The sequence below is a fragment of the Mesorhizobium sp. WSM4830 genome (assembly GCF_055811495.1).
This window is the reverse complement of sequence record NZ_JBVVQI010000024.1, coordinates 1-52,693: the sequence shown is the minus strand read 5'-3', so window position 1 is coordinate 52,693 and position 52,693 is coordinate 1. Positions and strand designations below refer to the sequence as shown.

The following is a 52,693-nucleotide window of genomic DNA, read 5'->3' as shown; positions in this document are numbered from 1 at the left end:
TCGCGCCGTATGTCTCCGCGCGATGAGCGAGATCGAATTCCGTCGTGCCCAGGCGCCCGACCTGCCGGCGATCGTTGCAATGCTTGCCGACGATGTGCTCGGCGCAGACCGGGAAGACCCGTCCACGCCGCTTGCGCCATCCTATCTCGATGCCTTCAGCGCAATCGATGCCGATCCCAACCAGTTGCTGGCCGTGGCCGTCGAGGCCGGGCAAGTGGTCGGAACGCTGCAGCTTAGCTTCCTTCCAGGCATTTCGAGGAAAGGCGCATGGCGCGGCCAGATCGAAGGCGTTCGCGTCGCCCGGCAATGGCGCTCTCGCGGCGTCGGCAAGCTGATGATCGAATGGGCGATTGAAGTGTGCCGTTCGCGCAATTGCAGCTTCGTCCAACTCACCACGGACAAAGGTCGACTGGAGGCGCACGCTTTCTACGAACGCCTCAGTTTCACCGCCAGTCATCTCGGCTACAAGATGGGGTTGTAGGTCGGTTTTCCGCCTTTTGCGGGCTGTCCGTTTTCGATACGTTGCCGCGATTTCCCGAAACTTGTACGAGAATCCGGCGGACTGGGAGGCTGACAGTCCTTAGCGTACCACTGGCGGGTGTAAATGCTTGACGTGCTGCACGAGATTTGGGGAGAACTTTACTGGAATCCGCTCGATTGGCTTCCGTGGATTGGTGTGCAGATCCTGTTTGCCGCGATCGTCGGTGCGGTCCTGCAATGGTGGTTCAAGATAGGCATTGTAGCCTTTTTGTTCATTATCGTCCTCTCGCTGTCCGTTAATTTCGGCCGGCTTCCGGCGCCGGCCCTTACGGGGGCTGATCTGGTTCGGATGAATGCAGGGCTGCCGCAGACAACGGACAGCGTAACGATGGAGAATGTATCGTTCTCTCACCGCTTTCTCACTTACCACCTGTCCTCGACGCAACCGCTGGACGAAATCTTCTTCAAAGGCCTTCGGGAATCGGGCGCTTATACGGAGCAGTGCAAGACGCTGGGCAAATGGCTCGCCAGCCGCCGGATCAAACGTATCGAGTACGTTTTCACATGGCCGGGTGGGGCGGAGACAATATCCATCGTCGATGCAGATTGCCGAACCGCAGTATAGCATTGCAGGCGTTAGGCCCGGCACCGAAACACATAGGCTGCGTGATGCGCAGGCTCAGCGAGCAAGAGTTCACAGCCGAGCATTGACAAGCCGGCCTTTCGCCCTGCTCCATCCGCCCATGATTTACGACCGAACCTGGCTTGAAAAAACCTTTCGCGCAAAGACCCGGCAGAAATTCCTGTTCTTCTGGGGCCATCAGCCGTCCAAGGACGGCCGCATGACCACGTCGTGCTTCAGCCAGTGGTGGCATGCGCCCTTTACCGTCGATGGCCTGAGCTATTCGACTGCCGAACATTGGATGATGGCCGAGAAGGCACGCCTGTTCGGTGATGCTCAGACGGCAACCCAGGGCGACGAGCCCCAAGCAGGCAAAGCAGCTTGGCCGGCAGGTGAGCGGCTTCGATGGGGCCAAATGGGATGCCAACAAATATCGCATCGTGACTGAGGGAAGCTTTCAGAAGTTCCGTCAGAACACGGCGTTGCGCGAATATCTGCTGTCGACGCATGACCAGGTGCTGGTCGAGGCGAGCCCTGTCGACCGGGTGTGGGGTATCGGTCTTGCGGCGGATGACGAGAGGGCGGTGAACCCGCTGCTGTGGCGCGGCGAGAACCTGTTGGGATTCGCGCTGATGCAGGCCCGCGATCGGCTGCGCGGCCGAACTTTGCCGACCGCCCGTCTCTGCGGCAGCTTCCGCTGCTTGACAATCCGCGGCTAATTTTCTCTTTATGTTCCTATCACAACTCGAGACAATGCGGCGTTCGAGCCGCCGCGGGCGAACGGGCCGGATGGAAGCCAACATCCTCCACGCGGATCTGGATGCCTTCTATGCCTCGGTCGAACAATTGCTCGACCCGGCCTTGCGCGGCAAGCCGATTGCCGTCGGCGGCGGCGTGGTGCTTGCCGCATCGTATGAAGCCAAGGCGTTCGGCGTGCGCGGCGGCATGCCGGGTCGGCGGGCGCGGGAACTCTGCCCGCAACTCATTTTCGTCGGCGGCCATTTCAAGGACTATCAGCGGCTGGGCGATGCGGCGATCAAGGTGCTCGGCGATTTCACGCCGGTGGTCGAGCGGATTTCGATCGACGAGGCCTTTGCCGACGTCGCCGGCTGCACCCATTTGTTCGGCTCGCCGGCCGAGATCGCCGGCAAGATCCGCCGCCGCGTGCGGGCCGAGCTCGGCTTGCCGATCTCGGTCGGCGTAGCCCGCACCAAGCATCTGGCCAAGATTGCCTCACAGGTCGCAAAGCCCGACGGGCTGGTGGTGGTCGATCCGCGCCACGAGCTGGAGTTCCTGCATCACCTGCCGGTCGAGCTGATGTGGGGTGTCGGCCCGGTCACCAGGGAGCGGCTGGCCGGCATCGGCGTCAACACCATCGGCGAGCTGGCCAAGACCAACAGTGGCGCGCTGGAGCGCCTGCTCGGGCCGGCGGCCGGAGAAAAACTCAACGCGCTGGCGTGGAACCGCGATCCGCGCAAGCTCGAGACGCAGCGCCGCGCGCGATCGGCCGGCGCGCAATCGGCGCTTGGCCGAAAACCGGCCGACGAGGACGTCTTCGTACCCGCTTTGCTGCATCTGGCCGACAGGGTCGCCACGAGGCTGCGGGCAAAATCCCGGCCCGGCCGCACCGTCACGGTTCGCGTCCGCTTTGCCGATTTGCGCTCGGTGACGCGCTCGATCACGCTCGACCAGCCGATATCGGCAACCGCCATGCTGGCCGAGATCGCCGAGGCGCTGGTGCGCAAGGTGCTCATCGACCATCCGCACGAAAAGACCATCTCGCTGCTGGCGATCGCCGTATCGCATCTGGAGCAGCATGCCGGCCTGCAACTGGAACTGCCGCTCGGGCTCGACGACGACCGCCGCCGCCCCGGTACCCGGAAGGGCGCGGCGCGCTGGACCGCTGATCGCGCCATCGACAAGATCCGCGACCGCTTCGGCTGGGAGGCGGTCGGCTATGCCTCGGTCGCGCTCGGACTACAGCGGTCGGTTCCCGACGCCTTTCGCGAACTGGCCGAAAAGGAATTGTGAAGGGGCCGGGCTTTCACCCTTCGACCGTTTCAATCTCCGCGTCGACCAGGCACCACGGCGCGTAGCGGAAGTCGCGGATCTGGATGACCTCATCGCCCGCCCATTCGACCAGCATGAAGCCGCGCACGGCGCCGTCGGCCGCTTGCGGGTCGCGGATGAGGATCGCCGGCCTGCCGTCGACGAAGCCGAGCGACAATGTCCAGTCGCTGAAACGGTCGTAATTGCCGAAATAGGTCGACGCCTGGGCCTTGCCGCGCAGGCGGACGCGGTTGACGACATCGAGCCGGACGTCCTCGGCGATCAGTGCCCTGACCGCGTCGAAGTCGCGCGCGTTGAACAGGTCGACATAGTGCCGCAGCCGGCGCTCGTCGTCGGCATCGAGTCTCGGGGCGAGCGCCTGCTCGGGCTGCAGCGCCAGCAGCTTGAGCTGCGCCCGCCCGCGATGCAGCGCGGCCTTGGTGGCGGCGAGCGTCGCGCCGGTCACTTCGCAGGTCTCATGCAGGCTGAGGCCGAGCACGTCGACCAGGATCACGGCGCTGCGCTGCGGCACCGAAAGCTGCATGAAGGAGCGCAGGCCGGTCTGGGCGGCGAGCCGGCTGTCGGCGCTGCCGGAGGGATCCTCGATCACGCTCATGTCGGCCTCGGTCATGCGCGACCTTTCCCGATTGCGCCGCCGCAGGTGATCCTGCGCGGCATTGTGGGCGATGCGAAACAGCCATTGCTCCGGCCGTTCGACCATGGCGCCGCCGTCGATCGCCTGCAGCGCCTTGATCAGCACCTCCTGGACGATATCCTCGCCGTCGATCACCGAGCCGGCCATGCGCGCGCAGTAGCGATGCAGCCTTGGCCGCAACCCGACGAGCATCGCCTCCAAAGTCGCCCTGTTCATTTTCGGCGTAGCATCCCGTTTCTGCGCGAGCGGCATGCAGGCGCTACCCGGCTTCCTGATCCGCCAGCATACGGTAATTGCCGATGACTTTGACAGGCGATCGCATTGCCGGGGTCGAACGGCGTTCGGCGTGGTTTTCCGCAAACGCCTTGAAGGCGGCAAGCCCGGTCAGCGCCGACGAATCGCCGTCCTGGCCGACGATGTGGACGAACGAGCCGTCGTCCAGCTCGAGCACGAGATAGCGCACCGTCGGCGGTGCAGCCTCGCCCAGCGCTTCAAACACTTTTTCGACCAGCGCGCGATTATCTGCCAGGTCGGCTTGGTTCACACCGTATCGAATGAGCGCGTAGTCCATTGTCGTCTCCTGATTGGTTGGTATGAACGAAGGACGACCGGCTGCGCTGAAAAGATTCTCCTTGCCGAAGAATCTTTTCGGTTGCCCGCATCGTCTTTCGCGCGTGGGCGGCTGCGCGGCAGCCATCAAGCAGGAGCGACGATCATGCATATCCAGTTTGCCGAGCTACCGGTGTTCGACCAGGACCGCGCCAAGGCGTTCTACACCAGGCATCTCGCCTGTCAGGTCATGGCCGACCAGAAGATGGGCGATGACGGCTGGCGCTGGATCGAGCTGGCGTTTCCGCATGCCGTGACGAACCTGCATTTCATCAGGCGCGCCGACGAAACCCCCGGCGCGGAGCCCGTATTGGTGCTGGTCGACGAAAATGTCGCAGCAATGATCGCGGCGCTGAAGGCGGGCGGCGTCGAGATCGTCACCGAACCGCATGAGGCGACGTGGCAGCCGGGGCGCACGGTGGCGGAGTTCCGCGACAGCGAAGGCAACCGCATGGTCCTCGCCAGCCGATAAGCCACCGGAGCCCTCTGTCCGGCGGGGCGTCGTACCTAAGTCCTACCTCCGGCCGGACCATCGGCCGTGCTTCCTTCGAATTATTATTTCGTTACCGCTGCGCGCCGGAACCTTCCATTGCATCGGGCGTTCGGGCGCTGTATTCGCGATGCCTGATATTTAGGCAGGCGGAGGAAATGCGAATAAGGGCGGGTGGCAAACAAACATGGGCCGGGGAGGAGCATCTTACCATGTCGAACCGAAAGATCGGAATATCCCACAGTTTGGGGCTGCGCGTTGCTGACCTCAAATCCAGAATGCAAACAGCCCAGATTACCGAGCACGAGATCAAGACGTTTCAAAAGGTTGCCGCCATCATGGGCGGCGCCGAAGGCTCACTGCGCCTCGACGCGGACGATCTGATTGCCGCGTCCTTCCTTGTCGATCCCTTGGAAGATCTCCCAAACTCCAATTGAAGACAGATCGAACTGAACGCGGGCTGGCCGAAGGCCGGCCAAATCCTATCGGGTTTGAACCTGCGATTGCTGGCGGCGAAGGATCTTCCAGCCCAAGCCGCATGCGAGGATGACGTTGGCCAGCGCAAGGCCGGAAAGCGCGGCCAACGTCCCGTGCGCGCCGAAGCGCTCCAGCAGCAATGCGCCGGCCGAGGGTGCCGCCGCCTGGGCAATCAGGCTCGGCATGGCGAGGCGGCCCATCAGCTTCGCGTAGCCGTTCGAGCCGAACAGCGCGAGCGGCAACGTCCCCGCGCGATGGATTCCAGGCCGATGCCCGCGCCATAGAAGCCGAGCGCCAGCGGGATGATCGGCATACCGGCCCAGAGCGCCGAAACGCCGATCGCGACGAAGGTAACCGAGGCGAACTTGGTCAGGATCGGATGGTGGTAGCGTGCGATGGTCATCTCGATCGCACGCGCCGCCACCTGGGACGGGCCGACCAGCGCGCCGAGCCCGACGGCTGCGGCAAGCGCCATGCCGCTGCCTTGCAGGATTGTGAGCAGATGCACCGACAGCGTCGAGGAGATCACCGCCGCAAGCGTAAGTGTCGCGGCTAACACGATCACGATCGACGGATCGATATTGTTTTCGAGGATCGGCGTCACCTGGTTCAATCCCGGTTTGATTGCCGGTTTCGGTGCCTCGCGGGGCAGGATCACCAGATAGAGCGGAAGCGCAATCACCAACTGAACAGCCGCGTAGACCAGGCAGGTGCCGCGCCAGCCGACCTCCTGTAGCAGCAAGGCCGAGATCGGCCAGCAGATCGTGCTGGCCAATCCGCCGAACAGCGTCAGCGCGGTGATGGCGGAGCGCGCGCCATGGCCGTAGTGGCGGCCAAGCGTTGCAAACGCGGCATCGTAGAGCCCCGCCCCCATGCCCAGGCCGATGACCAGCCAGGCAGCGATATACGCCGCAAGGTTGGGGGCGACGGCCAGCCCGACCTGGCCGACCCCGATGCATCCGGCGCTGAAGGCCAGGACGTTGCGGCCGCCATGCCGCTCGATCGAAGACCCGACGCGCGGAGAGATCAGTCCCGCCACGAGCAAGCCGAGAGACAGGCCGCCGACAACCCATGCCAGCGGCCAGCCGGTATCGGAGGAGACCGCCGGCGCGATGACCGCGGGAAGATAGTAGGAGGATCCCCACGCCATGATCTGCGTCAGGCCAAGCGCGGTGATGATCGCGCCGCGGCTGCGCAAGATGGCCGGCGAAGGCGGCGAAAGGCTCATGCCGCGACGCTGCAGCCACAGCCGCCTTTGCCGACCGCCTTCGCCTCGGCGTCGCCGACACAGCAGGCATCAACCGCTACCGGCGCCGGACCGCCGCAGCACCCCTTGTCGGCCACGCCGATCCGCGGCACGGTGCAGACGCCGGTCTCGGGCAGCACGAGTTGGACATTGTCGGCCGCAACCATGTCGCCGGCGATCGCCGCCGCGACCGAGCGGACCTGCTCATATCCGGTCAGCAGCAGGAAGGTCGGTGCGCGGCCATAGCTCTTGATGCCGACCGTATAGAACCCGTGCTCGGGATGGCTGAGCTCGCGATGGCCGTGCGGCGGCACGTCGCCGCAGGAATGCTCGTTGGGATCGATCAACGGCCCCAGTGCCTTGACGCTTTCCAACCACGGATCGAGCTCGAGCCGGAGCTCGCGGGTCAGCGACAGATCCGGGCGCTGTCCGGTCGCCGCGATGATGCGGTCGACCGGGCCAAGCGCCTGCAAGCCGTCCCTGGTTTGGCCTTCGACGACCATCCGGCCGTCGGCATCGCGGATCGAGACAGCCGCAAAGCCCGTCACCAGCCTGACGCCGCCGCTCTCGGCGAGTTCGCGCACGTCGGCGCCGAGTTCGCCGCGTGCCGGCAATTGGTCGGCATCGCCGCCGCCATAAATGCGCACCAGGTCGGTGCCGCGCGTTGTCCAGATGAAGTCAGTGCCGGGTTCTAGGTTTGCCAGGCTGGCGAGATCCAGCACCGCATTGGCTGCCGAATGGCCGGAGCCGGCGACCAGCGTCGTCTTCCCGGCATAAAGGCTGCGATCGCGGCCGAGAATATCGGGTAGGCCGTAGGCGATGCGGTCGGCAAACTCGGCTTCGCCTTCTGCAGGAATTCCGCCGGCGCCGAGCGGGTTCGGCATTTGCCAGGTTCCCGAAGCATCGATGACGGCACGGGCGCTGTCGCGTCTTGTACCATCGGCAGTCTCGACCGCCAGCATGAACGGCCGGTTTTCGCGTCCCTTGCTCAGCACCTTGTCGGCGCCCCAGCGCGAGATGCCGACGACCCGAGCGCCGGTTTCGATCGACGGCGACAATTGCGGAAGCCTTGCAAGCGGCTCGAGATAATCCGCGACGAGGTCGTCCGCAGTTGGGAATGCCTCGGGCTCAGGCATCCGCCAGCCATGCGCCTCGAGCAGGTTTCTGGCCGCCTGATCGACGCAATAGCGCCAGGGCGTGAACACACGGACATGGCCCCAATCCCTGAGATTGGATGCAACCGCATTGCCGGCTTCGTAGACTTTGACAGGAATGCCTTGCGCGATGAGGTGGACCGCTGCCGCCAGGCCGACCGGCCCGGCGCCGATCACCGCAACGGGGAGTTTTTCGATCACCTCCATGTTTTCCATCCTTCCGGTAATTTCGAATTATAGTGCCAAAAAAATCACGCCGCCGTTTTGGCGGCCGCTTCCGCCGATGCCGGCGCACAGGTGGCGTCGGCGCAGCATTCGTCTGCGAGGTATCCGATGAGCCCGTTCATGGCGGGATAGTTGGCCCGGCAGATCAGCGTGGTCGCCTGGCGCTCCTGTGTCACCAGGCCGGTGTCGACCAGCCGCTTGAGGTGATGCGACAGCGTCGAGGCAGCGATGCCCAATCTGTCCTGGATGCGCCCGACCGGCAGCCCCTCATCGCCCGCCCGCACCAGCGTCCGATAGAGCTGCAACCGCGTCGGGCTGCCGAGGGCTTCGAGTTGCGAGGCTGCTTTTTCGAGTTTCATGGAAATAAGCTATTTCCAGAATCGCTGCACGTCAAGAGAATTTCGACAAAGATCGAAATAGGACGATATCTAGACGACGCGCTTGCCGCTGGCGTCGATGACAACCTCGCCGTCCTCTTTGGTGAAGGGGCCGATATCCGGATTGGGCAGGATGTCGAGCACGGCTTCGGAGGGTCGGGCAAGCATGGTGCCGAGCGGCGTCACCACGATCGGCCGGTTGATCAGGATCGGATGCGCCAGCATGAAATCGAGGATCTGGTCGTCGCTCCACTTCGGGTCGGCCAGGCCAAGTTCGGCAGTGCCCTTTTCGCGCAGCAATTGGCGCGGCGTCATGCCCATCGCTGCGATCAGTTCGACGAGCTTTTCGCGCGACGGCGGGTTTTTCAGATATTCGATCACCTCAGGCTCCTCGCCGGACTGCCTGATCATGGCCAGCGTGTTGCGGGAGGTGCCGCAATCGGGGTTGTGGTAGATGGTGATGGTCATTGCGCAGCTTTCATCTGTCCGGCTGGTTTCGGTTCGGCGAGCAGCCACCCTGCCAAGCCCATGGCGAGCAACGCGCCCAAAAGTTCGGCGGCGATGAAGCCCGGCAGATCGGCGGGGCGGATGCCGGCAAAAGTGTTGGAGAACGCTCGGGCGATGGCGACGGCCGGATTGGCGAAGGATGTCGATGCGGTGAACCAGTAGGCGGCGGTGACATAAAGCCCGACCAGCCAGGGGATCGAATCCGGACGGGAGCGCAGGCCGGCGAGGATGGTGAAGACCAGCCCGAAGGCGGCAACCAGCTCCGCAATCCATTGCCCGCTTCCGGTCCGCACCGTCGCCGACACTTGCAGGATCGGCAGTTCGAACATTGCATGCGCCAGGAATGTTCCGGCGATGCCGCCAGCAATCTGGGCGGCGACGTAAGCCAGCGCTGCCTTCGTTTCGATCTCACGTCGAAGCGCAAATACCAGCGTCACCGCCGGGTTGAAGTGCGCTCCGGAGATCGGCCCGAATATGGTGATGAGCACGACCAGGATCGCCCCGGTCGGCAAGGTGTTGCCGAGCAGGGAGACGGCGACATCGTTGCTCAGGCTGTCAGCCATGATGCCGGAACCGACAACGGTGGCGACCAGCAGAGCCGTGCCGAGGGCCTCGGCAACAAGACGGCGGGAAAGATTGACCAAGACGAACCTCCTCCCCTTAGCAGTTGCAGGTCACCGCCTGGATGACAGGCTGGCAAAGTTCCGGCGCGCCGTTGCAGCAGTCCTCCATGAGGTAGGCCAGCAGATCGCGAAAGCCGGTCATATCGGCGAAATAGCGCACGCTGCGGCCCTCGCGTTCGGTCCGCACTAGGCCGGCATGTGACAGGATCTTGAGATGAGCCGACATCGTATTCGGGAACGCGGCGAGCCGCGAGGCGATCTCGCCCGCCGGCACGCCGTCGGCTCCAGCCCGCACCAGCAGGCGAAAAACGTCGAGCCGGGTTTCCTGGCCGAGCGCGGCAAGCGCCGAAAGGGCGAGTGTCTTATCCATACTTCCAGATTTCCAGAAATGGGGAATAGAGTCAACGCGCCTCTGCCCGTTCACCGCAGGGCAATCGAACGTCGGCAAGTGCCCCCTCACCCGGATTGCCAACCGAATTGCGAAGGGCAATTCGAGGCAATCCGACCTCTCCCCGAGGGGAGAGGAGGTCGCCTGCGTTGATGCCAGGCTCTTCTCCCCGGCGGGGAGAAGGTGGCCGCGCAGCGGCCGGATGAGGGGGCCGCCATATGCGATAGCGCTGCCGTTCACGGGGAGAAGTGCCCGGCAGGGCGATGAGGGGCGGCGCCGACTTCGGCGAAGCTATCGCCTGTCCAAAGCGATTGCCGGTTCCGGCGGCCGCTCGAGCCAAATCAGCCAGGCACCGCATCGGAAGCCACGGCATCAGCCTGGCCCAGGCTTGCCACGGCTTTCCTGACCCGCCTCAGATGCGCCTGGCGTCCGGCCGCCGAGACGCTATCCATCCGGTAGAGCGCCAGGAAGTTGGTCCGGCACAGCGGATGGCAGACGGAGCGGAAGCCGCGCAGCAGGGTCCGCCGGCCGGGCTGTCCCATGATCCACGACATCAGCGGCGTGGCGCCGCATGTGGTCATTGCCATCACCCGGCGTATGTGCCGCAATTTGGGCCGCGGACCGCGTCGAGCGGTCGGCATCTCGAAAGCGAAGCCCGGCACCAGCACACGCTCCAGCCAGCCTTTCAGCATCGCCGGCAGGCCATACCACCAGGTCGGATAGATGAAGACGACCGCCTCCGCCCAGAGCAGCTCCTGCGCATGTTCGTGCACCGATTGCAGGTTCGCCGCCTTGTCGTGGTAACCGCGCCATTCCTGCGTGCGCATGACTGGATCGAAGCCGGTCGCATAGAGGTCGAGCAGGTGGACCTGATGGCCGCTTTCGGCAAGCGTCTCCAGCACCGTATCGCGCACGGCACCATTGAAGCTGTCGGTGCAGGGATGGCAATAGACGACGAGGACCTTCATCTTGCGCTCGGTCGCGAGAGTGCACGCAAGCGCGTCGCATGCAAACAAGCCACCCGCAGACATAGTCGATCAGCTGTTTTCATGCGAAACCCCGCAGCCCCCATATCAAGACGCAACAGCTCCAGTCACGTCAAGGCCCGCTCGTTAGCTCAAAGGAAATTGCGCACACATGGGCTTGCCGGAGGGCACTGTCCCGCATGCCTTGCGGTACTCTGCGGGGAGCGGGCACTGCCGCGTATTGAGCCCACGAACCCCAAGAGTGGATTCGGTTTTCGATCAGCATTGTTGCCCGAAAGCCTGCGCCCTAGCTTCACGGCGCGTTCAAAGCGTCAGGAGAGAAAAAGATGCGGACAGGAAAACTGAGCGGCAAGATCGCCTTGGTGACGGGCGCCTCCTCAGGCATCGGCGAGGCCACTGCCTTGGCGCTGGCGGCCGAGGGCGCCACGCTGGCGATTGCCGCGCGGCGCGCTGAGCGCCTGGACGATCTGGCGAGGCGGATCCGTGAGACCGGCAGCGCGGCACTGCCGATTGCCGTCGACGTCACCGACGAAACGCAAGCCACGGCGATGGTCGAACGGGTCCAGCAGGAGTACGGCCGGCTCGACATGCTGCTTGCGGTTGCCGGCGTCGGCGTCGCCGCGCCGTTCCGCAACACGACGCCGGAAGAATACCGCCGGATGGTCGACGTCAACATTCTCGGCCTGCTTTATCCGATCCATGCGGCGCTGCCGTCGATGCAGCGGCAAGGCGCCGGCCACATCGTCGTCGTCTCGTCCGGCACCGGCCGTTATATCCACCCTTCGGTGGTCTATTCCGGCACTAAGCACGCGGTGAGCGCGATGGCGGAATCGCTGCGCCGCGAGATCGGCAAGGACGGCATCCGCGTCACCTGCATCGAGCCTGGCGCCGTCAAGACCGAGTTCACCCAGAATATGCGCGCCGATGTGCGCCAGGCGGTCGAGGAAAGGCTGGGCGACATGGAGCAGCTGGAAAGCGAGGACATCGCCGCCGCCATCCTTTATGCAGTGACGCAGCCGCCACGGGTCAACGTCAACATCCTGACCCTCTATCCGACCGAGCAGGCGTGAGGTCAGCCTGCAGACGTCGATGCGCTGCGCCGCCCCCTCTGTCCTGCCGGACAGAGGGGGTGCTGTCCCGCCAACCTTGCCCCGCTTCGACTATCCCCCGGTCATCAGCGTAAACACAAGCTGCCGCAACTTGCCGCCCGGGCCGAATTCGACCCGGTCGAACTCCCGGCTGGCCTGCCGTTGTGCCTGCGAAATTCCGGCGAGCCGTTTCGTCACTTCGGTCCTGATCTTGCTGCAGGCGCGATCATCGGCGACGGTCAGGCCGATAGTGGCCGCCTCGATCTTGTGCACCATGTCGACGATGCTGGCGCCGTGCACCTTCTCGTGGGCGGCGAGGCCGGCTGCGAAAACCTCCCAGTTCTTCTGGATTGCGCCCGGCAGCCGCGCGGCCGGCTTCGGCAAGGTGTAGGTGATGATCAGCTTCGGCCGCGCCGACACCAGCACGCAGGCATCGCCTTGCGGCTGGTAGTCCCTCACCCAGGTCAGCTTGAAATTGGTATGCGCGATGACGCGGCGCTCGCCGAGCAGCGGCCCGCGCCCACCGATCGAGGCGTAGAGCTCCGGCCCGGATTGCCCTGAGATGGCATAGGTCTCGACCTTCTCGACCGCCTGCCAGCCGGCATGCGCCGGTGATGTCGGCAGGAAGGCAAGCAGCAGGCAAAGGCGAACGGCTGTTTTCATGCAAGTCCTCGCAGCCGCTGCGCACGATGCAAAAGACATGCAGTTCCCTTCCGTGGACATAGCCGGCGGCCGGCTATAGTGGGATGCTCGTATACAAGAATCCACAGGCAACGCCATGTCGCCGCGACCGAACATTGCCCGGCAGCGCCCTACCCCCGGGACCCAGGCTCCCGGCGTCAGCCTCTGCCGCGCGCTGTCGAAGCTTGGCCTGTGCTCGCGCAAGCAGGCCGAGCTTCTGGTTGCCGAGGGCCGGGTGCGGGTCGCCGGCAAGATCGTCCGCAACGGCTCGATGCGCGTCGATCCAGGGTGCGACCGTATCGAGGTCGACGGCCGCCGCGTCGCCGCCGAGCGCAAGGTCTATCTGATGCTCAACAAGCCGCGCGGGCTGGTCACCACTCGCGACGACCCGCAGGACCGCGGCACCGTCTATGCTTGCCTGGCAGGCCTCGACCTGCCCTTCGTCTCGCCGGTCGGCCGCCTCGACAAGGCCAGCGAAGGCCTGCTGTTGATGACCAACGACACGCGTTTCGCGCAGCGCCTGCTCGATCCCGCCTCGCATGTCGCCAAGACCTATCATGTGCAGATCGGCGCCCTGCCCGACGAGGCCATGCTGGCGCGGCTGCGCGCCGGCGCGACAGTCGATGGCGACTTGCTGACGGCCCGCTCAATCGGGCTGCTGCGCGGCGGCACCAGCACCGCCTGGCTGGAAATCGTGCTCGACGAGGGCCGCAACCGCCATATTCGCCGGCTGCTCGGCGCCCACGATATCGAGGTGCTGCGCCTGGTGCGGATCGCGATCGGCCCATTGCAGCTCGGCGAGCTTGCCAAAGGCAAGGCCCGCCATCTGACCGCCGAAGAGCGGGCGCTGCTTCAGGCCTGAGCGACCAGGCGGCGACTCGATAGTCAGCCAGCCAGTCAAGCCCAAGTGATGCAAGCAAGCAATGCCGGACGGACAGGGGTTGCGTTCGACTCCTGGCGGACGTTCCCGGACAAGATCGCTCACACTCGGTTCGAACCGATATCAATCTCTGTCGGTATTACATTCCGTCAGCACACAACAGATTGCAGCCGGCGGCTTTGATTTTCTGGATGAAGATTTTGAGCGATTCTTGGGCAGGCACGGCAAGCTGGCCAACTGACGGAACAAACAAATCGATCAGGGCCTGGCGATGGCCTGGAGAGACGCTCTCCGCTAGATAGGGACCACCTGCTCTTAGCGATTCAATAAGAACTATCTTGTTCCTTTCCTTCAGGACCGGATCAGCCAGAAAAATGGAGGCGCCACGAAACATTTTCTCCACGCCTCCTCGAGCTTTGGCTCCGTTGGCGCGCAACATTTCGGCAGCGTTAGCTTGGTGCGCTAGGAAATCATTGAAAGCTGGCTGGGAAGCAGCTGCAGCCCGGATCACAAGCACGAATGACTGCGTAGCTTCATCCTGCAGAAGCAGCGGACTAGCTTGGCCATAAAGTATGAGCAGCGATCCACTTCTGTCCATTACGAAAGACAGTGTTTCCAGATCGCTCGCATCGTATGGCGGCGAACCTATCAGAGCCTCGCCGTCCCAAATCTTGCGCAGTAGATCCCGGTCCGTTGGATCTTCAAGACTTGGCAATTTACCTTCAATCTGGCGCTGCCGCAGAAGTTCATCGAACTTGGCGAAAAATTCCTTCGCGTAAGCCGGGCCTGTCGGCGGAACATGGGCGTGCGCCCATGTGGAAAATAGGATGGCAAAAATCGACCACACCAAACATTTCATGGCCGTTCCTTTACTTGACTACCTTCAGAGGGCGATGGCGTTGTCCAAATAAATGCCAGGCGATGGTCGACATTGTCGATCGGAGCGCCTCGCTCCTTCGCTTCGAGCAGACGTTTTCGAGCGTCCTCGAATCGCGGTTTCCAGGCTGCTTTCCTCGGCCTCCAATTCGACAAGCCCTGTCCAGGGATCGAGGTCCGCAGGATCACGCTCTATATTCGCGACCAACGTCTCGCGTAATACAAATCGAAATGTGAGGGGTTCATCAATCTTCATTGTCGGAAGGAGCCTTGGCTTTGCCGCACTGGGCCAGCACCTTGCCGATGGCGGCGGATGAGCCAACAAGCGGAAAGCTGTTCTCTCCATATTTGCCCGAGACGACCGTGACCTCGCCCTTAGAACGCAGCAGGGCCAGCATCGGGTCGGCGCTGCCCAATTCCACGGTGAAGTTGTTGTACATCTCTTCGAGTTGAAGCGTCTTGGTCACCGTCTTGCCCCCGGCCTTGAACGTGAACGAAGCGCTGCCGGGCTCCAGTTGCGGACCGGTGTCGCCCAGATCATAGCTCAGCGTCGGCTTGCCGAAACAGGCCAGCGTCAGCTGGGCGCCGCCATTCGATCCGCCGCAGACCGACGCCATCAGAACTTTGCCGCCCTCGTCTTCCTCCAGTTTCGCGGTCCAGCCGCACGGCGCGGCAGATGCCGGCTGCGCCGGTTGCAGCGCGGTCTGAGCGGCGACGCAACCCGCCACGATGAATTTCGCCAATCCGCTTCGCATGATCTTCCCCTCCCAAGCCATCGAACCATCGTCAGCCACGTGGCATCAAGGACCATACAGAACAAATTGTCCCGTGGCATTACCAGTGATGTCGAGGTGCTGCGCCTGGTCCGGATCGCCATCGGCTCCTTGCAGCTCGGCAATTTTGCCAAGCGCAAGGCACGCCATCTGACTGCCGACGAGCTGACGCTGCTTCAGGCCTGAGCAACTAGGCACTGGATGCCCCTCGAACCGAAGCGGCAATTGACATTAGCATCTCTGTTTCATATTTTCCATTTGTGAAACTGAAATGCGCCGATGCAGTCAAAGTGTCAGGCTGATACGCATGGGCGAAACTGGCTTGGAAGCCGGAGAGAAAACATGGCTACGGCATTGCGGGCGGTTCCCAGATTCCTGGACGAATTGGGCACGTTTGGCGGTCTCAAGGGAACCGATATTGCAAACATCACCGACGTGTCCAAGGCCACCGTTTCGAGGTGGAAGGCCGGCGACATCAAGCCCCAGCCGCGCAGCGAGCTCATTCTATCGGACCTGCACTATATCGTCGGCCGACTTCAGGAATTCTACGAGCCAAGCGATATCCGCACCTGGCTTTACGCTCGACACCCGCAATTGAACGGTGAAAGGGCGATAGATCTCATTCACGACGACCGTGCTCTCGACGTGCTCAAAGTCATCGATCGACTTGAGAACGAGGTCTTTCTCTAGTTGGCGATCGCCGGGCGGAAACGACGCGATAGCCGGCTCATCGACACTATCGAGGCGATAGTTCCTGTCGAATACGCCGGAACGGTTTGGCGTGTGGTGCGCCAGGGCCGCAGCCCGATCCAGTGCTCGAACTCCGGTGGCCGTTGGGACGACGGAACATTCGATGTGCTCTACACCTCGCAAGAGCGCGAAGGTGCCCTGAGCGAGATGAGATACCACCTGACGCGGGGGCAGCCAGTGGTCCCTTCGCGTGTCAGATACAATCTCTTCGAGATCGATCTTGCTTTGGACCGGACGCTCAGACTGCTCGACCTGGCCGCCTTGCAGACCCTTGGCCTCGACACCTCGCGCTACGGGCAGCTTTCGCATCAGGAAAAGCACGCCGAATATCCGAGGTCGCAAGACATCGGCGAGGCCGCATATTTCCTCGATTATGACGGTCTGATCGTGCCCAGCGCGCGCTATGACTGCCTGAACGTCGTCGCGTTTTGTGATCGGCTGCCGGCTGGGGCGATAACGACAAGAACCGATCACGGGGAAATCGACTGGACTTAGCGGCGGGTCCGCCGCCGTCAGGTATGGCCGCCGACCTCATCCGCGGAACGTGCCTGATTGGCGGAACTTCTCGGTGCCGTAGCCGCCGCTGAACAGGCCTACGCCCAGCAGCACCGTGCGCTGCGTCACCCACCGCGAAGCGTCATGGATTTCGGCAAAATCCAGCCCATATTCCTAGATGTGGAGCTTTGAGCGTGAAACTCGCGCGTGCGGTCCTGCTTGCCGCGGCTTTCGTGGCTGTTGCGGCCGTTTGTCCCTCTTCCGCAACCGGAGAGGCGAACGGCCGGGAGAAAATTGTATTGCGCGTCGAGATAGACGGCGCCATCGGTCCGGCGAGTGCCAGGCAGCTCGAGGAAGCGCTGGCGGTGGCCGCGGATCGAAACGCCCAGGCTCTCATCCTGCAGATGGACACGCCCGGCGGGCTGGTCACCAGCATGCGCGAGATGATCGCCGGCATTCTCGCCTCGCCGGTTCCCGTCATCGGCTATGTCGCGCCCGCCGGCGGGCACGCGGCGAGCGCCGGAACCTATATCCTGTACGCCACCCATCTAGCGGCGATGGCGCCCGGCACCAATCTGGGCGCGGCAACGCCGATCGAGATGGGCGGCCCGCTGCCATCGTTTCCCGACGGCGGCAAGAACGATGGCCCCGAGGCGGACAAGGACAAGAAGAACGCAGCCGCGGGCGATGTGATGATCGCCAAGGCGACGAACGACGCCGTTGCCCTGATCCGCAGCCTGGCTGAATTGCGCGGGCGCAATGCCGAATGGGGAGAAAAGGCCGTGCGCGAGGCGGCCAGCCTGTCGGCCGGCGCGGCGCTGCAGGAGCATGTCATCGACTTCGTTGCCCGCGACACCACCGAACTGCTTCTACTGGCCGATGGCCGGACCGTCGAGATCGCCGGCAAAAAAGAGGCATTGGCGACGAAAGAGCTGCCGGTCGAAACGCTCGAGCCAGGCTGGCTCATCCGGCTTCTCGCCGTCATCACGGACCCGAACATCGCCGTCATCCTGATGCTGGTCGGCGTCTATGGCCTCGTCTTCGAATTCACGAGCCCGGGCGCGGTCGCGCCTGGCGTGATCGGCACGATTTGCCTTCTGCTCGGGCTCTATGCGCTCAATCTCCTGCCGATCAGCTATGCCGGCCTTGCCTTGATGCTGCTTGGCATCATCTTCCTGGTCGTCGAAGCCTTGAACCCGACTGTGGTTCTTGGGCTGGGAGGCGTGGCTGCGTTTCTGCTGGGCGCAGCCATGCTGCTCAGGATCGAGGGGCCCGGCTTCGAGATGTCGTGGGCCGTTATCGGCACCGCCGCCGTCCTGACGCTCGGCCTGGCGCTGTTGACCGGCAGCTATCTGTGGGCGGCCCGCAAGAACGTTCCGCGTGTTGGCGCACAGGCCATGCAGGGGCTGCCGGCGGAGGTCCTCGACTGGCAGGGCAGCGAGGGCCACGTGCTCGCCCGGGGCGAGCGCTGGCGGGCAAAAGCCGACGAACCGCTTGCTGTGGGCGACAGCGTCGAGGTGGCCGATGTCAGGGGTCTGGTGCTGACGATACGGCGCCGCAATGTGAGAAGCGATGGAGCAAGGCAATGATCATCGGTTATGTGGCCTATCTGGCAGCAGCGCTCGTCGTGGTCATGTTCCTGTCCGCGGCCATTCGCATCCTGCGGGAATATCAGCGCGGCGTGGTCTTCACGCTCGGCCGCTTCACCGGGGTCAAGGGCCCCGGCCTTATCATCCTCATCCCCTTCGTGCAGCAGATGGTGAAGGTCGACCTGCGAGTGGTGGTCCAGGACGTGCCGCCGCAGGACGTGATCTCGCGCGACAACGTCTCGGTGAAGGTCAACGCGGTGCTGTATTTTCGTATCGTCGACGCCGAGCGGGCGGTGATCCAGGTCGAAGACTTCATGACCGCCACGAACCAGCTGGCACAGACCACGCTGCGCTCGGTGCTCGGCAAGCATGAGCTCGATGAAATGCTGGCCGAGCGAGACAAGCTCAACAGCGATGTCCAGGAGATTCTCGACCAGCGCACCGATGCCTGGGGCATCAAGGTCTCCAATGTCGAGATCAAGCATGTCGACCTCAACGAGAACATGATCCGTGCCATCGCCAAGCAGGCAGAGGCTGAACGGCTGCGGCGCGCCAAGGTGATCAACGCCGACGGCGAACAGCAGGCGGCGGCAAAACTCGTCGAGGCCGGCAAGATGCTGGCCGAGGAGCCGCAAGCCATGCAGCTGCGCTATTTCGAGGCCCTGCATGACATCGCCGGCGAACGCTCGTCGACGGTCGTGTTCCCGCTGCCGATGGATCTGCTCGGTCATTTCATCAAGCGGGGTGGTGGAGGCGGAGGCGGCTGAGCGCGTAATCTCCCCCCTCGAGGGGGAGATGGCCGCGAAGCGGCCAGAGGGGTCGTCTCACATAGATCGCCGACGCCTTCCTCTACGAGAGACGGCGCTGACGCTCCACGCGCCGCGACCCCCTCTGTCGCCTTCGGCGACATCTCCCCCTCAAGGGGGGAGATCAGCACCCTCACCTCCGCCACGGCGGGACCGGTGCAAAGCGTTTGCCGATCCAGTCGGCGAAGGCACGTGTCTTTGCGGCTTGCCCTTTGGCTGAAGGCATGACGACATAGACGGCGCCTTCGTCGGCAAGCGTCCAGTCCTCCAGCACTGGCACCAGCCGGCCGTCGGCGAGCTCGCGTCCGACCAGCCAATCCGTACTCATCATCAGCCCGACGCCTTGCACGGCCGCTTCGACCAGCACTTCGGCATCGTCGGTGACCAGCGGCCCGGAGACCTCGATACTGACGCGGCGTCCCGTGCTGTCGGTCATCTCCCAGGCCGGAAAGGTTTGGAAACCCGAAAAGCCGAGACAGCTGTGTTCCAGAAGTGCTTCAGGTTCAGTCGGCGTGCCCCGGCGGGCGAGGTAGGACGGTGCGGCGCACAGCAGCCGCCGCCGTGTCGCGACCTTGCGCGCCACCAGCCGCGAATCCTCCAGCGCGCCAAGACGCACGGCGACATCGAAATTCTCGGCGACGAGATCGACGAAACGGTTGGAGAACTCGGCCTCGATACGGACGTCGGGAAATTCGGCGAGAAACTGGGGCAGCAGCGGGCCGATCCACATGCGCCCGAACGAGCCGGGCAGCGCCAGCCGCAGCACGCCGCGCGGCCCGCCGCCGGCATGCGCCGACGCCGCAGCTTCGGCCTCGTCGACGGCGGCCAGGATGGCGCGGACCCGGACGAGGAACTCCAAGCCCGCCTCGGTCAGCGACACGCTTCGCGTCGTCCGGTGCAGCAGGCGCACGCCCAACCGCTCTTCCAGCGAGGCAAGGCGCCGCGACAGGATCGTCGCGTCGCGACCGATGCGAGCCGCCGCCTTGGTGAAGGAGCGTGCTTCGGCGATTGCCGCGAAGGCGGCCATTTCGGCCAATGCTGCCGGTTCGTACGATTGCTGCACCAGGCGCAGAGCTCAAATGTAAAACCCGAGGATTATATACCAATAGCGCAGCAGCTAGTTTCACTCAATCCCACCTTGGCCCGTCAATCGGCCGATCAACCGGAGTGAGACATGAAAGCCATCGAACTGACTGCCCCGAGACTGGACGCGTTTCGCGCGGCCACCGTTCCCACGCCTGAACCGCAGCGCGGCGAAGTGCTGATTCGCCTGCGCGCCGCAAGCCTCAATTTTGTCGATGTCGCGATCGCGAGCGGCAACTATCCAGGTCCGAGCTTTCCGCTCATTCCCGTCGTCGACGGCGCCGGCGAGATCGTCGGCATCGGCGAGGGCGTGTCAAGGCTCGCCATCAACGACCGCGTCATCGCCCATGCAAAGCCGCGCTGGGTCGGCGGCCGTCCGCGGCCTTATGAGACCAGAGAGATGCGCGGCCTGACACTGCCCGGCTCACTCGCCGAATATGTCGCGCTGCCGGCCAATGCCGTCGTGCCGATGCCGGCGCATTTGTCCTTCGAAGCGGCAGCGACGCTGCCGATCGCCGGCACCACCGCATGGAATGCGCTTCGCGCTGCCGATGCCGGGCCGGGGTCGGTCGTCGTCCTGCTCGGTACCGGCGGTGTCTCGATCTTGACCTTGCAGCTGGCCAAGGCCGCCGGCGCCACGGTCATCATCACCTCGTCGTCGGACGAAAAGCTGGCCCGCGCCAAGGCCTTGGGTGCGGATCATCTTATCAATTATCGTGAGACACCGGACTGGGACGCTAAGGTGCTCGAGCTGACCGACGGCCTCGGCGCCGATCTGATCGTCGAAACCGGCGGCTCGGCCACCTTCGCCCGCTCCATCAATGCCACCGCGCCGGGCGGCACGGTGTTCACAATCGGCTTCGTCACCGGCGCCGAGGCCACCACGAACCTGCTGCCGATCATCATCAAGGCGCTCAAGGTGGTGGGCAACAACACCGGTTCGGTATCCGACCTGCACGACGCGGCTCGCGCCATCGGCGCCGCCCGTATCGATCCGGTCATCGATACAATCTACAGCCAGCACCAGGCGACCGAGGCCTACGCCCATATGGCGGCAGGCGGCCGGCATTTCGGCAAGCTGGCGTTCAGCCTGTCGTGGTGAGCCTGGAAAAGGCAGAGCGTTGAAGCTGCCGATCTCCCCCCTCGTGGGGGAGATGTCCGGCAGGACAGAGGGGGGCGCTGTCCCTCCAGCCTATCGGACAATAGCAGTTCGCGCACCACCTAAGGTTCTCAGCTCATCAAAGTTGAACTGAACGCTGGCGATCCTTCACGCCCCCCTCTGCCCTGCCGGGCATCTCCCCCACGAGGGGGGAGATCGGCAGCCTCACCGCGTCTCGCCCTAAATCAGCTTCTCCAGCGTGATCGGCAGATCCCGCACCCTTTTCCCAGTGGCGTGGAACACCGCGTTGGCGATCGCCGGCGCTACGCCGACGATACCCAACTCGCCGACCCCCTTGCCGCCGAGCACCGAGGAATGCGGATCGGGAATACCGACCGAGATCACCTCGATGTCGGGAATGTCGGCATTGGTGGCGATGAGATAGTCGGCGAGGTTGTTGTTGACGATGCGCCCATACCGGCGGTCGACGATGCCTTCCTCCAGCAGCGCCTGGCCGATGCCCATGATGATGCCGCCCTTCCACTGGCTTTCGGCGAGCTTGGGGTTGTAGAGCCGGCCCGAATCCAGCGCCGAAACCACGCGCGACACACGAACCGTGCCAAAGTCCTCGTCGACGCGCACTTCGATGAAATGCGCGCACCAGCTGTGGCGGGAATAGTCGCCCTCGGTGTGCGGCAGCGCCATGGCTATGGTGGTGTAGTTCTTGTAGCGGTCCTCGACCGTCGAATTGGCCGGCATGGTGTCGCCCTTCGCCTCGATATGCTCGCGCCCGACGCTGCTGAGCAGTTCGGCGATCGAAACTTCAGGGCCGTTGCCGCGCGGTGAGGCGATGCGGCCATTGGCGACGACGAGCGTGTTGGCCTGCAGCGTATGGAACGGCGAAGCCGGGTCGCCGATGGCGAGCCCGATCAACTGGTCGAGCGCGGCACTCGCCGCTTTGTGGACGGCGCCGGTCATCACCCCGGCCAACCGCGAACCGCCGGTGACGCCGGCACGGGCATAGCGGGAATCGCCGAGCCTGACGACGACGTTTTCCGCCGGCACGCCCACCACCTCGGCGGCCGTCTGCGCCAGGATCGTGTAGGTGCCCTGCCCCATGTCGATCGACGAGCTTTCGACCTCGACCGAGCCGTCGGCGAGGATGCGCACGACCGCCTCGCCATAGGCGCGCCGCACCGGATAGGTGCCGGCGGCGACGCCCCAGCCGATCAGCTGGCTGCCGTCGCGCATCGAACGCGGTTCGGGACTGCGCTTCGCCCAGCCGAAGGCTTCGGCGCCCGCCGCGAAGGCCTCGCGCAGCTGCCGTGTCGACCACGGCTTCTTCGCATGCGGATCCTGCTCGGCATAGTTCCTGAGACGGATTTCCAGCGGGTCGATACCGACCTCATAGGCGAGTTCGTCGATGGCGCTTTCGATGCCGAAGGCGCTCGGGTTCTCGCCCGGCGCGCGCAACGCCCCCGGCACCACCGTGTTGACCCGCACGACGTTCTGCCGCGACGAGAAATTCGGCGTCGCGTACATGACCGAGGTGACCGAGCCGAGCGGCTCGACCCACATGCCATCGACCGAGGTCTCGTTGACGCCGCGATGCACGATCGACTGGATCTGGCCCTCTGCATTGGCGCCGAGCGCCACGGTCTGGCGCGTCGCCGCCCGTCCGCCATAGGCGGTGAAGGTCTGCGGCCTGGTGACCGCCAGCTTCACCGGCCGTCCCAGCATTTTCGCGGCGACCGCCGCCACCGCGCCGTAGCCGTAGGCAAACGCCTTGGAGCCGAAGCCGCCGCCAATATAGGGCGAGACAAGGCGCACATTCTCGAACGGCACGCCGAACCATTCGGCGTAGGTCCGTGCCATGCCGTCGAGCCATTGGCTCGGCTCCCAGACCGTCAGCTGGTCGCCCTGCCACATTGCGATCAGGCCATGCGGCTCCATCGGCGCCTGGTATTCGCGCGGCGTGTTGTAGGCGTTGCAGATCCTGACCGGAGCCGAGGCGAACGCTGGCTCCGCCTCGCCCCATTCCTTGGTCATCGCATCGACCGGGATGCCGTCGCCGGCCTTTGGATCGCTGAGGTCGACGATCGCAGGCGCCTCGTCATAGGCGATCTTGACCAGCGCCGCGGCTGCGACCGCCTGCTCGAAACTCTCGGCGATGACCGCCGCAACATGCTGGCCGCTGAAGGTGATGTCGCGCGCCAGCGGGCAATAGGCGACGTCCGGCGGCGGCGTGCCCAGCCAGTCCGTCGCGGTTCTCAGCGGCAGGATATTGTCGGGCGTCAGCACCAGAAGCACGCCGGGCGCGGCTTCGGCCGCCGCGGTGTCGATCGAACGCACCCGGCCGGCGGCAATGGTGCTCTCGACCAGCACCGCATGGGCAAGCCCCTCGAGCTGCTGCTCGACGGCGTATTTGGCGGCACCGGTGATCTTGGCCGGGCCGTCGACGCGCGACAGCCGGCCGCCGACCTGATCGGCGAGGACGGCACCGTCCGAAGCGTCGCCGCGTTTGGCATCGCCGGGTCTTGTTCTCAACTCGTGAACGGTCATGCCGTTTCTCCCATTTTGAGGATGGCGCGGGCGACGACGCGCGGCGCCAGTTCGATCTTGTAGTGGTTGGCGCCATGGTCGACGGCGCCCTCGACGGCAAGCAGGCTGGCTTGCCTGACGACCTCCGGCTCGACCACTTTGCCTTTCAGCGCCTCTTCGACGGCATGGGCGCGCCATGGCTTGGTGGCGACGCCACCAAGCGCGACACGCAGATCGCGAATTGTCCTTCCGTCGGCCTCGAATTCGATGCCGACCGCAGCACTTGCCGCAGCGAATTCATAGGACTGGCGGTCGCGGACCTTGAGATAGGTCGAGCGGCGGGCGGCGGCCGAAGCGGGAATGCCGATTGCCGTGATCATCTCGCCGGGTTCGATCGCATGTTCCTTGTCGGGCGTGCTGCCCGGCAGCAGGAAAAAGTCATCGACGGCGACCTGGCGGTCGCCGAGATGGACGATCGCGTCGAAGGCGACGAGTGCAACAGCCAGGTCGCCGGGATAGGTGGCGATGCAGGCCTCGCTGGTGCCCAGCACGGCATGGCCGCGGGTGACGCCGCCGATCGCCGAGCAGCCGCTGCCGGGCGAGCGCTTGTTGCAGGCGGGGAAATTCGAGGGATCGCGGAAATAGGGGCAGCGCGTACGCTGCATCAGATTGCCGCCAATCGTCGCCATGTTGCGCAACTGCGCCGATGCCGCCTGCCACAGCGCCTCCGAGACGGCGGGGAACCGGCTCTTGATATCGGCATGGTCGGCGACGCGGCTCATCCTTGCCAGCGCGCCGATCGTCGCGCCCCGGTCATCGACGGCAATCGTGTCCAGTCCCCTGAGATGGGTGATGTCGACCACGGTCTCAGGCTCGGCAACGCCGCATTTGGCGAGATCGACAAGCGTCGTGCCACCGGCCAAAAGCATGGCGCCGGGCAGCGCTGCTGCCTCACGCGCTGCGTCGACGGAGCCGGCGCGGAGATACGAAAAGTCTCTCATGATGCGGCCTCCACCGCCGCCTGGCGCACGGCGGCGACGATGTGCGGATAGGCGCCGCAGCGGCAGAGATTGCCGGCCATGTATTCGCGGATCTCCTCGTCGGAGCCGGCATGGCCCTCGCGAATGCAGGCGACCGCCGACATGATCTGGCCCGGCGTGCAATAGCCGCACTGGAAGGCATCCTGTTCGAGGAAGGCGGCCTGCACCGCATGCAGCGTGCCATCCTTCCCGGCAAGCCCTTCGATGGTGGTGATGTCCCTGCCTTCAGCCTGAGTGGCAAGCGTCAGGCAGGCCAGCACGCGCTGGCCGTCGATATGCACCGTGCAGGCGCCGCATTGGCCCTGATCGCAGCCCTTCTTGGTGCCGGTCAGGCCGAGATGGTCGCGCAAGGCGTCGAGCAGGGTAACGCGCGGTTCGACCTCCAGTTCATGTCGATGTCCGTTGATTTGAAGTTGGATTGGAGTTCGGGTTTTGCTTGTCATGGGGCGTCTGGCTCCAGTTGCTTGACGCGGAAGGGGATGATCTGGTGCCCGGCCGGCGAGCGGCAAGGTCAGCTTATGGCTAGGTGAAGGCTATCTTCCCCTTGGGGGAAATGCCCGGCAGGGCAGAGGGGGGGCGCCTGACTTGGTGCGACCTCGGGGAAGGCCGCGGCTTGTGAGGTCGAAAGACGTGACATACCCCGATCCCGTGATTACATGAGAAAGGCGCTTCACAATCGGAGGCGCCTCCGCTTATTACCTAAGGGCCTGCCCCGCCCTGTTCAAGCCCAGGATCGAAATTGATCGAAATTGGAGAAAATTGGCAGGGCAGCCAGCCGTCATGCCTGGAGACAAAAAAGCACCACCGGCCCAAGCCGGTGGTGCTCTCTGAACTGTCTGTAGGGGCAGGACAGTCCAATGATCCTGAGGGGATCGTGCTCAATGTCGGCTCATTTTTGCCCCACGGCATCGGCCGAACAGATGAGGAGTGCCGGCCGCGAGGAAATTTCCTCCGTCGTCATCCACCGGCCGTGCACCGGAGGCGGGCACGATGCCTCGCCTGCCGGAACACCGGCCCAGAATCGATCCTGTGATTATATTTACTTGCGATTATATTTGTCGGAGACGTAGCGAAGGTGGAAGCGTCCGCGTTGTTGAAACGGGGCCTGCCTATCCAGTTATGCTTCGGATCGACACTGGAGAAGAAATTGGCCGCGGAGCCGCCCGTGATACCTCGAGACAAGGCCGAAGCCGCCGGTGCAAAACCGCTGCGCGCCGATGCGCAGCGCAACCGCGACGCGCTGGTCGAGGTCGCGGCAAAAGCCTTTGCCGAGAATGGCGTCGATGCCTCGCTGGAGGAGATTGCGCGCCAGGCCGGCGTCGGCATCGGCACGCTCTACCGCCATTTCCCAACCCGCGAGCATCTGGTCGAGGTGGTCTACCGGCGCGAAGTGGAAGGACTGTGCCAGGCGGCCGACGAGCTCGCCCACGATCATGCGCCCGACATGGCGCTCGAACAATGGATGCAGCGCTTCGTCGACTACATCGCCACCAAGCGCGGGTTGTCGACAAGCCTGCGCATCCTGCTCACGACCAACTCAACCCTGTTCTCCGACGTTTCGGGCAGGGTGACACTCGCCTTGCGGCGGCTGATCGATGCCGCGGTCGCCGACGGCTCGATCCGCGGCGACGTCGATGCCTCCGACGTGCTGCATGCGCTGGGCGGCATCTATTCGGCCCCGGACACCAAGGACTGGCGCGACCGCTCGCGCCGATTGGTGTCGCTCTTGATGGATGGGCTGCGGTTTGGAGCGGCCAAATCCGGCCCATCCAGGGAATGACGAATGTAGGGACTGTCGTTATTTCAGCGAGATGCTCATACCGCTGAGATCGGCATTGACTTGCAGGCCTACCTGCCTGCCCGTGAGTTCGAGTTGGGCACCCTTGTCATTGGTCATGACGATCACCTGGGCCCCTTTGCCGAGCGCGCCGCCACCGCCCGCTGCACCGTACACCCCCGTCACATCCCGGGCGTGGCGTATGTGGCGCACGGTACCTTTGAAATAGGTCTTGGAGGCGCCGAAGGCGAGGCCGCCCGAGATGCCGCCGACCGAGATGGGATATCGGCGACCATGGAAGGTCAGTGTGCCCTCGCCTCCGGAGCCGCCGATGAAGAAGGCCGCCTTGTAGACGGCGAAGCGGATCGTACCGCTGTCGGCATGCGCGACGCTGGCAAAGCTAACTGCCGCCGCAGTGATGACGGCAACCGCGACTGAACGAAATCTGGACGAAATCTTCATGATGAGAACTCCTCAAGATCGCCGCATGCCCAACCAGGCCGGGCACGCCAGCGTCGGATCAAAGTCATAGCTGAACAGTCTCGCCCGTCATTGGTTCCAAGCACGCGGCCTGAATCCGGCTGCGAGAAGACCGCTACGAAACGAGGCGGATGGTGAGCATAGTCCTGGCTGTAAGAACATTGGCCGAATGGCGGGGATCCGTCGCCGGCGCCCTATGAAAACGTAGGTGTTGAAGCGGAATGGTATTAGTCTGCGCCCGTCTGGGGTTTCGGGGAGCGCGGCAAAGGAATGGACTTCAACTCACGCCACGGCTACCTGCTGATCGGCGGCCTGATCCTGGTCGGTGCCGGGCTCCTGATCGTTTCGCTGATCGTCAATCTTCGCGTGGCGCACAGTGTGCGTGACGACGTACGCCATCGTGAAAAGCTGCTGGAATATTATCGCAATATCTTTTCGCAGCTGGGCGTGATCCTGATCGGGATTGGCGTGTCCCTGTTCATCTTCTTTTTCCAGCAGAACTATCAGGACCAGCGCAAACGCGAAACGGAGCTCCAGCAGGTTCTCGCCAAACTGGCGGCGCGTGTTGCCCGCGCCAGCGCTGTCGTGGAGGCCCTCGGCGAATTCGATGCGCTGCTGGATGATGGCGGCGCCTATGTCAGCCCGGAACTCGGCGGCAACAATGCCGCCGTCAGCGCCCACGGAACGGCGCTCGCCAAGCAGGTTTCGCAGATCCTTCTGGTCGAGCGCGACGTCGATGTTCAGGGGTTCGATATTCTCAATCTGTCGCGCGATTTCGAAGCATCGTTCGTCGTCAACGAGCTCAACCCAACGCTATGGTTCAACATCGTCCGGGACGAGAGCGATATCAAATATGCCACCACCCAGATCGCCCTGGATTACAAGGACCTGCAGGATGCGATCGGCGGCGAGCCGATCGAGGTTGCGATCGCCAATCCCGAAAAGGAGCGGAAGATCAGGCAGGAGGTGCTCGACGTCTTTTATGATGCCGACCTCCTGCGCCAGCGCAGCAGGCGGTTTCTCGGCCGCGCGTGCTGGCTTTTCAGCAAGGGGCGCGGCTTCGTCAAGCTTGCACCGGCCAACGAGATCGAAGCCGATGCCAGATCGCACCAGGAATGGATGGACCGGTCGAAACCCTTCCTGACGCAGGCGACGTCGGGCAGTAGCGATTGCTTCAAATTGCTCCAGTTCGGCCCGGCAGTCTGAACCGGCAAAGGCTCGCCCGCCCCGCGGCGGCTAATCCCCCACGCGTTGCAGCGTACCGAGATGATTGTCGTCGAGAAACTCGACAGTCACGGCCGACGCCTTGCCGTCGGGGCCGACGGCAAAGCTGATGGCCGAGGGCCTGTCTGGCATCTCGGCATCGGGGAAGGTCAGGAAGAGGTCGCGGTCGAAATGCTTCAGTGGATAGGACCGCGCACCGGCGGGCCCGACCTTGAGGACAAGGGCGTCTCCTTCGCCTGACACAATAGCATCGCCGATGAAGTCGTTGAAATAACGGCCTGCGTAGGCACTGGCCGGCACCGCCGGACTTGCCGGAGAAGGTGGCGCGGCATAGGTGGCCTTGGCCGCCGCAATCACCGGGCCGAACATGCCGGCATAGATATCATTCCATGCCTTTACCTTATCCTTGCCCAGCGTTCCGTCGAAGACGAGATCGGCGAAGCTGTCGGACAGTCCCTCCGGCACGCCTGTCGGAAAGGCGTTGGCGATGACGACGATGCCAAGCTTCTGCTCGGGGAAGAGCATCACTAGGCTGCGTGCGCCGGCGCTGAAGGCGCCCGCATGACCCCAGATCGGCCCGTGCCGGCCGAATTCGACGTTCCAGCCGAGCCCGTAGAAGGCCTCGCCTCCGGAGACGGGGTTCTTGCCGCGAACCATCAAGGGAATATGGGTCTGGTCCAGCGCATCGGCGGCAATGAGTTTCTTGCCGGCGTAGACCCCGTTGCCGAGCACAAGGCGCATCCATTGCGAGAGGTCGCGTGCGGTGGAGCTGACGCCGCCTGCTGGCGCCTGTGCATCCGGATAGCGCTGGACCTTCGCTGTCCACGCGCCATCGATCTTGGCGTGGAGTTCGGCGCGGTTGGCGTGCTTGATGAAGTCCGAATGACGTGAGCTGGTCGAGGCCATTCCAAGCGGACGGTAGAGCTTCTCTTCGGCCACCTCTTCCCATGATTTGCCTGTCGGCTTCGCGGCCGCGACGGCACCCTCGGTCAGTCCGAAATTACTGTAGGAATAGCCCGCACGAAAGCTCGATGACGGCGACACGAACCGCAGGCGACGCAGGATCTCCGCGCGGTCATAGCCAATGTCCTCGAGGTCGTCGCCTGCCGTGCCGGGAAGCCCGCTGCGGTGCGCAAACAGGTCGCGGACCGTGAGTTCGCTGGTCGGATAGGGCTCGGCGAGCCTGAAGGCCGGATCGAGGTCGGCGATCTTGGAATCCCACGAAGCGATCCCGTCGCTGACCAGCGCCGCCACGACGGTTGCGGAGACCGGCTTGGAGAGCGAGGCGATCTGGAACACCGTGTCGGCGTCGACTGCCTCCGGCTTGCCGGCCTCGCGATGCCCGAACCCCTTGAGGAAGATCACCTCGTCGCCATGCACGACGCCGATGGCCAGACCCGGTACGGCACCGTTCGCGACGGCGCCTTCGGCAAGCAATTCGAGCTTCGACAGAGCTGCGGCGATCCTGTCGGGTGGGATGGTATCGGCCGACGCCGCTTTCGGCAAAAGCACCATGATGGCGATGAAGGCCAACATCCTCCACCGGAGGTGATTCCGGTTTGTGAATAGCCGCATGCTCAGCCCCCTCCGCCTCACCGGCGTGCACTATCGCAGGCCGACGCAGGGAAGGCCAGTCTCACGCTCGACCGCCATCCATTGACGGATGTCCGCTTCGCACCAGTCGAAATTCAGACAGCCGCGCTGAGCTACGATGCAGCACGCAGGCGGAGGCGCCGTCTGCTGGCGCGGGCCTTCTCCGCCACCGCGGCGGTGATCTCGACCACGCCGTCTTCACGCGGTCTGGCGTTGGTAACCTTGTGGAGCCGCTCGTAGGGCAACAGTTCCTTGACCCGGGCTTGAAGCGACGCGACTTCGGCGCGCAGATCCTCGCATTCCTGCCTCTGGACGTCGAACTGTATCTGTTCGGAGGCCTGCTGCAGGGAAAGCTGCGAAAAATTCGCGCTGATCGCGGAAAGGTTCATCTTGTCGTTTTCGCTCTCCTTCGTGAGAGCAGACAGTTTTTGCTCGACAATTTGCTTTTCCGCCACCGCGTCGCTCGCTTGGGCCTTGAGCCTGGCGATCTCGCTGGCGGCGTCGCTGTTCTGGTTGGAGGCGGCCTCCAGTCGCGATCGAAGATCCTCGATTTCGGAACGCAAGCCGGTCATCTCCGCAACACTGCGTGCAAGCTCGGCTTCCCTGTCACCGTCCCTGAGGCGGGCCGCTTCCGTTATTTCCGATAGCTTTGCCTGCGCCATATCGAGCGATTTCTGCAGCCGCATCTCCTCTTTCTCGCTCTTGCCAAGCGCAGCCAGCAGTTCCGAAACCTGCGCGGCATCATTGGCATGGACAGTCGAGAGTTCATCCAGCCTGTGCCGGGCCTCGGCCTCCCGTTTCAGCGCCTTGTCGAGGTCGATCGACAGGCTGACATGCTTCTCCCGCAGCATCTCGTTCTCGCGCGAGCGCCTGTTGGCCTCGACGGCTCTGGCCGAGAGCGTTTTGACAAGCTCGCCGAACTCGGCTTCGCGTTTTGCGCTCGCATTGCCTGCCACGACGAGTTCCAGCCTTGCCGCCGCCAGCGCGCCGCGAAGTGCCTCCTTGTCCTCGACCAGGCTCGCCTCGTGCTGCTGCAGCGCCTCGATAGCGCTGTCGCGCTCGCGCTGCTTTCTGGTCGCATCGTGGAGCTGTTCGGACAGCACTCTTTGCTGCGCGGTCAGGCCGGTATTTGCCAGCTCCAATTCGTTGGCGCGAAGAATGTCGCCGTGGAGGAGTTTTAGGAATTCGCCTGTCAGATGATGCGAGGTCGCGATCTCCGACAGTTTCGCGTTGATCTCCCCCAGATACTCCTGCGCGTCGTGAAAGAGCCCATCGACCGCACTCAAGGCAGCCAGCCGGGTTTGCGTATGGGGGGTCAGCCGCCGCGCAGTCTCGAAGGCATCCGCATTGGCCTCTAGTTGCGAGCTGTCATCCATTGCCGCGAGATTCTCATCCGACACAGTCTCCTCTGGCACAGTGACGTCGTCCAGCGGCGACTGATCATCCACATTGAGACATTCGCTGAATGCATCCGCCAAATCGGTTTCGAGCTCCTTGAACGCTTTCTCCACAGTCTCGGCACGCTTGATCAAACCTTTGAAATTCATGACCGAATATCCCTCTCGTGCAGCGCCGTTGAGGAGCGGACTTTCAACACTTGACCCTCGCCTCCCCCGGATGCGGGTTCATCTCCTGACATGCGCTCTGGCCGACGCACGCTAGGGACAGGCTTGGCCACTGTCCTCGTGTGTTTGAATGACGTGTTCTGCCGCGCTGCATACCCGAGGCGTTGGCACCGCTCGCAAAAGGCCCACTCATTTCACCCGAAACGGATATGAAGCGGCGCAAGCCTGAGGATCGCCTGGTGACTGTTGTAAGGATCGGCCGAGCGCCTCGGTGCTCTGCAGCAGCCACAAGTCACACTCGGACGAGGCGCGTTACGGCCGGGAGGCCTGACCTAATAAATGATTGTGTTGAATACGTTTCGCTGATTAGCTGCTGTGCATTGACCAGGGACAAGACCGATAAATGTTGTCCCGGGAGGACCGCGATGCCGGTGCTTGAGGTTCGCCACGTCTCCAAGAATTTCGGGGCTATCCAGGCCCTGACCGACGTTAGCTTCCAGGTGGAGCGAGGCGAAGTCGTTGGTCTGATGGGGGACAACGGCGCCGGCAAGTCGACGATAGTCAAGACCGTGGCCGGGAATTTCCCGCCGAGCGACGGCGAAATTGTAGTCGAGGGCGAGGTGTGCCACTTCCACCAGCCCGTGCAGGCCCGCGCCAAAGGAATCGAAGTTGTTTATCAGGACCTGGCGCTCGCCGATAATCTGACGGCCGCGCAGAACGTCTTTCTGGGGCGCGAGATCAAGAAGGGCTTCTGGCCGATCAGGATTCTTGACAAGCAGGCGATGATCGATCGCTCGGCAGCGCTGTTCAAGGAACTCAAATCGGAAACCCGGCCGCGCGACCTCGTCAGGAAGATGTCGGGTGGGCAGCGCCAGGCGGTCGCCATCGCGCGGACCCGACTTTCAAATGCCAAGCTGGTGCTGATGGACGAACCAACGGCCGCTATCTCCGTGCGCCAGGTGGCGGAAGTACTCGAACTGATCCGACGCCTCAAAGCACAAGGAGTCGGCGTCATGCTGATCAGTCACCGAATGCCTGACGTGTTCGCCGTGGCAGATCGTATTATCGTCCTCAGGCGGGGCTCGAAAGTTGCCGACAAGCCAGCCGACAGAACATCGCCCGAGGAAATCACTGGACTGATAACGGGGGCCATCCGTGGCGAATAGTGTTCAGGAGTCAGTTGGTGTTCAGGGCTCAGTCGAAGAACATGGCCGGCCGGCCATGTCGGATTTCGTCCCGACCAAGGAAAAAACAGTTCTCCAACGCGTGATTTCAAGTCAGCCCTTCTGGGTGACGATCGCGCTCATCGCGCTCGTCATGTTGATGACTGCGATGGAGCCGAGCTTCGGCACGTCTGAAAACGTCGCCAATGTGACGCGCAACTTCGCACCTTTCGGCATCATGGCGCTCGGCATGACGATCGTCATCATCACCGGCGGTATCGATCTGTCGGTCGGCTCCGTCATGGGTCTCGTGGTCATCGTCGCCGGCCTGTTCCTCACCTGGCATTATCCCTGGTACGTCGCCTTCGCCATGGGCCTTTTCTCCGGTCTGGCCTGTGGCGCGGTCAACGGATTCTTTGTCGCGTATGTCGGGATGCCGTCCTTTGTGGTCACCCTCGGCATGCTGTCCGTCGCGCGCTCGCTGGCGGTCGTATTCTCGGCCAACCAGATGCTCTACCAGTTCGGGCCCGATGCTCCGATCGTGAAGGCGATCGGTCAGTGGAAATGGCCGCGGCACGGTCCGAACGACTGGGCACCGCATTGGATACCAGAACTGTCGTCGCAATTCTGGACCATGGTGATCCTGGCCCTGATTGTCGGCTTCGTATTCAACTTCACAGCCTGGGCCCGGCATCTCTTCGCCATCGGCGGCAATGAAGAGGCGGCACGGCTCACCGGCGTTCCGGTCAACTGGATCAAATTCCAGGCCTATGTCTTCTCGGCTTTCACCGCCGCTCTCGCCTCGCTCCTGCTCCTCGGCTATAACGGCTCGGCCATCAATGCCATGGGCCAGGGCTATGAGCTGCGCGTGATCGCCGCGACGGTCATTGGCGGCGCCAGCCTCATGGGCGGCGCCGGCACGGCGTTCGGTGCAATCATCGGTTCGGCCTTCCTCGAGGTGATCAGAAATGCGCTGCTGATGGCCGGCATCGATTCAAACTGGCAGGGTGCCTTCGTCGGCGCCTTCATCGTTCTTGCGGTTCTCTTGGGCATGCAAACCGGCGGCAAATCGATTCTCGCCGCGTCGCTGGCAGTCTTGATGCCCAAAAAACGCCGCTAGAAACCCGCCGGCGGGAGGCTTGCGGGATCACACCAAGGAGGAGAACGTCACATGAAAAAACATCTGCTGACGGCCGCCGTCGCGCTTGGCGCAATGGTGCTCGCCGTTTCCGGCGCCCAGGCGAAATACACTTTTGCCCTCGTGCCGAAGAACATGAACAATCCTTTCTTCGACCAGGCACGCGACGGCTGCAAGAAGGCCGAAGCCGAATCCAAAGGCGCAGTGGAGTGCATGTATATCGGCCCCGGCGAACATGGCGGCGGCGACGAGCAGGTGCAGATCGTCCAGGATCTGGTGGCCAAGAAGGTGGACGGCATCGCCGTGTCGCCGTCGAACGCCGCCGCGATGGCGGTTGCGCTGCAGGCCGCCAAGGATGCCGGCATCCCGGTCCTCACCTGGGACTCCGATCTCCTGCCCGAAAACAAGGATCTGCGCGTTGCCTATATCGGCACGCATAATTACGAAATCGGCGTGAACCTTGCCAAGCTTGTCATGCAGATCAAGCCAAAAGGCGGCACGATCTGCATCCAGTCCGGCGGCGCCGCGGCGGCCAACCACAACGAGCGCATGCAAGGCATTCGCGATACGCTTTCGGGCACCAAATCGGCAGCCTCGCCCGGGGACCGGCTGACGGGCCAGAACGGCTGGACCGAAATCGAAGGCTGTCCACTCTACACCAACGATGATTTCCCGCTTTCGGTGCAACAGTTCGAGGATATCATGGCGAAAAATCCGAACCTCGACGCGTTCGTCCCAACCGGCGGCTTCCCGCAGTTCATCCCTGATGCCAACCGCGCCGCCGTCGCACCGTACAAGGACAAGATCGCCTCGAAGGCCCTGGCCCTTGTCGTTGCCGATACGCTTCCGGTACAGATCGACCAGATGAAGGAAGGTTTCTCCCTTGGCCAGGTCGGCCAGCGGCCATTCGAGATGGGCTACAAGACGATGATGGCGCTGAAGGATATGAAGGAGGGTAAGGCTCCGCCGGCCGACCCGACCTACACGGGCCTCGATGTCTGCACTCCGGAGACAGCCGACACCTGCGTCGCCAAATAGTGCTTTTGGGCGGGAGGAAACTCCCGCCCTTTTCATAGGGGATCTCAATGCCGGAATTGTTCTCGCTCAAAGGCCGTGTCGCATTGGTCACGGGTGCCTCGCGTGGTCTCGGTTTTGCCATGGCCAAGGCACTTGCGGAAAACGGCGCGACGGTGATCGTCAATGCCCGCGACATGGCCGCCCTTTCCGCGGCGGCCGAAAGGATCGGTGCAGAAGCCTTGCCGTTCGATGTCACCGACGCAGCGATCTCAAGGGCGTCGCTCGAAGGAATCGTCGAACGCCACGGCCGCCTCGATATTCTGGTCAACAACGCCGGCATCCAGCATCGTAAACCGCTGGTCGAATGGCAGGACGACGATTTCAACCATGTGGTTGCCGTCAATCTGTCGGCTTGCTTCCGCATGATGCGCGACGCGGTGCGCCTGATGCTGCCAAACAAGTTCGGGCGCATAATAAACACCGGATCGGTCGCAGCGATCCTTGGCCGTCCCACCATTCACGCCTATGTGGCGGCAAAGGCGGGCCTGCACGGGCTTACACGCTCCACTGCCGCTGAGCTGGGCCGCTACGGCATCACCGTCAACGCCATCGCCCCCGGCTATTTCGCCACCGAGCTCAACACCGCACTTATGCGCGACGAGGCATTCACCAAATGGGTCGAGGCACGAACCCCCGCGGGCCGCTGGGCCCAGCCTGAGGAGCTCGGCGGAGCCGTGGTGTTTCTCGCCTCCGACGCTGCCGCGTACGTCAACGGGCACGTGCTGGCGGTTGACGGCGGGCTATCGGTTTCCCTGTGATTTCAACCGGCGACACAGTGACGGCAGGGCCTGCCTGCTAGCCGCCTGAAATGACGACTTGCTGCATCTGCTGCTGGCCCGGTCCCCTGCGCGGACGCCGACGCCAGACGATTGGATGACGCGCCGTATTGCAGCCGCCGACTTTCGATTTCGCAACGGGTTATTTCGACGTCTGGCGGCATCGATGCTTGATGCCGCCAATATTTCATTCCACACACCGGTCACGATGAGGGACGAGATACGGGATCAGCGCCGGGTATTCAGGTGTGCCTTGCCTGCCTCCGCGGTCGTGCATTTGCTCGCCGCCGCGCTTCTTTTGTCCGCACTGCCGGTGTCGCCCCCGCAACCGCAGAAGGAGCAGGCCATCGGGGTGGATCTGGTGCCGCCGCCCAAACCATCGGAGAAAGCCAAACCTCCGCCTCCGGCGAAACCGGCCAAGCCCGAAAAGCCGCCGGAAGCAAAGGTCGAGACCCCGGCGAGCCGTGAGGTCGCCGCGCAGAGACCTGTCTTCCAATTCGGTGAGAAGGACGACGGTCCTCGCAAGTCTCTGGACGGCAACAGTGCGGAGGATGGTTCGGAACAACCGCCGGCGCCGCAAGATCCCAATAAACAAGATCTTGCGCAGCCAGCTGCCGTGCCAGCGGTCGAGGGAAAAGACCAGGCTCCGCCGCCTGGCGCATCACAGCCGCCGAAGCCCAAGTCTGCGGATGTCGCCAAAGTGCAAAAACCGTTGAAGCTTGAAAAAGCGAAAAGATTGTTCTCGCAAACAGCAACTGGTGATCCGGTAGCGACAACCGCCATGAAAAATGTGCCGCGCGCCGTGCGGATCGGTCAGCTCTGCAACACGGAACTCGCGCAGCAATTGGTGCACGCGTCGCCCCCCTATTTCCCAGACAGCTTGCTTGAGTATCGGCTGAAGGCCGGCACGGTCATGAACGTCGCCAGTGCGCCGTTCCCTGCAAACGGGCAGTGGTACGACCTGAGCTTTCGTTGCGAGGTCGATCCGGACGCGACGAAAGTCATTTCCTTCGCCTTCCGTGTCGGAAATCCGGTGCCGCGCAGCGAATTGAAACGCCGCGGGTTGCCCGCCGAATAGGTGGTCGAGGCACGGAGACTGGCTGGCCGGCGCTGTCAAATCCGGCCGGCGATGTCTTCGCGCGCCCCGGGTGACCGAACCAACACGCGCCAAAAGTGGCTTTCGTCAGCGGCCGCCGAAGTCTAGCATACGGCCTTGGGAGGAGCCTTCGATGACTTCAAGTTTCAACGTTCACCATGCTGCCGGCTATGAGCAGCTCATGGGCCGCTGGAGCCAAAGGCTCGCGCCGCTGTTCATCGGCTTCGCGGGCCTCAAGGACGGCGAAAAGATCCTCGACGTCGGCTGCGGTACCGGCAGCCTGACCTTCGCGCTCGTCAAGGCCGCTGACCTCCGTGAGGTCGCTGCGATCGACTTTTCGGCCGTTTTTGTCGAGGAGGCAATCCGGCGCAACTCCGATCCGCGGATAAAAATCCGTCAGGCGGATGCCTGCGCCCTGCCCTTCGAGGACGGCGCGTTCGACCGTGCCCTGGCGCTGCTCGTGCTCCATTTCGTGCCCCAAGCCGGCAAGGCAGTCGCTGAGATGCGCCGCGTCGTGCGGCCGGGCGGCGTGGTCGCGGCGACGGTATGGGACCATCTCGGCGGCATGCCGGGGATGCGCATGATGATCGACACTGTGGCGGTGCTCAGTGAAGGCGGGCGCCAGCTGCGCGCCCGCTATTGCACGCAGCCGATGATGCAGCCGGGTGAAATGAAACGGACCTTTGTCGAGCAGGGTCTCCGCGACGTTACGGAGACCGAGCTGATGATCCGCATGGACTATCAAAACTTCGACGATTACTGGGCGCCGATTGCCGCCGGCGAAGGGCCACTCGGCAAGTATGTGGTCACACTTAACCCGGAAGAGCGGGCGCGCACCGACGCCGCCATGCGCGACGCCTATGAGGCCGGACGGCCCGACGGCCCGAGGTCCTTTGGCAATGTCGCCTGGGCCTGCCGCGGTATCGTTGCCTGACGTTAGCGCTAATGGATGTCGCGCAAAGGCATGCCCTCGGGCTTGACCCGAGGATGTGCGGCGGTTTTGCGATAACGACGTGCATAAAGAAGAACCTAAGGCGCGTCGCTTTAGCCGATCCCGTAGACCAGCCCGACGCGGCCGTCCGACAGCTGTTCGACCTTGCGCAGTTCGAGCCCACGACGATTTTTCGCCGTCCCAAACAGCGGCTTTCCTTCGCCGGCGAGCAGCGGATAGACGATCAGCCTGAGCTCGTCCACCAGCCCGGTATCGATAAGACTCGCGATAATTTGGGCACCGCCCATAAGGTAGATGTCCTTGCCGGGCTGCTGTTTCAGTGCAGCGATATCCTCGAAATTCCGCACGAAACGCGTCTTTGGCCAAGCCGCCGAAGTCATTGTGTTCGACAGCACATAATGTGGGGTCTGCGCGGCGAAGCGGGCCCATTCGAGCTCGGCCGGCTTCGGCAATTTGCCGGTCATCGGCAGCGGCTTGTCGGGCTCGTTCTGGATGGCGCTCCAGTAGCGCTCGTAGCCGGCGTACATGACGCTGCCAAGCAGGCAGGCGTCGATTTGCGGCGTCAGACCGTATTCGTCCGACCATGCGTCGACCCAATCGGCATAACCCTCGGGCCCCTCCATCTTGCCGTCGACGGAAATTTTCATTCCAGCGATCAATTTACGCATGACTTCCTCCATCAGGCTTGCGGGATGCAAGCACGTTTCATCGGCTCATCGTTGCTTCGTGTTGTTGGCGGCGACCTCAGGGATGGCCGCCGCAAGTCATCAGGCCGGCAGGCGGCGGTCGTATTCTTCCCGCAGGCGGCTCCAGCCGTCCCAGAACGAGGTCGGCGTCTTGCCCGCCAGGCGGGCGGCCAGCAGGTCGAGGTGCATGTGCCAGCCGGCGGTGATGTTGAGCTGGATTGGACGTTCCGGCAGGCGCCGATGGACGACGGTGAGCAGCACATCGCTACCCTTCGGCTCCAGTAGGAAGGAGACGCCGCCGGTGTTTCCCCAGGTGATGGAAAGCTTGCGCGGTGGATCGAGTTCGGTGATCCGGCCCTCCATCCGATGCTCTTCGGGAAAGCCCGCGGGGCGCTGGCCAGGCGGGTCGGTCAGCTCGTCGTTACGCCAGACCAATTCGAACGAGCTGCCCGCCTTCATTTCCATCTGGCCCGCTGCCATCCATTGCCGGCGCAGGTCACTCTCGGTGAGATAGGCCCAGACGCGCTCGATGGGTCCGGGCAAAAGGCGCTGGATGGTGAACGTGGCGGGCTCGCTCAGCTCGCCATAGGCTTCGATGCTTGTCATCTGGTTCATTGCTCGTCTCCTTCTTCTGAGTTGGGCGATTTCCTGGGCTCTTCCTGGGCTTTGCGTGCGTCTTCCTCGCGAAGTAGGCGTTCGAGAACATCGAGACGCCCCGTCCAGAAGCGCTCGTAGAAGCTGAGCCACTGATGGGCGCTGGCCAGCGGTCCGGGAGCTAGTCGGCACAGATGCGTGCGGCCCCGCACCTCTCGACGAATAAGCCCTGCGTTCTCCAGCGTCTTGATGTGCTTGGAGGCGGCCGCAAGCGACATCGCGAAGGGTTCCGCCAGCTGGCTTACCGTTTTCTCGCCATCGGCGAGATCGCGAAGCATGTGCCGCCGGGTGGCGTCGCCAAGGGCGTGAAAAACCGCATCCATCTGAGGTGTTTGTAATTCAACCATATAGTTGAATATAGATGCAGGCTTTGAGATAGTCAACCGTTTGGTTGAATAATTTATATGAAGCGCTGCGGGGCCGTTTGCGCCATCGAGCGCGTCGACCTGACGGGAGATACGGACGCGCCCGCGACAGTAAGGGCGACGCCCTTATTTGCCGTCGAAGAAACTGTGGATCGCGGTTTCCAGCTTTTCGATAAGCTGAGGGTTGTGGCAGCTGCCAGCCCAGATCAGGGCGTTTAGCCTCATCTCTTTGTTGATAAAGCTCACTTTCCCAGAATCCAGCAGGTATTCCGCGATCTCGTAGTGCCGCCCCTTGATAGCCTCGATGAGCGCGTTGTTTCTCCCCGTCTTGTCGGTCAGATTTACTTCCGCGCCATTCTCCACGAGCAACCTGACGGCTTCGAGATGCCCGTTCTTCGCCGCCTCGATAAGAGCCGTTCTGCCGTAGTAGTCGGCTCGCGCGTTGATCTCTATTCGGGGGTGTCTCACGAGGACTGAGATACACGCGTAATGTCCCTTGGCCGACGCAAGGCTCAAGGGCGTGCTCTTCCACTTGTTTCTGGAATTCACGTCGATTTCCGGGTCTTCGATCAGCGCCTCCACCACCGCTGTGCGGTCATTGAGGGCTGAAAGGTGAAGTGCAGACCAGCCGCCGTCGGCCGACTGATTGATCTCGGCGCCAGCCGCCAATTCCGATCGAACCGCCTCCGCATCGCCTTTTTCTGCCGCGATCAGCAGGGGCGACCAGTCTCTTGCCCCTTCGGCTTCCAAGCTGTTGGTCAACGCAGTCGCCTCCTCGGATAGTCCACAGAATACCACAGAATCTGCGACAGCGGGGTCGTCCTGTATAGAGTTCCCTGGAGTCCGTGGGTCACAGAGAGCTGTCGGCCCGAAGCGGAGGATCAGCGCTTCACGTCCGTCTCCTCACATTCTCCTGATATCGACTGGCTTTCGCGGCCATCCAGACTAGATAGAGCGTGCGCCGGGCGGAACGATGCAGAAGGACCTGAACATGCCTGAACAGATTACCCTGAATAGACCTGAACAAATCAGATTGAACGACGGCTCCGCCATTCCGCAAATCGGCCTCGGCGTGTGGCAGGTCGATCCAGCCATCACCGCCAAGGTGGTGCGCTGGGGAATCGAGGCCGGCTACAGACTGATCGACACCGCCGAAGGCTATCAGAACGAGGAAGGTGTCGGGCAGGCAATCCGCTCGGCCGGCGTGCCGAGAAGCGAGTTGTTCATCACCTCGAAACTGCGCAACGGCGCGCATCAGCGCGACGCCGCCTTGCGCGCCTTCGACGAGACGATGAGCAAGCTCGGCATCGAACAGATCGACCTCTTCCTGATCCATTGGCCGGTGCCCAGCCGGGACAGATATGTCGAGGCCTGGAAGACGCTGATCGAACTCAGGCAATCAGGCCGGATCAAGTCGATCGGCGTTTCGAACTTCAACCAGGACCATCTCGAACGGATCATCGGCGAGACCGGCGTCACGCCGACCGTCAACCAGATCGAGCTCCACCCCCGCTTCCAGCAGCGTGACAAACGCGAATTCCATGACAAGCTCAACATCCGCATCGAGAGCTGGAGCCCGCTGGGCAGCGGCCGACTGTTGAGCGATCCGACGCTTGAAAGCATCGCCAGGAAACACGGCAAGTCGGTGGCGCAGACGATCGTCAGGTGGCACCTTCAGGAAGGACTGATCGTCATTCCAAAGTCGATCCACCAGGACCGCATCGCCGCCAATTTCGATGTCTTCGACTTCGAACTGGAAGCGAAAGACCTTGAGCTCATCCGAGGCATGGACTCGACCGACGGCCGCACCGGCCCGAACCCCGCTACGGCCGCATTCCTGTTCTGACGAGGAGGGCCAACCGGGACGTTGGCGTTCCTTCACACCCCCTCTGTCCTGCGGACATCTCCCCCTCAAGGGGGGAGATCGGCAGCTTCAACAGCCCCGCCCTTCTTGCAGCGTCGGAGATTAGCGAAGGCCGCGACGAGGGCCAATCTCTCCCGCCTTGAGGGGGAGATGGCCGGCAGGCCAGAGGGGGGTGCTGTCCCGCCAGCGATCAAAACCACCCTTCCCGCCCAGCCTCATATCCCCGAGCCATCCACCAAGGGCACATCTTCCCCTTCCCAGGGGCTCGGCATCGATCCCTTGCTGAGATTGGCCGACGGCAGCGGCATCCAGCACTTCAGTTCCGGTTCGGCATACTCGACGATGCGTCCTGGAGAAGAATCGGAAGCGCGCCAGCCTTCGCTGCCGAACTGATCGGCGCGGGCCCAGTAAGCCATGTCAACCTCGGCCGGACCCTGTTCGGACGGCCGAACCGTGACAAGGATTCTGCTGCCGTCCCTTGGCGCGCTCGACATGTGGCGCCACTGACCGGGCTCGTCCATTGCACTTCCTCCTGCGATCTTCGCCTCGCACCGATAGTCGCTTCGCGTTCGGAAGCGGTCAACCCGAACTTTTTTGCCTGAGACAAAACCCCTGACCTGTCGTCGCGGAACAAGTCACGGCACGCGGGGTTTGGGCACGTTGTTGAAGGAAGCAAAATGAGACCAGCGCCGCGACCGATCCTTGGCATTGTTGCATGGCAGGCCGCGTCTTTCGTTCGCAACCCGGTCCGGTCGCAATGAGGCAGGCCGGTTGTGACCATTCCACCCCACCGAAGGAGGGCAAAGGCGGCATAGGCCGAGCGCTCGGCCTCGGATTGATAACCGGGGCGGCCGACGACGATTGTTCCGCGATAGGCACCTACGCCAGTGCCGGCGCCCGTTTCGGACCCGACCTGCTCTGGACGGCTCCGGTGACGTTGCCGATGATGTACGCGGTCGTCTACCTGTCGTCGAAGCTCGGCCAGGTGTCGGGGCGCGGACTGTTCCATGTCATCAAGGACTTCTACCCGCGGTGGCTGCTCTGGTCGGTGCTCTTGGGTGTGCTCGTGGGAAACACCATTGAGGCAGCGGCGGATCTTGGTGGAATGGCGGCCGCGATCAACATATTCGTGCCGCTTCCCATCCCGCTGATCGTGGTGTTCGTCGCCGCCCTCATCTTCGCCCTCCAGGTTTTTGGCTCCTATACTTTGATACGCAACATCTTTCGCTGGCTGGCGCTGGCGCTGCTCGCCTATGTCGGTGCCGCCATTCTGGCCAAGCCGGACGCCGCGGCCGTGCTGCGCGGGACGCTGCTTCCGAGGATCGAATTCAACCGCGAGTTCCTGTCGATCCTGGTCGCCATCATCGGCACGACACTGTCCGCCTATCTCTACACGTGGCAGTCCAATGAGGAGGTCGAGGAGGAGATTGCCCAGGGGCGGACAACGCTCAGCCAAAGGAAGGGCGCCACCGACAGCGAACTCCGTCGCTCTCGCCGGGACATCCTCATCGGCATGATGTTTTCAAATCTCATCATGTATTTCATCATCCTGTCGACGGGTGCTACGCTCTACAAGGCGGGCCATCACGATATCGACACGGCCGCGCAAGCCGCGGAGGCGCTGCGCCCGCTCGCCGGCCAGGCCGCAAGCGTCCTGTTCGCAGCAGGCGTGATCGGCGTCGGTTTCCTCGCGGTTCCTGTCATGACCACCGGCGCTGCCTATGACGTGGCACAAGCCATCGGCTGGAAAAACAGCCTGCACGCCCGGGCTCGGGAGGCGCCCAAATTTTATCTCGCCATCGGCTTTTTTACGGCGATCGCCGCCGGCCTGAACTTTCTCGGCTTCAATCCGATGAAGGCGCTGGTCTGGTCCGGCATCGTTCAAGGCTTCTCGACGCCGCCCTTGCTGCTGCTCATCATGCTGATGACGAACAGCCGCAGGATCATGGGCGACCAGGTGAACAGCCGCAGCACCAATATACTCGGTTGGGCAACGACCGTCGCCATCTTCTCGGCGACGATCGGCCTGGTGGCAACCTGGTTCATGTGATCAGGCGGAAGCAAAGGGACGCCGCCGGTTGGATTACCCGTTCCCGCTTGCGGATTGTCCCGGCTTTGCCGGTCTTGGAAATTCCACAACGTCGCCCGTGGGCCGCTTGTATTGCGCCGCGACAATTGCATCGATCAGGAGATCCAGAGCCGCACGAGCCGTGCGGCTCGTCTCGTCCTCGCCGCTCAAATAATGGCAGGCTCGTTCGAGGTGGAGGTGTGCGGCGGCAAAGTCGCTTGTCATAGGCTTCTCCCTGTTGCCCGCCGGCCGGCAAGATGACCGCCTCGATTTACCCAAAAGCGAATATCCACAGCCGGATTTGAATCAAATTGGCCTGACTCACTGCAGCCCGCGGAACAAGGTGCTGGCAGGCCTTTGCATCGCTGGTCGATGCGCTGCGCCGGCGCACTAGCCGCGTTGAATGAACCAATTGCGGGCGATGTGCCGCAAACTCAGTCCCCTCACCGCCCTGTTTTTGAAATTTTCTCGCTCTTTTAATTCTACAAATTCTCTAGACTTAAATAGATCGCTAGACCTTAGATCCTAAAAAATTGAGCGCTTGAGAGGGAGCCAGGAATGTCGAAGAAGCTCGTTGTGGGGCTGTCGGGCAATTTGACCCGGCCATCGAAGACCAAGGCGTTCGTCAGCCACATTGTCGGGCAGGCCGCCGAAAGCATCGGCGCGGCCTCGGCCGTCTTCGACATCGAGGATCTCGGCGCGTCCCTGCCGCAGGCAAGGCGCCTCGGCGACCTCGACCCGGCGGCGCGCAACATCGTCGAACGGCTGCTGGGCGCCGACGTCCTGGTGGCCGGCTCGCCGACTTTCAAAGGCAGCTATACCGGGCTTTTCAAGCACTTCTTCGACCTGCTCGATCCGTCATCGCTGAGGGGCAAGCCGGTCATCCTGGCCGCGACCGGCGGCGGCGAGCGCCATTCGCTGATCGTCGAGCACCAGTTGCGGCCGTTGTTCGGCTTCTTCGAGGCGCTGACCGTGCCGACCGCGATCTACGCCTCCGACAAGGACTTTGCCAATGGCGTGCTGGTGTCGGAAGCCATCCACGCCCGCGCCCGGCAGGCGGTCGCCGAGGCATGCCGGGTAACCGGAGTGCCCCATCGCGTCGGCCTCGCCGCCTGAACGCACCACCGACCCGAGATCCCCTTTCCGATCCATCCAGGAGCACGCCGCGATGACCAGATCCACCAAATCCAGGCAAATCAAACAATCCAGGCAAATCAAACTGGGCGCCTTCCTGCCCGGCGGCGGACAGCATATCGCCGCCTGGCGTCACCCCGATGCACCGGCCGACGGCGCCACCAATTTCGAGTTCTACAAGCAGCTCGCCCTGACCGCCGAGCGCGGCCTGTTCGACGCTTATTTCCTCGCCGACAATCTGACGGTCGGCCTCGGCGCCCGCGAAGGCGGCAACGCCAAGATCGCCGGCTTCGAGCCGGTGACGCTGTTCGCCGCGCTGGCGCCGCTCACCACGCATCTCGGCTTCATCGCCACCGCCTCGACCACCTATGAGGAGCCCTACACGCTCGCCCGCAAGTTCGCCTCGCTCGATCATCTGTCGAATGGCCGCGCCGGCTGGAACGTCGTCACCTCGGCCGGCGACGAAACCGCGCGCAATTTCAATCGTGAGACGCAGCCTGCCCACGCCGAGCGCTATGCCCGCGCGCATGAGCATGTCGAGACGGTCAAGGCGCTGTGGGACAGCTGGGAGGACGATGCCTTCATCCGCGACAAGAAATCGGGGCGCTTCTACGACAAGGACAAGCTTCACGACATCGAGCACAAGGGCCCGCATTTCAGCGTCAAAGGGCCGCTCAACGTGCCGCGCCCCGTGCAGGGACACCCGGTGGTGGTGCAGGCGGGGCAATCGGAAGACGGCCGCAAGCTCGCCGCCCACTCGGCGGAAGTCATCTTCACCGCCCATCAGAACCTCGCGTCGGCGCAGGAATTCTACCGCGACATCAAGGCACGCGTGACGGCCGTCGGCCGTGATCCCGAACAGGTGCTGATCATGCCGGGCGTAGCACCCTTCGTCGGCCGCACCGAAGAAGAAGCGCGCGCCAAATACCAGCAGCTGAACGATCTCATCTTGCCCGAGGATGGCGTCGCCCTGCTCAACGGGCTGGCCGGCCAGACGCTCGACATCAGGGGCTATCCGCTCGACGGTCCCTTGCCGCCGAGCAAGGAAACCGAAGGCATGAAGAGCCGCCAGGCGCTGATCCGCCAGATCGCCGACGAGCACAACTTCACCATCCGACAGCTCTACCAATGGGTGGCAACGGCCCGCGGCCATTACACCGTCATCGGCAGCGCCACGCAGGTCGCCGACCAGCTGGAGGAATGGTTCGGCAACGAAGCCGCCGACGGCTTCAACATCCTGCCGCCCTGGCTACCCGGCGGGCTCGACGACTTCGTTGAGTTGGTTATCCCCGAGCTGCAGCGCCGCGGGCTGTTCCGCACCGCCTATGAGGGCAGGACGCTGCGCGAGAACCTCGGCCTCAGGCGGCCGGAAAACCCATGGACCACCGCCCGCTCGGCCGTGTTGGCCGCCGAATAATTCCGAGAAGCCCACTACCCTCGAAGCGAGAGGCACAACGATGACCTTGCAGCACATCGAACAGGCCGCCAGCCTCGGCACGCGTGACAGCACGACAAGCCTCGGCTCGGACTTCCTGCGCCTCGGCGGCCGGGCAGGAATTGGCTTTCTGTCGCGGTACGGCGTCCTCATCGCTTTCCTCGCAATCTGGCAAGTGTCGAGCAGCGCCGGCTGGGTCAACGCGGCCGTGCTGCCGCCGATCGACATGATTGTCGCAGCACTTTGGAAGGGGCTGGCCGGCGGCACCTTGCTCGGCGACATCGCCATCAGCCTGCAGCGCGCCGGTCTCGCCTTCGCGGCCGCCGTGCTGGTCGCCATCCCGCTTGGCCTGTTCATGGGCCAGGTGCGGGCGGTCGAAACCGCTCTCGATCCGATCCTGCAGGTCTTCCGCCAGACCTCGGCGCTGGCGCTCTATCCGGTGTTCATCCTGCTGCTTGGGCTCGGCGAAGCCTCCAAGGTGTTCGTCATCTTCTGGGCGACGCTGTTTCCGCTGCTGCTCAACACCATCGGCGGCGTCAAGCAAGTTGATCCGAAACTGCTGGAGATGGCGCGCGTCTATGGCGCCAGGCAGCTCACCGTCTTCCGCCGTGTCGTGCTGCCCGGCGCCGTGCCGTCGATCTTCGTTGGGCTGAGGCTCAGCGCCACCACGGCGCTGCTGCTGTTGATCGCCTCCGAAATGATCGGCGCCAACAAGGGCATCGGCTTTCAGGTGATGAACGCGCAGTACAACTTCCAGATCCCGCTGATGTTTGCGGCAATCGTCATCCTCGCCGGCCTCGGCCTGATCGCCAACCAGGCGCTGGTCAGCCTGCAGCGGCGGCTCTGCCGCTGGAGCAATGCCGTCGACTGACCTCCCGCCTTTGCCAATCTCAACCAGGCCAGAACTCAAAATCAGGAAAGACCCGGACCATGAAAATCACCCGCCGTTCCCTGCTTGCCGGCGCGCCCTTCGCCGCCGGCCTTCTCGCCGCCGGCCTGCCGCGCTTCGCCCTTGCCGAAGCCGCACCAGTGAAGTTCCGCTCCCTCGCCAGCCGCGGCAGCATCTCTCCGCATGAACTTGCCGGCGAGCTCGGCTATTTCAAAGGCCTCGGTATCGAGATCGAGAATGTCGGCTATTCCGGCGGCGGCCCGGAATCGTTGTTTGCGCTCGCCTCCGGCAGCGTCGATATCGGCTCGGCTGCAACCGCCGCCGTGATCAACTCGATCTCCGGCGGCAACGACTTCGTCGCCGTCTATCCGAGCAATGGCATCAACAGCAAGGTGCGAAGCGTCTTCTACGTGCTCGACGACAGCCCGATCAAATCGATCGCCGACATCGCCGGCAAGACCATCGCCGTCAACACGCTCGGCGCCCATCTCGACTACACCGTGCGCGAGGCGCTGCACAGCGTCGGCCTGTCGCCGGACGCCGCCAATCTTGTCGTCGTGCCCGGACCGCAGCTCGAACAGACCTTGCGCTCCCACCAGGTCGACATCGCGGCGCTGGGCTACTGGCAGGCGACGTTTGCCGGCGCGCTGGTCGACAATGGCGGCGTGCGCGGCGTGTTCAACGACACCGACGTGCTGGGCGAACTGGCCGGCGGCTTCGTCGTGCTCAGGCGCGACTTCATCGCCGCGCATCCGGACGCCGCCCGCATTTTCGTCGAGCAGTCGGCGCGCGCCTCCGACTGGTCGCTGCAGAACCCGGACGAAGCGCGCAAGGTGCTGGCAAACATCCTCGACAAGCGCGGCGAAAACGGCGAGCTGGCGCGCTACTGGACCGGCTTTGGGCTCCGCCAGGGGGCCAAGGCGACGGACCGCGACATCGACTTCTGGGTCAGCGTGCTCGAGCGCGACGGCCGCCTGCCAAAGGGTAAGCTGAAGGCAACAGACATCCTCTACCGGCCCGGCGAAACCAAAACCAACTGACAAGGCCAACCGGCAGCTGGGAGACGAGCGCGATGAGCAGAACAAGCGGCGGTGAGGTCAGCATCCGCGACCTGTCCAAATCGTTCAGCATCGGCGGGCGTTCGCTTGCCGTGCTGAGGACTCTCAACCTCGACATCCGCTCGGGCGAATGCCTGGTCATCGTCGGCGCCAGCGGATCGGGCAAGACCACGCTGCTGCGCATTCTTGCCGGGCTGGAGGCCGCGGACAGCGGCGGTGTCGCCATCGACGGCAAGCCGGTGCACGGCGTCGGTGCCGAGCGCGCGGTGATTTTCCAGGAGCCGCGCCTGCTGCCCTGGCTGACCGTGCTCGGCAATGTCGCCTTCGGCCTCGAAGTGCGCGGCGTGCCGAAGGCTGAGGCCGAGGAACGGGCGCGCTTCTATATCGCGCTCGTCGGCCTCGCCGAATTCAGCGATGCTTTCCCAAGGCAGCTGTCGGGCGGCATGGCGCAGCGCGTCGGCATCGCCCGCGCGCTGACCGTGCAGCCCGAAATCCTGCTGCTCGACGAGCCGCTGGGCGCGCTCGACGCCATGACCAAGATCGGCATGCAGGAGGAACTGGCGCGCATCTGGAGCGAGGAGAACGTCACCATGGTGATGGTGACGCACGACCTCGAGGAAGCGATCTACCTCGCCGACAGGGTGCTGATCCTGCCCAAGGAGAAAGGCGGCGCGGCGCGGCTGATCGAAATCGACCTGTCCCGCCCGCGCGAGCGCAGCGAAAGCCGCTTCGTGCGCTACCGCGAAGAACTGCTGCGCGAATTCGGCCTGCACTGAAGAAGAGGCCTTGGGTTTCTCGCCCCGCAAAGCGGGGAGGCTCGGCGAAGCCGAGACGGAGAGGGGCCTTCCTTTTTGAAAGCCCCTGCCCCGCGCTCTTTCCTGGAACCGGATTCCCCGCCGCCGCATTTCCTTAATCGGGAGGCGAAGGAGCGCGGCATGAAAGCTTTGTTCGCAATCTTTGGCGGCTTCGCCCTGACGCTCGCGGTGTTCGCCAGCGGTCTCGCATTCGCCACCTGGCTATTGATTGCCAAGCCGGTGCAGCCAGCCGCCCCGGTCTCCAGCGTCGCCGAACTGTGGGCCAAGGACCCGCGCCCGGTGAACCCGGCCTCGCAGCGCCTCGAGCGCCTCCCGGCCCGCCCGGTTCCCGTTCGCGCCTCGGAAGTTGATCGCACCTCCAAACCCGCCGACACCGCCGCAGCTTCGACACCCGACACCACCGGCTCTATCAAACCGGCGATGGAAGAGCAGCAGGCGCTGCCCGCCGCCCATGTCGAATGGTGCGCCAGCCGCTACCGCTCCTACCGGCCGGACGACAACCGCTACACCTCCTACAGCGGCCAACAGCGCCCCTGCATCTCGCCCTATCTCGACATCACCGATGACGGCAGCTACGTCGAGGCGAGCGATACGTCGCCAGTGGAGGGCTACCCGCCATCGGATGAACCCGGCGCCGCCGAGTTCTCATCCGACCACATGCAATATTGCTTCAGCCGCTACCGGTCGTACCGACCGGAGGACAACAGCTATCAGCCCTATTCCGGCGGGCCGCGCCGGCAGTGCGAGTAGGCAGGCCGGCTGGCGGCCGCAGTGCGTGGCGCCTTATGCGACCAACGATCACGCAGATTTCTTGGATCGTTCGGGTTGGCGCGGCGTTCATCCGATACCCAAAGGAGGAAATAGCATGGGCGACGACCGGGAAGACAAGATTCGTGAGCGCGCATACCAGATCTGGGAACGTGAAGGCGGGATCCATGGCGATCCCGAGCGGCACTGGCACCGGGCCGAGGCCGAGATCGACAGGGAGGCAGCCCTGCCGCTGACGGCAGGCGATGCCCTGCCGGAAACCCGCGAGGTCGCGAGCTCAGACATCTTGACGGTGGAGGCCCTGGCGGTGCGCACCGGCATATCGGGCGAACAGGCGCAGGAACTGATCGACAGGCTGGGCAACGACCGGGCGGCTATCGAACAAGCCGCGCGCAACCTCAAGGGGAAGCAGCGGCTCGGGGAGTGACAGATGATCAGAAAACTCAAAGACGGAAAATACCGCCTCTATTCGCGCAAGAAGGACGAAAAGACCGGCAAGCGCCGCAATCTCGGCACCTTCGATACCCGCGAGGCCGCCGAGAAGCACGAACGTGAGGTGCAGTATTTCAAGAGGCATTGAGGCGGCGTTGGTGGCCGCCAGCCAGTCGCGCGGCATGCCTGGCGGAATCTGAATCCAGCCCGCAACAAGCCGTCGCGAAGCCACTATCGCTGCTACAGGCCAAGGGACGACACCACACGTCCCACAGCGGAGCGCAGCGCCCCTGCATCTCTCCCTATCTCGATGCAGCGCGGCCGACCGCACCGCACAGCCTCCCGACGATGGCGCCAGCTATGTCGAGGTGAGCGACAGGTTGCCAATGGATGGCTACGTTCCGTCGCAGGAAGCCGGCGCCGCCTGGCTTCCGCCCGACCACGTGCAATATTGCCTCAGCCGCTATCGCTCCTATCGGCCGGAAGACAACAGCTACCAGCCCTATTCCGGTGGCCCGCGCAGGCAGTGCCAATAGGCAGGCGCTGGTCAGTGCCTCGCGCCAGCGCCTGTTGGGCATCTACAATCCCGTGCTGGACTGCGGGGCGACAGCGGCAAGGTGCCGCTGGGGCCGTGCTATGTCGAGGCGCGGGAGGGGGAGACGTGGCGGATACGCGGGCAGGATGGCGCGGTGGGGGTATGCGGAGGTTGTGGGGAGGACGGCCGACGCTGAACCTGCCAATGCCGGCTCAGGGCTACGGCTGTCGGACTTTCGACCCTGAAATAGCCGGCGTTGGCTTTTCCGGACGAGATCGAGAAGAAGTGCCTCGGTTAAGGACTGTCTTTATTCAAGCCACGGCATGCAGAGAAATGGGATATCAGTGAACGGCCTGTTTTGACCCCCAAGGAAACGTTCTCCAATTGGGTCACGAATGCCAGCTTGCGCTCAGAATGATTGTCGTATGGTGCAGCAGTGCCTGATCCTGAAAGCGGATCATCGCAGTACAATCGCTTCAAATCGGATAGTTGCTATTTGATCGCCGCGAGTGACTTCCCTCGACGCTGATAAGTTGGCAAGGTCATGATCTCGCCGCGCGAGATAATGGTTCGGGGCACTTATTGGGGGAAGATATGGCCACAAACTCTGAAGCTGCCGAGCCGCCATTTGAAACTGCGGTGCCGCTGACCAACGGGTCTTCATTGCAGCTCCCGGTTTCAACTGCTGCACCGCTTTTCGTCGTCGGCCCCAATGGCGCCGGTAAGTCTGGTTTAATGCTTTCGCTCTATCGGAAGAATTTTGCGAGAGCTGTCCGCGTCGCCGCACATCGGCAGACTTGGATGGAAACCAACTCGGTGCCGTTTTCACCGCAAAGCAAGATCCAGACCGAGACTAACACGAAAAATCAGGATGCTCAGCCTCAAGCTCGCTGGCGCGAATACGATCCGGCCTCACGGAGCGGCTTGATTATCGCTGACCTTATCGATGCGGATAACAACCTCTCTCGGAACATCCGAGCGGCCGTCAAATCTGGTAAGAGCGCCGAAGCAGCTCAGTTGGCGGACGAGTTACCTCCACTTGAGACAATCAACGAGCTTTTGGTCGGATCGGGCATTCCAATCGCCATGACGATCGAACCGAATAGCACGATCGTCGCCAGAAAACGTGAGGGCCCGCCTTATAGCATCGCGGCCCTATCTGATGGCGAACGGGCCGCGCTGCTGATCGCGGGCGTGGTACTAACGGCCAAGAAAGGCTCGCTGATCCTTGTCGACGAGCCCGAGAGGCACTTGCACGCATCAATCGTCACACCATTGCTTCTACAGCTCTTCGCAAAGCGTCCGGATTGTACGTTTGTAGTGTCTACTCATGAGTTGAGTTTGCCCGTCAGTTGCCGCACCGCCAGAACCGTGTTGGTGCGCGACTCCAAGACCGTCAATGACGACGTTGGAAATTGGGACTTGGATGTTCTTGAGCCGGGCATTGGGATCGATGATCCGACCAAAGAGGCTATCATTGGCTCACGCCGCAAGATGCTCTTCATTGAAGGAAGCGCGGACAGCTTAGACAAACCGCTTTACGAAATCCTGTTTCCCGGTGTGTCGATCTTTCCAAGAGCGACTTGCAGCGACGTTGAGCACGCCGTTACCAGTGTTCGTGACACCAGTGCAATTGCGTGGATTCAAGCTTACGGAATAGTCGATCAGGACCAGCTCACTTCAGATAAGAAAATAGCCCTTGAGGCAAAGGGCGTCTTCGCACTTGCCGTCTATTCAGTTGAAGCTCTCTACTACAACCCGACTATCGTGGAGTTGATCGCGAAGCGACAGTGCGCGGTCATAGAAGGCGATCCTAGTCAGATGATCGTCAAGGCGTGGACCGATCTTCTTGCCGCGATAGCGTCCAACGCGGATCGGCTTGCTGCTCGCATGACAGAGCAAGCCGTCAAGGACCAAATTAGTCTTGAGATGCCCGACTGGAAGAAAATTCAGGCAGGACAGAACGTCAGTATCGCTGTGGATTCGCAGGCCCATTACCAAGCAGAGAAGGCGCGTTTGCAGGGCTGGATCATTTCTAAGGACGTTGACAAGATTATCGCTCGCTATCCAATCCGAGAGACGCCTGCCTTAACTGTGATCGTGAGTGCTCTGCAGTTCAAAAGCCGTAGCCAATATGAGGCGGCTGTTCGCAAGCTGGTTATAGACGATGTTGTGATAAGGAGCATGTTGGCCGAGCATTTCGGTGGGCTTCCCGCTGCTATGACGTAACTAGTCGGCGAGTCTTCTTGAGGATCGGCTCGGGCAAGATAGGGTGAAGGTCGATGCCCTCGCACTTTTTGATCGGCCGAGGAGCGGCGGCTGTCCAATCTCTCCTGAGAGCTGCCGATCCGCTTCAACCAAAATGCGATATATGCATTTGCTCGGAGAGGTAGGCTCTTGGCGCTAAGCCGACCCTCGAACGGCACGATTGAACACGCGTCCTGCTACCGTCATCTCTGAGCGCTTACCGCGTCGCCCGGCGCGTACCCATCCGGTGAAGACCGCAGACGTGCGTATTTGGTGGCCATGAGGACCTGAGCACCGGTGTGCTGGGGTCAAG

Annotated in this window: 57 protein-coding genes and 2 pseudogenes; 35 read left to right on the top strand and 24 right to left on the bottom strand. The window is 63.1% G+C overall.

Features of this window, described 5'->3' with window-relative positions; translation table 11 throughout:
* The first annotated feature begins 22 nt into the window (after positions 1-22).
* From AC0L2Y_RS25500 to dinB, 5 genes are all read left to right on the top strand, one after another.
* Entirely contained in the window at positions 23-481 is a 459-nt protein-coding gene (locus AC0L2Y_RS25500; protein ID WP_352490049.1) for a GNAT family N-acetyltransferase, read from the top strand.
* A gap of 123 nt (positions 482-604) precedes the next feature.
* Complete coding sequence (locus AC0L2Y_RS25495; RefSeq protein WP_473560333.1) at positions 605-1,105, top strand: hypothetical protein; 501 nt, start codon at positions 605-607, stop codon at positions 1,103-1,105.
* A gap of 118 nt (positions 1,106-1,223) precedes the next feature.
* Positions 1,224-1,550 (top strand): NADAR domain-containing protein, encoded by a 327-nt coding sequence (locus AC0L2Y_RS25490; protein ID WP_473560331.1) that lies wholly within the window; start codon positions 1,224-1,226, stop codon positions 1,548-1,550.
* Entirely contained in the window at positions 1,435-1,821 is a 387-nt protein-coding gene (locus tag AC0L2Y_RS25485) for an NADAR family protein (RefSeq protein ID WP_473560329.1), read from the top strand. Before AC0L2Y_RS25490 ends, AC0L2Y_RS25485 begins: the two co-directional genes overlap by 116 nt.
* Before the next feature lie 70 nt (positions 1,822-1,891).
* Entirely contained in the window at positions 1,892-3,133 is a 1,242-nt protein-coding gene (gene dinB, locus AC0L2Y_RS25480; RefSeq protein WP_352490043.1) for a DNA polymerase IV, read from the top strand.
* A gap of 13 nt (positions 3,134-3,146) precedes the next feature.
* Here the strand turns inward: dinB and AC0L2Y_RS25475 are convergent, their stop codons facing one another.
* Positions 3,147-4,022, bottom strand: coding sequence for a sigma-70 family RNA polymerase sigma factor (locus AC0L2Y_RS25475; RefSeq protein WP_473560328.1), 876 nt, complete (start codon positions 4,020-4,022; stop codon positions 3,147-3,149).
* A 43-nt stretch (positions 4,023-4,065) separates the two neighbouring features.
* Positions 4,066-4,377, bottom strand: coding sequence for a hypothetical protein (locus AC0L2Y_RS25470; protein ID WP_473560326.1), 312 nt, complete (start codon positions 4,375-4,377; stop codon positions 4,066-4,068).
* Positions 4,378-4,521: 144 nt separating this feature from the next.
* On the opposite strand from AC0L2Y_RS25470, the gene AC0L2Y_RS25465 reads away from it, so the two are divergent.
* Positions 4,522-4,887 (top strand): VOC family protein, encoded by a 366-nt coding sequence (locus AC0L2Y_RS25465; protein WP_473560324.1) that lies wholly within the window; start codon positions 4,522-4,524, stop codon positions 4,885-4,887.
* Between the two features lie 230 nt (positions 4,888-5,117).
* Positions 5,118-5,342, top strand: a complete 225-nt coding sequence (locus tag AC0L2Y_RS25460) for a hypothetical protein (RefSeq protein ID WP_473560406.1) — start codon at positions 5,118-5,120, stop codon at positions 5,340-5,342.
* Between the two features lie 45 nt (positions 5,343-5,387).
* Here AC0L2Y_RS25460 and AC0L2Y_RS25455 read toward each other — a convergent pair.
* The 7 genes and pseudogenes from AC0L2Y_RS25455 to AC0L2Y_RS25425 form a co-directional block, all read right to left on the bottom strand.
* A pseudogene (locus AC0L2Y_RS25455) lies at positions 5,388-6,610 on the bottom strand (MFS transporter).
* Positions 6,607-7,989 carry an FAD-dependent oxidoreductase gene (locus tag AC0L2Y_RS25450; protein WP_473560323.1) on the bottom strand — a complete coding sequence of 461 codons (1,383 nt, stop codon included), beginning with the start codon at positions 7,987-7,989 and terminating at the stop codon, positions 6,607-6,609. The pseudogene AC0L2Y_RS25455 and the gene AC0L2Y_RS25450 overlap by 4 nt, the downstream one beginning before the upstream one ends.
* Before the next feature lie 44 nt (positions 7,990-8,033).
* Positions 8,034-8,366, bottom strand: a complete 333-nt coding sequence (locus AC0L2Y_RS25445; RefSeq protein WP_352490030.1) for an ArsR/SmtB family transcription factor — start codon at positions 8,364-8,366, stop codon at positions 8,034-8,036.
* 69 nt (positions 8,367-8,435) lie between these two features.
* Complete coding sequence (arsC, locus tag AC0L2Y_RS25440; RefSeq protein ID WP_473560321.1) at positions 8,436-8,852, bottom strand: arsenate reductase (glutaredoxin); 417 nt, start codon at positions 8,850-8,852, stop codon at positions 8,436-8,438.
* Entirely contained in the window at positions 8,849-9,535 is a 687-nt protein-coding gene (locus AC0L2Y_RS25435) for an aquaporin (protein ID WP_473560320.1), read from the bottom strand. Before AC0L2Y_RS25435 ends, arsC begins: the two co-directional genes overlap by 4 nt.
* 16 nt (positions 9,536-9,551) lie before the next feature.
* The gene (locus AC0L2Y_RS25430; RefSeq protein WP_352640967.1) at positions 9,552-9,884 is read right to left on the bottom strand and encodes an ArsR/SmtB family transcription factor; all 333 of its coding nucleotides are present in this window, start codon (positions 9,882-9,884) and stop codon (positions 9,552-9,554) included.
* 359 nt (positions 9,885-10,243) lie between these two features.
* Complete coding sequence (locus AC0L2Y_RS25425) at positions 10,244-10,870, bottom strand: NAD(P)H-dependent oxidoreductase (RefSeq protein WP_473560318.1); 627 nt, start codon at positions 10,868-10,870, stop codon at positions 10,244-10,246.
* Positions 10,871-11,214: 344 nt separating this feature from the next.
* Between AC0L2Y_RS25425 and AC0L2Y_RS25420 the strand changes: the two genes are divergently transcribed.
* Positions 11,215-11,958: an SDR family oxidoreductase gene (locus AC0L2Y_RS25420; RefSeq protein ID WP_473560317.1), complete on the top strand. Its 744-nt coding sequence runs from the start codon at positions 11,215-11,217 to the stop codon at positions 11,956-11,958.
* A gap of 90 nt (positions 11,959-12,048) precedes the next feature.
* Here AC0L2Y_RS25420 and AC0L2Y_RS25415 read toward each other — a convergent pair whose 3' ends face one another.
* Entirely contained in the window at positions 12,049-12,639 is a 591-nt protein-coding gene (locus tag AC0L2Y_RS25415; protein ID WP_473560315.1) for a DUF922 domain-containing Zn-dependent protease, read from the bottom strand.
* 115 nt (positions 12,640-12,754) lie between these two features.
* On the opposite strand from AC0L2Y_RS25415, the gene AC0L2Y_RS25410 reads away from it, so the two are divergent.
* Positions 12,755-13,519 (top strand): pseudouridine synthase, encoded by a 765-nt coding sequence (locus tag AC0L2Y_RS25410; RefSeq protein ID WP_473560313.1) that lies wholly within the window; start codon positions 12,755-12,757, stop codon positions 13,517-13,519.
* 157 nt (positions 13,520-13,676) lie between these two features.
* On the opposite strand, the gene AC0L2Y_RS25405 is transcribed toward AC0L2Y_RS25410, so the two are convergent.
* Together AC0L2Y_RS25405 and AC0L2Y_RS25400 are read right to left on the bottom strand one after the other, a co-directional pair.
* Positions 13,677-14,396 carry a hypothetical protein gene (locus AC0L2Y_RS25405; RefSeq protein ID WP_473560312.1) on the bottom strand — a complete coding sequence of 240 codons (720 nt, stop codon included), beginning with the start codon at positions 14,394-14,396 and terminating at the stop codon, positions 13,677-13,679.
* 262 nt (positions 14,397-14,658) lie between these two features.
* The gene (locus AC0L2Y_RS25400) at positions 14,659-15,156 is read right to left on the bottom strand and encodes a hypothetical protein (RefSeq protein WP_473560311.1); all 498 of its coding nucleotides are present in this window, start codon (positions 15,154-15,156) and stop codon (positions 14,659-14,661) included.
* 78 nt (positions 15,157-15,234) lie between these two features.
* On the opposite strand from AC0L2Y_RS25400, the gene AC0L2Y_RS25395 reads away from it, so the two are divergent.
* The 5 genes from AC0L2Y_RS25395 to AC0L2Y_RS25375 all read left to right on the top strand — a co-directional run bounded on the left by AC0L2Y_RS25395 (position 15,235) and on the right by AC0L2Y_RS25375 (position 18,787).
* On the top strand, positions 15,235-15,372 hold the full coding sequence (locus AC0L2Y_RS25395) for a hypothetical protein (protein ID WP_473560310.1): 138 nt from the start codon (positions 15,235-15,237) through the stop codon (positions 15,370-15,372).
* A 156-nt stretch (positions 15,373-15,528) separates the two neighbouring features.
* The gene (locus AC0L2Y_RS25390) at positions 15,529-15,876 is read left to right on the top strand and encodes an antitoxin Xre/MbcA/ParS toxin-binding domain-containing protein (RefSeq protein WP_254819704.1); all 348 of its coding nucleotides are present in this window, start codon (positions 15,529-15,531) and stop codon (positions 15,874-15,876) included.
* On the top strand, positions 15,877-16,431 hold the full coding sequence (locus AC0L2Y_RS25385; RefSeq protein WP_473560309.1) for an RES family NAD+ phosphorylase: 555 nt from the start codon (positions 15,877-15,879) through the stop codon (positions 16,429-16,431).
* A gap of 194 nt (positions 16,432-16,625) precedes the next feature.
* Positions 16,626-18,020, top strand: a complete 1,395-nt coding sequence (locus AC0L2Y_RS25380) for an NfeD family protein (RefSeq protein WP_473560307.1) — start codon at positions 16,626-16,628, stop codon at positions 18,018-18,020.
* Positions 18,017-18,787: a slipin family protein gene (locus AC0L2Y_RS25375; RefSeq protein WP_473560306.1), complete on the top strand. Its 771-nt coding sequence runs from the start codon at positions 18,017-18,019 to the stop codon at positions 18,785-18,787. Before AC0L2Y_RS25380 ends, AC0L2Y_RS25375 begins: the two co-directional genes overlap by 4 nt.
* A 172-nt stretch (positions 18,788-18,959) precedes the next feature.
* On the opposite strand, the gene AC0L2Y_RS25370 is transcribed toward AC0L2Y_RS25375, so the two are convergent.
* Entirely contained in the window at positions 18,960-19,889 is a 930-nt protein-coding gene (locus tag AC0L2Y_RS25370; protein ID WP_352711329.1) for a LysR family transcriptional regulator, read from the bottom strand.
* Between the two features lie 111 nt (positions 19,890-20,000).
* Here AC0L2Y_RS25370 and AC0L2Y_RS25365 point away from each other — a divergent pair, with 111 nt between their 5' ends.
* Positions 20,001-21,011: a zinc-dependent alcohol dehydrogenase family protein gene (locus tag AC0L2Y_RS25365; RefSeq protein ID WP_473560304.1), complete on the top strand. Its 1,011-nt coding sequence runs from the start codon at positions 20,001-20,003 to the stop codon at positions 21,009-21,011.
* Between the two features lie 237 nt (positions 21,012-21,248).
* Here the strand turns inward: AC0L2Y_RS25365 and AC0L2Y_RS25360 are convergent, their stop codons facing one another.
* Genes AC0L2Y_RS25360 through AC0L2Y_RS25350 form a run of 3 tightly spaced genes read right to left on the bottom strand, consistent with a single transcriptional unit; the run spans position 21,249 to position 25,032 of the window.
* Entirely contained in the window at positions 21,249-23,570 is a 2,322-nt protein-coding gene (locus AC0L2Y_RS25360) for a xanthine dehydrogenase family protein molybdopterin-binding subunit (RefSeq protein WP_473560303.1), read from the bottom strand.
* Positions 23,567-24,550, bottom strand: coding sequence for an FAD binding domain-containing protein (locus AC0L2Y_RS25355; RefSeq protein ID WP_473560302.1), 984 nt, complete (start codon positions 24,548-24,550; stop codon positions 23,567-23,569). Before AC0L2Y_RS25355 ends, AC0L2Y_RS25360 begins: the two co-directional genes overlap by 4 nt.
* The gene (locus AC0L2Y_RS25350; protein WP_473560300.1) at positions 24,547-25,032 is read right to left on the bottom strand and encodes a (2Fe-2S)-binding protein; all 486 of its coding nucleotides are present in this window, start codon (positions 25,030-25,032) and stop codon (positions 24,547-24,549) included. The genes AC0L2Y_RS25355 and AC0L2Y_RS25350 overlap by 4 nt, the downstream gene beginning before the upstream one ends.
* Before the next feature lie 704 nt (positions 25,033-25,736).
* On the opposite strand from AC0L2Y_RS25350, the gene AC0L2Y_RS25345 reads away from it, so the two are divergent.
* A complete protein-coding gene (locus tag AC0L2Y_RS25345; protein ID WP_473560298.1) occupies positions 25,737-26,369 on the top strand; it encodes a TetR/AcrR family transcriptional regulator in 633 nt (210 codons plus the stop codon).
* 18 nt (positions 26,370-26,387) lie between these two features.
* Here the strand turns inward: AC0L2Y_RS25345 and AC0L2Y_RS25340 are convergent, their stop codons facing one another.
* A complete protein-coding gene (locus AC0L2Y_RS25340; RefSeq protein WP_473560297.1) occupies positions 26,388-26,828 on the bottom strand; it encodes a hypothetical protein in 441 nt (146 codons plus the stop codon).
* Between the two features lie 288 nt (positions 26,829-27,116).
* Here AC0L2Y_RS25340 and AC0L2Y_RS25335 point away from each other — a divergent pair, with 288 nt between their 5' ends.
* Positions 27,117-28,052 (top strand): hypothetical protein, encoded by a 936-nt coding sequence (locus tag AC0L2Y_RS25335; protein WP_473560295.1) that lies wholly within the window; start codon positions 27,117-27,119, stop codon positions 28,050-28,052.
* Between the two features lie 30 nt (positions 28,053-28,082).
* On the opposite strand, the gene AC0L2Y_RS25330 is transcribed toward AC0L2Y_RS25335, so the two are convergent.
* Positions 28,083-29,645 (bottom strand): serine hydrolase, encoded by a 1,563-nt coding sequence (locus AC0L2Y_RS25330; protein ID WP_473560293.1) that lies wholly within the window; start codon positions 29,643-29,645, stop codon positions 28,083-28,085.
* 131 nt (positions 29,646-29,776) lie between these two features.
* Positions 29,777-31,210 (bottom strand): coiled-coil domain-containing protein, encoded by a 1,434-nt coding sequence (locus AC0L2Y_RS25325; protein WP_352564177.1) that lies wholly within the window; start codon positions 31,208-31,210, stop codon positions 29,777-29,779.
* 443 nt (positions 31,211-31,653) lie between these two features.
* On the opposite strand from AC0L2Y_RS25325, the gene AC0L2Y_RS25320 reads away from it, so the two are divergent.
* From AC0L2Y_RS25320 to AC0L2Y_RS25295, 6 genes are all read left to right on the top strand, one after another.
* The gene (locus AC0L2Y_RS25320) at positions 31,654-32,394 is read left to right on the top strand and encodes an ATP-binding cassette domain-containing protein (protein WP_473560291.1); all 741 of its coding nucleotides are present in this window, start codon (positions 31,654-31,656) and stop codon (positions 32,392-32,394) included.
* A gap of 55 nt (positions 32,395-32,449) precedes the next feature.
* A complete protein-coding gene (locus AC0L2Y_RS25315; protein WP_023677317.1) occupies positions 32,450-33,511 on the top strand; it encodes an ABC transporter permease in 1,062 nt (353 codons plus the stop codon).
* 51 nt (positions 33,512-33,562) lie between these two features.
* Positions 33,563-34,567, top strand: coding sequence for a sugar-binding protein (locus AC0L2Y_RS25310; RefSeq protein ID WP_352564173.1), 1,005 nt, complete (start codon positions 33,563-33,565; stop codon positions 34,565-34,567).
* Positions 34,568-34,614: 47 nt separating this feature from the next.
* The gene (locus tag AC0L2Y_RS25305; protein ID WP_473560289.1) at positions 34,615-35,364 is read left to right on the top strand and encodes a glucose 1-dehydrogenase; all 750 of its coding nucleotides are present in this window, start codon (positions 34,615-34,617) and stop codon (positions 35,362-35,364) included.
* A gap of 58 nt (positions 35,365-35,422) precedes the next feature.
* Positions 35,423-36,460: a DUF930 domain-containing protein gene (locus AC0L2Y_RS25300; RefSeq protein ID WP_473560287.1), complete on the top strand. Its 1,038-nt coding sequence runs from the start codon at positions 35,423-35,425 to the stop codon at positions 36,458-36,460.
* A gap of 151 nt (positions 36,461-36,611) precedes the next feature.
* Entirely contained in the window at positions 36,612-37,412 is an 801-nt protein-coding gene (locus AC0L2Y_RS25295) for a class I SAM-dependent methyltransferase (RefSeq protein WP_473560285.1), read from the top strand.
* Positions 37,413-37,522: 110 nt separating this feature from the next.
* Here AC0L2Y_RS25295 and AC0L2Y_RS25290 read toward each other — a convergent pair whose 3' ends face one another.
* From AC0L2Y_RS25290 to AC0L2Y_RS25275, 4 genes are all read right to left on the bottom strand, one after another.
* On the bottom strand, positions 37,523-38,098 hold the full coding sequence (locus AC0L2Y_RS25290) for a dihydrofolate reductase family protein (RefSeq protein ID WP_473560283.1): 576 nt from the start codon (positions 38,096-38,098) through the stop codon (positions 37,523-37,525).
* A gap of 99 nt (positions 38,099-38,197) precedes the next feature.
* Positions 38,198-38,731 carry an SRPBCC family protein gene (locus AC0L2Y_RS25285; RefSeq protein WP_473560281.1) on the bottom strand — a complete coding sequence of 178 codons (534 nt, stop codon included), beginning with the start codon at positions 38,729-38,731 and terminating at the stop codon, positions 38,198-38,200.
* Positions 38,728-39,117, bottom strand: a complete 390-nt coding sequence (locus AC0L2Y_RS25280; protein WP_473560279.1) for an ArsR/SmtB family transcription factor — start codon at positions 39,115-39,117, stop codon at positions 38,728-38,730. The genes AC0L2Y_RS25285 and AC0L2Y_RS25280 overlap by 4 nt, the downstream gene beginning before the upstream one ends.
* 144 nt (positions 39,118-39,261) lie before the next feature.
* Positions 39,262-39,897, bottom strand: a complete 636-nt coding sequence (locus tag AC0L2Y_RS25275; RefSeq protein WP_473560277.1) for an ankyrin repeat domain-containing protein — start codon at positions 39,895-39,897, stop codon at positions 39,262-39,264.
* Between the two features lie 229 nt (positions 39,898-40,126).
* Here AC0L2Y_RS25275 and AC0L2Y_RS25270 point away from each other — a divergent pair, with 229 nt between their 5' ends.
* A complete protein-coding gene (locus tag AC0L2Y_RS25270; RefSeq protein WP_473560275.1) occupies positions 40,127-40,981 on the top strand; it encodes an aldo/keto reductase in 855 nt (284 codons plus the stop codon).
* Positions 40,982-41,214: 233 nt separating this feature from the next.
* On the opposite strand, the gene AC0L2Y_RS25265 is transcribed toward AC0L2Y_RS25270, so the two are convergent.
* The gene (locus tag AC0L2Y_RS25265) at positions 41,215-41,520 is read right to left on the bottom strand and encodes a hypothetical protein (RefSeq protein ID WP_023677305.1); all 306 of its coding nucleotides are present in this window, start codon (positions 41,518-41,520) and stop codon (positions 41,215-41,217) included.
* 194 nt (positions 41,521-41,714) lie between these two features.
* Between AC0L2Y_RS25265 and AC0L2Y_RS25260 the strand changes: the two genes are divergently transcribed.
* The 11 genes and pseudogenes from AC0L2Y_RS25260 (at position 41,715) to AC0L2Y_RS25210 (ending at position 52,362) form a co-directional block, all read left to right on the top strand.
* Positions 41,715-43,049 (top strand): Nramp family divalent metal transporter, encoded by a 1,335-nt coding sequence (locus AC0L2Y_RS25260; RefSeq protein WP_473560273.1) that lies wholly within the window; start codon positions 41,715-41,717, stop codon positions 43,047-43,049.
* Positions 43,050-43,625: 576 nt separating this feature from the next.
* The gene (msuE, locus tag AC0L2Y_RS25255; protein ID WP_473560271.1) at positions 43,626-44,183 is read left to right on the top strand and encodes an FMN reductase; all 558 of its coding nucleotides are present in this window, start codon (positions 43,626-43,628) and stop codon (positions 44,181-44,183) included.
* A 52-nt stretch (positions 44,184-44,235) separates the two neighbouring features.
* Positions 44,236-45,618 (top strand): LLM class flavin-dependent oxidoreductase, encoded by a 1,383-nt coding sequence (locus tag AC0L2Y_RS25250; RefSeq protein WP_473560270.1) that lies wholly within the window; start codon positions 44,236-44,238, stop codon positions 45,616-45,618.
* Between the two features lie 40 nt (positions 45,619-45,658).
* Entirely contained in the window at positions 45,659-46,507 is an 849-nt protein-coding gene (locus AC0L2Y_RS25245) for an ABC transporter permease (RefSeq protein WP_473560268.1), read from the top strand.
* 59 nt (positions 46,508-46,566) lie between these two features.
* Positions 46,567-47,565, top strand: a complete 999-nt coding sequence (locus AC0L2Y_RS25240) for an ABC transporter substrate-binding protein (protein ID WP_473560266.1) — start codon at positions 46,567-46,569, stop codon at positions 47,563-47,565.
* A 32-nt stretch (positions 47,566-47,597) separates the two neighbouring features.
* Positions 47,598-48,359 carry an ABC transporter ATP-binding protein gene (locus AC0L2Y_RS25235; RefSeq protein WP_473560265.1) on the top strand — a complete coding sequence of 254 codons (762 nt, stop codon included), beginning with the start codon at positions 47,598-47,600 and terminating at the stop codon, positions 48,357-48,359.
* Between the two features lie 159 nt (positions 48,360-48,518).
* The gene (locus AC0L2Y_RS25230) at positions 48,519-49,148 is read left to right on the top strand and encodes a BA14K family protein (protein WP_473560263.1); all 630 of its coding nucleotides are present in this window, start codon (positions 48,519-48,521) and stop codon (positions 49,146-49,148) included.
* A 115-nt stretch (positions 49,149-49,263) separates the two neighbouring features.
* Positions 49,264-49,593 (top strand): DUF2934 domain-containing protein, encoded by a 330-nt coding sequence (locus tag AC0L2Y_RS25225; protein WP_352489970.1) that lies wholly within the window; start codon positions 49,264-49,266, stop codon positions 49,591-49,593.
* Between the two features lie 3 nt (positions 49,594-49,596).
* Entirely contained in the window at positions 49,597-49,746 is a 150-nt protein-coding gene (locus AC0L2Y_RS25220) for a hypothetical protein (RefSeq protein ID WP_023677295.1), read from the top strand.
* Positions 49,747-50,017: 271 nt separating this feature from the next.
* Positions 50,018-50,134 (top strand): annotated as a pseudogene (locus AC0L2Y_RS25215) (BA14K family protein); the annotation flags it as partial.
* 593 nt (positions 50,135-50,727) lie between these two features.
* The gene (locus AC0L2Y_RS25210) at positions 50,728-52,362 is read left to right on the top strand and encodes an AAA family ATPase (RefSeq protein ID WP_473560261.1); all 1,635 of its coding nucleotides are present in this window, start codon (positions 50,728-50,730) and stop codon (positions 52,360-52,362) included.
* The last annotated feature ends 331 nt before the right edge of the window (positions 52,363-52,693 follow it).

What these genes read in the sequence shown, in the direction of transcription:
- AC0L2Y_RS25500 (WP_352490049.1), top strand. Translation starts at nt 23, where the DNA reads ATGAGCGAGATCGAATTCCGTCGTGCCCAGGCGCCCGACCTGCCGGCG.
- AC0L2Y_RS25495 (WP_473560333.1), top strand. Translation starts at nt 605, where the DNA reads ATGCTTGACGTGCTGCACGAGATTTGGGGAGAACTTTACTGGAATCCG.
- AC0L2Y_RS25490 (WP_473560331.1), top strand. Translation starts at nt 1,224, where the DNA reads ATGATTTACGACCGAACCTGGCTTGAAAAAACCTTTCGCGCAAAGACC.
- AC0L2Y_RS25485 (WP_473560329.1), top strand. Translation starts at nt 1,435, where the DNA reads ATGCTCAGACGGCAACCCAGGGCGACGAGCCCCAAGCAGGCAAAGCAG.
- dinB (WP_352490043.1), top strand. Translation starts at nt 1,892, where the DNA reads ATGGAAGCCAACATCCTCCACGCGGATCTGGATGCCTTCTATGCCTCG.
- AC0L2Y_RS25475 (WP_473560328.1), bottom strand. Translation starts at nt 4,022, where the DNA reads ATGAACAGGGCGACTTTGGAGGCGATGCTCGTCGGGTTGCGGCCAAGG.
- AC0L2Y_RS25470 (WP_473560326.1), bottom strand. Translation starts at nt 4,377, where the DNA reads ATGGACTACGCGCTCATTCGATACGGTGTGAACCAAGCCGACCTGGCA.
- AC0L2Y_RS25465 (WP_473560324.1), top strand. Translation starts at nt 4,522, where the DNA reads ATGCATATCCAGTTTGCCGAGCTACCGGTGTTCGACCAGGACCGCGCC.
- AC0L2Y_RS25460 (WP_473560406.1), top strand. Translation starts at nt 5,118, where the DNA reads ATGTCGAACCGAAAGATCGGAATATCCCACAGTTTGGGGCTGCGCGTT.
- AC0L2Y_RS25450 (WP_473560323.1), bottom strand. Translation starts at nt 7,989, where the DNA reads ATGGAGGTGATCGAAAAACTCCCCGTTGCGGTGATCGGCGCCGGGCCG.
- AC0L2Y_RS25445 (WP_352490030.1), bottom strand. Translation starts at nt 8,366, where the DNA reads ATGAAACTCGAAAAAGCAGCCTCGCAACTCGAAGCCCTCGGCAGCCCG.
- arsC (WP_473560321.1), bottom strand. Translation starts at nt 8,852, where the DNA reads ATGACCATCACCATCTACCACAACCCCGATTGCGGCACCTCCCGCAAC.
- AC0L2Y_RS25430 (WP_352640967.1), bottom strand. Translation starts at nt 9,884, where the DNA reads ATGGATAAGACACTCGCCCTTTCGGCGCTTGCCGCGCTCGGCCAGGAA.
- AC0L2Y_RS25425 (WP_473560318.1), bottom strand. Translation starts at nt 10,870, where the DNA reads ATGAAGGTCCTCGTCGTCTATTGCCATCCCTGCACCGACAGCTTCAAT.
- AC0L2Y_RS25420 (WP_473560317.1), top strand. Translation starts at nt 11,215, where the DNA reads ATGCGGACAGGAAAACTGAGCGGCAAGATCGCCTTGGTGACGGGCGCC.
- AC0L2Y_RS25415 (WP_473560315.1), bottom strand. Translation starts at nt 12,639, where the DNA reads ATGAAAACAGCCGTTCGCCTTTGCCTGCTGCTTGCCTTCCTGCCGACA.
- AC0L2Y_RS25410 (WP_473560313.1), top strand. Translation starts at nt 12,755, where the DNA reads ATGTCGCCGCGACCGAACATTGCCCGGCAGCGCCCTACCCCCGGGACC.
- AC0L2Y_RS25405 (WP_473560312.1), bottom strand. Translation starts at nt 14,396, where the DNA reads ATGAAATGTTTGGTGTGGTCGATTTTTGCCATCCTATTTTCCACATGG.
- AC0L2Y_RS25390 (WP_254819704.1), top strand. Translation starts at nt 15,529, where the DNA reads ATGGCTACGGCATTGCGGGCGGTTCCCAGATTCCTGGACGAATTGGGC.
- AC0L2Y_RS25375 (WP_473560306.1), top strand. Translation starts at nt 18,017, where the DNA reads ATGATCATCGGTTATGTGGCCTATCTGGCAGCAGCGCTCGTCGTGGTC.
- AC0L2Y_RS25365 (WP_473560304.1), top strand. Translation starts at nt 20,001, where the DNA reads ATGAAAGCCATCGAACTGACTGCCCCGAGACTGGACGCGTTTCGCGCG.
- AC0L2Y_RS25360 (WP_473560303.1), bottom strand. Translation starts at nt 23,570, where the DNA reads ATGACCGTTCACGAGTTGAGAACAAGACCCGGCGATGCCAAACGCGGC.
- AC0L2Y_RS25355 (WP_473560302.1), bottom strand. Translation starts at nt 24,550, where the DNA reads ATGAGAGACTTTTCGTATCTCCGCGCCGGCTCCGTCGACGCAGCGCGT.
- AC0L2Y_RS25350 (WP_473560300.1), bottom strand. Translation starts at nt 25,032, where the DNA reads ATGACAAGCAAAACCCGAACTCCAATCCAACTTCAAATCAACGGACAT.
- AC0L2Y_RS25340 (WP_473560297.1), bottom strand. Translation starts at nt 26,828, where the DNA reads ATGAAGATTTCGTCCAGATTTCGTTCAGTCGCGGTTGCCGTCATCACT.
- AC0L2Y_RS25335 (WP_473560295.1), top strand. Translation starts at nt 27,117, where the DNA reads ATGGACTTCAACTCACGCCACGGCTACCTGCTGATCGGCGGCCTGATC.
- AC0L2Y_RS25330 (WP_473560293.1), bottom strand. Translation starts at nt 29,645, where the DNA reads ATGCGGCTATTCACAAACCGGAATCACCTCCGGTGGAGGATGTTGGCC.
- AC0L2Y_RS25325 (WP_352564177.1), bottom strand. Translation starts at nt 31,210, where the DNA reads ATGAATTTCAAAGGTTTGATCAAGCGTGCCGAGACTGTGGAGAAAGCG.
- AC0L2Y_RS25320 (WP_473560291.1), top strand. Translation starts at nt 31,654, where the DNA reads ATGCCGGTGCTTGAGGTTCGCCACGTCTCCAAGAATTTCGGGGCTATC.
- AC0L2Y_RS25315 (WP_023677317.1), top strand. Translation starts at nt 32,450, where the DNA reads ATGTCGGATTTCGTCCCGACCAAGGAAAAAACAGTTCTCCAACGCGTG.
- AC0L2Y_RS25310 (WP_352564173.1), top strand. Translation starts at nt 33,563, where the DNA reads ATGAAAAAACATCTGCTGACGGCCGCCGTCGCGCTTGGCGCAATGGTG.
- AC0L2Y_RS25305 (WP_473560289.1), top strand. Translation starts at nt 34,615, where the DNA reads ATGCCGGAATTGTTCTCGCTCAAAGGCCGTGTCGCATTGGTCACGGGT.
- AC0L2Y_RS25295 (WP_473560285.1), top strand. Translation starts at nt 36,612, where the DNA reads ATGACTTCAAGTTTCAACGTTCACCATGCTGCCGGCTATGAGCAGCTC.
- AC0L2Y_RS25290 (WP_473560283.1), bottom strand. Translation starts at nt 38,098, where the DNA reads ATGCGTAAATTGATCGCTGGAATGAAAATTTCCGTCGACGGCAAGATG.
- AC0L2Y_RS25285 (WP_473560281.1), bottom strand. Translation starts at nt 38,731, where the DNA reads ATGAACCAGATGACAAGCATCGAAGCCTATGGCGAGCTGAGCGAGCCC.
- AC0L2Y_RS25280 (WP_473560279.1), bottom strand. Translation starts at nt 39,117, where the DNA reads ATGGTTGAATTACAAACACCTCAGATGGATGCGGTTTTTCACGCCCTT.
- AC0L2Y_RS25270 (WP_473560275.1), top strand. Translation starts at nt 40,127, where the DNA reads ATGCCTGAACAGATTACCCTGAATAGACCTGAACAAATCAGATTGAAC.
- AC0L2Y_RS25265 (WP_023677305.1), bottom strand. Translation starts at nt 41,520, where the DNA reads ATGGACGAGCCCGGTCAGTGGCGCCACATGTCGAGCGCGCCAAGGGAC.
- AC0L2Y_RS25260 (WP_473560273.1), top strand. Translation starts at nt 41,715, where the DNA reads ATGGCAGGCCGCGTCTTTCGTTCGCAACCCGGTCCGGTCGCAATGAGG.
- msuE (WP_473560271.1), top strand. Translation starts at nt 43,626, where the DNA reads ATGTCGAAGAAGCTCGTTGTGGGGCTGTCGGGCAATTTGACCCGGCCA.
- AC0L2Y_RS25250 (WP_473560270.1), top strand. Translation starts at nt 44,236, where the DNA reads ATGACCAGATCCACCAAATCCAGGCAAATCAAACAATCCAGGCAAATC.
- AC0L2Y_RS25245 (WP_473560268.1), top strand. Translation starts at nt 45,659, where the DNA reads ATGACCTTGCAGCACATCGAACAGGCCGCCAGCCTCGGCACGCGTGAC.
- AC0L2Y_RS25240 (WP_473560266.1), top strand. Translation starts at nt 46,567, where the DNA reads ATGAAAATCACCCGCCGTTCCCTGCTTGCCGGCGCGCCCTTCGCCGCC.
- AC0L2Y_RS25235 (WP_473560265.1), top strand. Translation starts at nt 47,598, where the DNA reads ATGAGCAGAACAAGCGGCGGTGAGGTCAGCATCCGCGACCTGTCCAAA.
- AC0L2Y_RS25230 (WP_473560263.1), top strand. Translation starts at nt 48,519, where the DNA reads ATGAAAGCTTTGTTCGCAATCTTTGGCGGCTTCGCCCTGACGCTCGCG.
- AC0L2Y_RS25225 (WP_352489970.1), top strand. Translation starts at nt 49,264, where the DNA reads ATGGGCGACGACCGGGAAGACAAGATTCGTGAGCGCGCATACCAGATC.
- AC0L2Y_RS25220 (WP_023677295.1), top strand. Translation starts at nt 49,597, where the DNA reads ATGATCAGAAAACTCAAAGACGGAAAATACCGCCTCTATTCGCGCAAG.
- AC0L2Y_RS25210 (WP_473560261.1), top strand. Translation starts at nt 50,728, where the DNA reads ATGGCCACAAACTCTGAAGCTGCCGAGCCGCCATTTGAAACTGCGGTG.